Source organism: Rufibacter sediminis (genome assembly GCF_014269285.1).
Classification (GTDB): Bacteria; Bacteroidota; Bacteroidia; order Cytophagales; family Hymenobacteraceae; genus Nibribacter; species Nibribacter sediminis.
Map to the genome: position 1 here is coordinate 157,279 of NZ_JACOAF010000042.1, position 52,428 is coordinate 209,706.

Consider the following 52,428-nt stretch of genomic DNA (forward strand, 5'->3'; position numbering starts at 1 on the left):
CACTCCAGAGCAGCATGCCGAGGTAGAGGAATACGTGACCTGGGCTAAGAACCGCTCAGAGCGCGACCGCATGTCTGACGTGAAAACCGTAACCGGCACTTTCACCGGAGCCTACGCCATCAACCCCATCTCCGGCGAGAAAGTACCCGTTTGGATTGCCGATTACGTGCTGGCAGGCTACGGAACCGGGGCTGTGATGGCCGTACCAGGCCACGACACCCGTGACTACGCTTTCGCGAAGAAGTTCAACCTGCCCATTCCGGAAGTGGTAGCCGGGGGTGATTTAACCAAAGAAGCACACCCTGCCAAAGAAGGCAAGATCATCAACTCCGGTTTCCTGAACGGACTAGAGGTGAAAGATGCCATCAAAGCCGGTATTCAGCGCGCCGAGGAATTGGGCGTGGGCAAAGCCCGCATCAACTACCGCATGCGCGATGCTGTGTTCGGTCGGCAAAGATATTGGGGCGAGCCGGTGCCAGTGTACTACAAAGACGGAATCCCGGCCCTGCTGGAAGAAAGCGAACTGCCGTTGGTGTTGCCAGAGGTAGATGCCTATTTACCAACTGAAACCGGTGAGCCGCCGCTGGGCCGGGCGCAGGACTGGAAATACCGCGGAGAGTTTGAATATGAGCTGAGCACCATGCCGGGTTGGGCGGGTTCCAGCTGGTACTGGTACCGCTACATGGACCCGCTGAACGACAGTGCCTTCGCCAGCAAAGAAGCCATTGATTACTGGCAGAACGTGGACTTATACATTGGTGGTTCAGAGCACGCTACGGGTCACCTCCTCTACTCCCGCTTCTGGAACAAGTTCCTGTTTGACCTCGGCCTGGTGAACCAGGACGAGCCGTTCAAAAAGCTCATCAACCAGGGCATGATTCAGGGCCGTTCTAACTTTGTGTATCGCGTCAAAGACTCCAACACGTTTGTTTCCTTCGGTCTGAAAGACCAGTACGAAACCACTGCCCTGCACGTGGACGTGAACATTGTGGAGAACGATGTGCTGGATTTGGAGCAGTTCAAGGCCTGGAGACCAGACTTCGCGAATGCGGAATTCATCCTGGAAGACGGCAAGTACCATGTGGGCGTGGAGATTGAAAAGATGTCTAAGTCCAAACACAACGTGGTGAACCCAGACAAACTGGTAGAGGAATACGGTGCCGATACTCTGCGCATGTACGAGATGTTCCTGGGGCCGCTGGAGCAGTTCAAACCTTGGAACACCAACGGCATGGACGGTGTGTACAAGTTCCTGCGCCGTTTCTGGAAATTGTTCTTTGATGAGCAAAGCAACTGGGCAGTGACCGAGGAGCAACCTACTCCGGCCGAGCTGAAGTCGCTGCACAAAACCATCAAGAAAGTTGAGGAAGACATTGAACGCTTCTCCTTCGGGACTAGCGTGAGCCAGTTCATGATTTGCGTGAACGAGTTATCTTCTTTGAAAACGAAGAAGCGCGCCATTCTGGAGCCGTTGACGGTGGTGCTGGCCTCTTACGCCCCGCACATCACCGAGGAACTCTGGAGCCGCTTAGGCCACACTGAGAGCATCACCTACGCCGCTTACCCAGCCTGGAAAGAAGAATTCCTCACCGAGAGCACCTTTGACTATCCAATTTCCATCAACGGGAAAGTTAAAAGCAAAATGACCTTTGACCTGAAAGCCACCAAAGAAGAAGTGGAGAAGGAAGTCCTGGCCTCTGAGCAGGTGCAGAAACTTCTGGAAGGTAAACCGGTGAAGAAAGTCATTGTGGTGCCAGGTAAAATTGTGAACGTAGTGATCTAAGGTTTTAAGGCTGTTTTCTAAAAAACGGCACTAAAATGAAAAGCAGCAGCCCGGCTCCTCAAGAGTCGGGCTGCTGCTTTTATAGGGTTCAAGGAAATTATCATCGTTTTACCTATATTCAGTTCATGAACAAACGCTATGATATTCTCCTGGGCCTTGCCTTATTAGCGGCGGTGGCCACCGGCTATTTCTTCAACCAGAACAGGTACTTTCATACTTCCACTGGGGAAGAAATCAGCAGTACTATCTACAATGGTTTGGAGGATAAACACAAATGGCGGGTAGAGTGGCATTTCAACTATGAAGCTGGTTTTACGGCCAGCGTCACTGTGATTGGGCTTGGTTTGGTTTTTCTAGGCTTGGTAGGAAAGAGCCGAAAAGGAGCCACCAAATTCAGTTAGATTACCAGCTTTGGTTACAGCCCTAACTCTGCCCTCACCTTCTTGGGCATTCCCGATATCACCAAGTCATAAGAATGGTCAATGAGCTCCGGCAACAGCCCCATTGGGAGAAAAGCCTCGGGAAGGACCGTGTTCCAGTGTTTCTTGCTCATGTGGTAACCCGGCTGAATGGCCGGATACTGCTCCCTCAGTTCTACTGCCCGCTCAGGGTCACACTTCAACGCGATGCCCGCGGCGTAGTCAGACAGGCTGCAGAGTGCAAACATTTTACCGGCCACTTTGAAGACCAGCGTGTCCTGGTCGAAAGGCAGCGTTTCCTCCACATGGGGTTTGCTAAGGCAGTAGTCTCTGAATTCCTCTATGTTCATGGTTCACAAGATAAACAAAAGAGCCACTCACCCAAAAGGCAAGTGGCTCTTTTTGTATCTATAATCCTCCGCAGAAGATTAACGCATCATCAGCTTAATCACCAGGTACACCAAACCACACAGGAACATCAACATAGAGACCTTGTTGATGGTGTGCATGGTGCGCAGGTTGAAATTCGTTTTACGGTTCGGGTCTTTTTTGCGGAAGAAGTAGGTGGCTACTTCTGAGAAATCAAACAGGCCTTTCATATCTATATCTAGCTATAAGTAAGTGTACGTCACTGTATTAAGAGAACAATCTTAGGTAGAGAATGATTTACTTAAGAAGGAATATATTTGTCTGCTTAAGCCTCTACCCCCACCGGTTCAATCCAGTTTCCGTCTTCCCGGATCAGCTCAATCAGTTCATCCACGGCACGTTCTTCGGGCACCGATTTCTTTATGACAGCCTGGCCGCGGTATAAGGCGATTTTGCCTTTGCCCACGCCCACGTACCCATAATCCGCATCGGCCATCTCGCCGGGGCCGTTCACGATGCAGCCCATGATCCCGATCTTCACGCCTTTGAGGTGATCGGTGCGTTTCCGGATCATGGCGGTGGTTTCCTGGAGATCAAATAAGGTACGGCCGCAGCTGGGGCAACTGATGTACTCGGTTTTACTCATGCGCGTGCGGGCGGCCTGCAGAATCCCGAAGGCGAGTTTGTTCAGCCCTTCCAGCGTATAGCCCCACTCCTCTTTGCTGCGGTAACTCAGGTCCTGGGTGCTCAGTAACACCCCATCCCCGAAACCGTCAATGAGCAAACCTCCTACGTCAGTGGCGGCGTAGAGCTGCACCTGTTCATCGGTGAGGTCTTCGTACGAGCGTTTGATGATCACCGGCACGGGCTGTCCCTGGTTCATGAGCCGAATGAACGCCTTGCGCTGCTCGGGCATGGCGTGCTCGTTCTCGGTTTCCAGGATCAACACCACGTCCGGCCGATTATGGAGCGTTTCTATGAAATCAGTCGTTAACTGACCTAAAGATACTTGCACGAAGTTGAGCTGCGGGTGCCAGGAATCAGCTGTTTCAAACTGAACGGCGGTGTACAAGGGGTAGCGCTCCTCGCGTTGCTCGGCTTCCAGCCAGGCGGTGTAGTCCACGATCTCTTTCAGGCCGTTGGGCAGCATGAACGTGATTGGCGCACTGCCGGTATACACGTAATCTGCGCCTTGGTCAGACATGTGGAATTTATCCAGCACCGGTGAATAGATATGGCCTACCGGTCGAAGGTCTTCATACGAGATTTCCTCCAACCGGCTCAAGTCTGCCACTACGCGCGGCACGTTATGGCCGCCCAGGTTCAGGACTTCCCGCGTCTCGCGGCGGTGGTATTGGAACGGGTTGTACGGTAAATTGCAAATGGGTTTGATGGGCGTATGGCCGGCGCGGGTGGTGTATCGGTCAATCAACATTTTCGCCACCGGCGCTTCCAGTTCCGGGGCCTCGGTGAGGGAAACCCGCACGGTGTCGCCTAAACCGTCCTCCAGCAGCGTACCAATGCCCACGGCAGATTTCACGCGTCCGTCTTCGCCTTCCCCGGCTTCGGTCACGCCCAGATGCAGCGGGTACGGTTGCAAGCCTTCCTCCTCCAGTTTCTGCACCAACAGGCGGTAGGCTTGCACCATCACCTGGGTATTGCTGGCTTTCATGGAGAGCACCACGTCATAGTAATTCAGGTCTTCGCAGATGCGCAGGAACTCCAGGGCGCTTTCCACCATGCCCAGCGGGGTATCGCCGTAGCGGCTCAAAATCCGGTCAGACAGGGAACCGTGGTTGGTGCCGATGCGCATGGCGGTGCCGTATTCCTTGCAGATGTTCACCAGCGGCGTGAAGCGTTCGCGTATACGGTCCAGTTCGGCCTGGTAGGTGACATCTGTATAGTCTATGGTTTGGAATTTCTTTTTATCGGCGTAGTTGCCGGGGTTCACGCGCACTTTCTCCACCAGGCGGGCGGCCAACTCGGCGGCGTTGGGTGTAAAGTGGATATCGGCGATGAGCGGAACAGAATAGCCGCGTAGGCGGAGTTCTTTCTTGATAAGGCCCAGGTTCTCGGCTTCTTTCACGCTGGGCGCCGTGATGCGCACGTACTCGCAACCGGCCTCCACCATTCTGATCACCTGCTCCACCGATCCAAGGGTATCCATGGTGTCTACGGTGGTCATGGACTGCACCCGGATGGGGTTGTTTCCGCCCATGGCGAGATCCCCGATCTTCACCTCACGGGTAAGCCGACGGGTATAATCAGTGAGGCTGGGGCAGTAAATTCCACCTAAAGAAAGAGATTCTGAGTTCATGGGAAATGCGGTTTCCATACGTTGTTAACCAATCGCCAAAGCAGTTTGTTCAGCTCAGCTTCTGTAAAAGTACGAGGTTTTTTTGAGCTGCACAGCCTTCCGGCCCATCGGCTTGGGGCTGGTTGGGAGAACGGTGGCAACGCAGCGGGCTAACCGGCTGTTTATAGGGTCTTTTTTGAAAAAAAGGCTAAAAACAGCTACAAATTAGATAAGCCACTATAAATCACTGATGGTCAGCTTGTAAAAGTGGTCTATTTACCTGTAAATTGTGGCAGTGCTCTTTTTAGAACAGACCCCGGAAAGCCTCAGGAGGTAATTCCAGCCGATACATGGAAACACGCCCGGCTTATAGGCGTACACTTAACTCTAACCATTCTATACCATATGTCTCTACTGTTTTTATCCCAAAGTCAACGCCAGGTAACTGCTTTGCTCCGGAAAGCAGGAATGGACAACCTCAACATCCCCAACACCATCCAGATCACGCGCGAAACCGCCGAGAACTGGCTGCACCAGGAAATGGAACAGGGCAACCTGCCGCTGGTTTTCCAGATGGTGAAAGGCAACTGCCTGGAGAAGGATTCCCAATTCCTTTTTGACGAACTGAAAGACATGGTGGTGGCCAAGTACATCATGCGCCTGGAGATGGACTATGAGGAAGCTTCCAAAACCGCCGACGTCATTCTGCCCTTCATCCTGAAGGTTCTGGTGGAACTGATGCAGAAAAACCCCATGTTCAAGATGTGGTGGGAAACGCTGGATCTGCGCAAACACCTGCCCTCCAAAGAAGAAATCAGATCCAAAATCAGGACGGTGGGCAAATCCCTCACGGGCAACCAGAACTCAGAAAACAGCGCCTTCGCCTAACTTCTGTTTTAGGGCTAGTTTCAGAAAAACAGCCGTAAAACTTCCCTTTGAGCAGGTCCCTTTCAATAGCGGAGCATTCTCTTATTAATCCTGCTCCGCTTCTCCTTCGCGCAGAAGAGGATCTTCGGTGGAAGCGTTGGCTTCTCCCTGCTCTTTTAAGCGGTCTATCCGGTCGCTGATGCGGTCGTGCATGCGGTCATCCTGAAGATACGTCTGTTGGTCCAGTTCAAAATCGGCGGGGTTGAAATCCTTGGCCAGTTCATGCAGCTGGAAGATATAGGTGTCTATGCGATTGATGGCCTCTGAGACGAACTCACTGGCGTGATCATTCTCCTCGGAGAGTCCCGCCTTCACCTCCTCGGCCTGCCGAACTTCCTGTTGGATGACCGGAGCCGCCGCGTTGCCCTGCAGGCGTTCGTTTTCTAAGCGTTTTTTGAATTCTGGGATATCAAAGTCCATGGCCCTTGCGTTTGGTGTTGGGTAGCTTGTTCCCTCGATACGTGAACAACCCCGCGGGGTTAACGGCTCAGCCCAAAACTCATCGCCCATTTCGCCGTAGCATTCAGGAGACAACGATACTCTTCATGCCCGTTCCGTTCCTACAGAAAAGTCACGCCTATGCGGCGCAAGTGCTGCACAAAGCCGGCCTGAAATTCAGCCAGATTCCGGAGGCCATCCAGATCACCCGCGAGACCGTGGAGGTATGGCTGCAGAAAGAACTGGCAAACGGCAACGCCCAACAGGTGCTCCTGGTTCTGAAAGGACAGGTGCAGGAGAAAGGACCTAAGCTCCTGTTAGACAAGCTGCAAGACATGGTCCTAATCCGGCTCATGTTGCACCTGGGCATCCGGGGAGCCTTGGCCACCAACATTGCCACGCTGGTGCTGCCCTTCGTTCTGAAAAAGGTGTTTGACCAGGCCCGCCGCAACCCTAAGGTGCAGGCCTGGTGGCAAGAACAGCAGTGGCGGGAACAGATTCCTACCCTGGAGAAAATCAAGTCCAAAATGCAGCAGTTTGGGAGCACCCTCACCCCGGTTCGGAAATCAACGGAAGGTGAGCAACCCCTGTTTATCTGATTTCCGGAAGACCACCGGTTTTGGGGCTGTTTTCCGGAAAACCCTTGCAAAACGTCCATAAAACAAAAAGCCCCGGCGTAACGGCCGGGGCTTTTGTATATGGATTCAGTTCCTATTAATGACGGAACATCATCTCGCGGTATTTCACCAAAGGCCACTGCTCATCAGCGACAATCAGCTCCAGTTTGTCTACGCTGTACCGGATGGTGTCAAAGAAAGAAAGCACTTCATCGGTGTACATGATGGCCCGCTCGCGGGTGTCTTCAATCTTGTTGGCCACTTTCCGCTTCTCGATCATGGCATCTACGTTCGTCTTGATGGTGGTCAGGTGACGGGAGATGGTTTTGATGGTGTCCAGCGTGGTTTGGGTGTACTCATCGTCCTCCAACCCGATTTCGCGCAGCCCTTTGATGTTCTCCACCAGTTTGGTTTGGTACGCGATGGCGGTTGGGATGATGTGGTTCATGGCCAGGTCACCCATCACACGCGCCTCGATCTGCACCCGCTTGATGTAGTCTTCCAGCAGAATGTCATGACGGGCGTGCAGCTCACGAGCACTGAAGATGTTGTGCTTGGTGAAGATCTCCATCGCAGTTTCATCTACCAGTTTATCCAGGGCCTGCGGTGTCTTGCGGATGTTGCTCAATCCACGGCGCTCGGCTTCTTCTTCCCACTCTTTGGAGTAACCGTTTCCTTCAAAACGCACGGCTTTGGAAGAAATCACGTACTCACGCAGCACGTCAATGATAGCCACTTCTTTTTTCTTGCCTTGCGCCATCATCTCGTCCACGCTGTTTTTGAAGTCGATCAACTGATCAGCTACAATGGCGTTGAGGGTGGTCATGGCGTTGGAACTGTTGGCCGAAGAACCTACCGCGCGGAACTCAAACTTGTTACCGGTGAAGGCAAAAGGAGACGTACGGTTACGGTCGGTGTTGTCCAACAGGATTTCCGGGATTTTATCGATGCCCAGTTTCAGGTACACGTTATCACCTTTGTCCAAAGGCAATTTGGCGGTACGCTCCAGTTCATCCAAAACCTCGGTCAGTTTCTTGCCCACGAACACTGACATGATAGCCGGCGGCGCTTCGTTGGCCCCCAGACGGTGGTCGTTGCTCGCGGAGGCGATGCTGGCGCGCAGCAAATCGGCGTAGCGGTGCACCGCTTTCACGGTGGTGATGAAGAAGGTCAGGAATTGCAGGTTTTCTTTCGGACGGCGGCCCGGGGCGAACAGGTTCACGCCGGTGTTGGTGCTCAGGGCCCAGTTGTTGTGCTTGCCGCTACCGTTTACGCCTTTGTACGGTTTCTCGTGCAACAATACCTTAAAGTGATGCTTCTCAGCCACGCGGTCCAACAGGTCCATTAACAGCTGGTTATGGTCTACGGCCAGGTTGGCTTCCTCAAAAGTAGGAGCGCACTCAAACTGGTTAGGAGCCACCTCGTTGTGACGGGTGCGCAACGGAATGCCCAGTTTATGAGACTCCGCCTCGAAATCAATCATGAAGGCGTGCACGCGGGAAGGAATGGCACCAAAATAATGGTCTTCCAGCTGCTGGCCTTTGGCCGGCTCGTGGCCGAACACCGTTCTGCCGGTCATCACCAGATCAGGACGGGCCTCGTACAGGGCGCGGTCTACCAGGAAGTACTCCTGCTCAATGCCCAACGTAGCCGTTACTTTGGTCACGTCTTTGTCAAAATACTGGCAAACGTCCACCGCGGCTCTTTCTACCAAGTCCAAGCTCTTTAACAACGGGGCCTTGTAGTCAAGGGCCTCGCCGGTGTAAGAAACGAAGATGGTAGGGATACAAAGCGTTTTGGCGCCGGCGTTCTCAATAATAAAGGCCGGAGAAGTTGGGTCCCAGGCGGTATAACCACGGGCTTCAAACGTGTTCCGGATACCCCCGTTCGGGAAAGAAGAGGCATCTGGCTCCTGCTGCACCAAAGCGCTTCCCTTGAACACCTCAATGGCGCGGCCGTCTGAGCTCAGGTCAAAGAAAGAATCGTGTTTCTCAGCGGTTTCGCCGGTCAAGGGCTGGAACCAGTGGGTGTAGTGGGTAGCACCGCGGCTCAGGGCCCAGGTTTTCATAGCTCCCGCCACGGCATCGGCGAGGGTGCGGTCTACTTTGCTGCCGGTGTTGATGGCAAACTGAAGGCGTTTGAAGTAATCGCCGGCTAACGTAGAACGCATGGCCTCCAGACCAAAGACGTTGCTTCCATAATAATCAGAGATTTTGTCAGAAGGTAGCTTCACCTCTACTGGCGTACGTTGGTTTACCAACTCAAGCGCCTTAAAACGAAGAATGGCCATGAAATTTTGTTTGGGTTTGATATCTGGACCAAATGTACGGCAAGAAAAATAACTTTCAAGCTCGAACTTACTTTTTTAGGGTACTTTTTCAGAAAACACCCTCAAAACTCCAGCAACCACCTCTCATTTTAAGGGTATTTTTCTCAAACACTATCTATTCCTCAGAAAAACCACCTTTCAAGAAGAACCTTTTTTCAAAAAATAGCCCTTTTTTGAAGACGCCCATTTAGCGGTATATTTGCCAGGTGAAACGAATTCTTGTACGATCTCTCAGTTACTTTTTCTTCTGGACGCTCTTCTTTGAGATATGCCGGGTAGTTTTCCTCTTTTACCAGCACGCCAAGGCTTCTGCTTTGACATCGGGTGAACTGGCCAAGGTTTTCTGGTACGGTCTCCGGATGGATCTTTCGTTCGCGGCGTACCTGAGTCTGATTCCCTTTCTGCTCTTCCTGAATGAGGTGGCGTTCAGAAAGCCTGTCCTGCTGCGGGTGGTGAGCGTCTACACCTATGTTTTGCTGCCGCTGGTGGCTCTGCTGGTGACCATTGACCTGGAGCTGTACTCGGCCTGGGGGTTTCGGTTAGATGCTACTCCCCTTCAGTACTTAAATACCCCCGCTGAGATGCTGGCCTCCACGGCATCGGCCCCAGTCTGGCTGCTGCTTCTGGCCTTTGTGCTACTGACAGGTCTTGGGGTAGCCGGGTTCAAGTGGATCAGGAGCAAGTGGGAAAACTCCCCCAAGCGCAACATGCGGCACCTGGCGGGCGAGCTTTTGTTCTCGCTTTTTCTTTTGGCCTTGCTAGTGCTCCCGCTCCGGGGCGGCTGGCAGCAGATTCCGCTGAACCAAAGCGACGTGTATTTCTCCCAGAAGATTTTCGCGAACCACGCGGGCGTGAACGTGCCCTGGAACGTGATGCACTCCGTGATCAAGAAAAACCACAACACCAAGAACCCTTACCAGTATTTAGAGGAAAAGCAGGCCCAGGCCCTGGTGCAGGAACTGTACCAGCCCAAGAGCGATTCAGTTGCCTCTTTGCTGCGGGTGAAGCGGCCTAACGTGCTATTTATCATCCTGGAAAGTTACACCGCCAAACTGATTGGCGCTTTGGGCGGTCCACCCGAGGTAACGCCTAACTTCAACGCGCTGGCCAAGGAAGGAATCCTTTTCCAGAACATCTATGCCGCCGGTGACCGCAGCGAAAAAGGTATGGTGGCGCTGTTGAGCGGTTATCCCGTGCAAACCACCACCTCTATTATAAAGACGCCCAAAAAGACCGAGCGGCTGCCGCAACTGGCGTCTGAGTTGAAGCGACTGGGCTACCGCACCAGTTATTACTACGGCGGCGAGTTGGCGTTCGCGAACATCAAATCATACCTCATCAACGGGCAATATGACCAGCTGCTGGAAAAATCAGATTTCCCCAGCGAAAACTACAATTCCAAGTGGGGCGTGCATGACCACATTCTGTTCGACAAAGTCTTAGTCGATCACCAGGTTCCCAAAGAGCCTTTCCTCACCACCATCTTCACCTTGAGCAGCCACGAGCCCTATGACATTCCGAGGCCGGCCGCTTTCAAGGGCACCGACGAAGTGACGCAATTCAAAAACTCCTTCCATTACACCGACTGGGCCCTCGGCCGATTCATCGCCGCCGCCAAGAAACAGCCGTGGTGGCAGAATACGCTGGTGGTGCTGGTGGCGGACCACGGCCATCCTTTCCCGGGCCGGGACCAGAACGATGCCCCCAGCAAATTCCGGATTCCGTTGCTGCTCACCGGCGGAGCGCTGGCCGTGAAAGACTCGGTTGTCACAAACATCGGTTCCCAGACGGATCTTGTGCCTACCCTGTTGCAGCAGATGGGCGTGCCCACGCATCAGTTTGCCTGGAGCAAGAACTTGTTGGATGCCAAAGCTACCCCGTTCGCGTTTTACGTCTTCAATGACGGGTTCGGGATGGTGACGCCAAAGGGCACCGTCACCTTTGACAACGTCTCCAAAAAGCCCATCCTCCGCGAAGCCGGGGTGCCGGACAAGCAGATCGAGCAAGGCAAAGCCTACATGCAAACCAGTTTCGGGGATTTCCTGAAGAAGTAACTCCTTGGGCGTTTAGGGGCTCTTTTTAGAAAAACAGCCCCAAAACAGGATTGAGAAGTAGAGATGTCGTATTTCAACCCTATTCTCCGTATCTTTGCCCCCTGATTATGAAAAAGGTAGCTTTCTATACACTAGGCTGTAAGCTGAATTTCTCTGAGACCTCAACCCTGTCGCGCATCTTCCAGGAGCGCGGGTTTGAGAAGGTGGAGTTCACCGACACGCCCGATATATACGTCATCAATACGTGCTCCGTCACTGACAACGCCGACAAGAAATGCCGGAAAGTGGTGAAGGAAGCTTTGAAGCATTCGCCCAACGCGTTCATTACCATTGTGGGCTGCTACGCTCAGCTAAAGCCGAAGGAAATCTCAGAGATACCAGGCGTTGACGCCGTGCTCGGCGCCGCCGAGAAATTCCAGCTGGTGGACATTCTGGAGACCTTTGAGAAAAAAGACGCGCCGCAGGTGCACGCCAGCGCCGTTTCTGAGGCCAACACCTTCGTGAACGCCTATTCGTTCGGGGACCGTACCCGCACCTTCCTGAAAGTACAGGACGGCTGCGACTACTCCTGCACGTTCTGCACCATTCCGCAGGCGCGGGGTAAGTCCCGGAGCAACACCATTGTCAACGTGGTGAAAGAAGCGCAGGAAATTGGCCTAACCGGCGTGAAGGAGATTGTGCTCACCGGCGTGAACACCGGCGATTTCGGGTTGCAGGAAGGCGTGCGCGTGGAGAATTTCTTCCAACTGGTGCAGGAACTGGATCAGGTAGAGACGGTGAAACGCTTCCGGATTTCGTCCATTGAACCTAATCTGTTAAGTGAAGAGATCATCAAGTTTGTGGCAGGTTCTCAGCGGTTTATGCCGCACTTCCACGTGCCTCTGCAGTCGGGGAGCAACAAGATTCTGAAGCTCATGCGCCGCCGTTACCTACGGGAACTGTACGCCCAGCGCGTGGACTGGATCAAAACTGCTATGCCGCACGCCTGCATTGGCGTGGACGTGATTGTGGGCTTCCCCGGCGAGACCGAAGAAGATTTCCTGGAGACCTATAACTTCCTGAACGAGCTCAACATCAGCTACCTGCACGTATTCCCGTACTCTGAGCGCGCCAACACGCTGGCCATTGACCTGCCCGGCGCCGTGCCGCAGAAAGAACGCAACCGCCGCGCCGACATGCTCCGCATCCTGTCGGAGAAAAAGAAGCGTGCATATTATGAGAGCCAGATCGGTTACGAAGGCAAAGTCCTCTTCGAGGCTGACATCACCGACGGGTACATGGAGGGATTCACCGAAAACTACGTGCGCGTGGTGGCCAAATATGACCCGGTGCTGGTGAACGAGGAAAAGCACGTGCGCCTCACCAACATCACCCCGGCCGGCCTCATGGAAGCCGAAGAAACGTATCATGAACTTCTTGCACATTAATTTTCGCCTACTAAAAGAGCCCCTAAACGCAGTGGCCCGGCTTTCTTCTGAAGGCCGGGCCATTGCGTTTAGGGGCTCTTTTTCTGAAATCAGGGCAAAACCAGCTACCCTAAATTGGCATCCGGCTGCGCCAACCCACCTTTCCGGGCCATGCGCTGCGCCAGCATACTGGCAATGATGAGTTGCAGGGCGTGGTAGAGCATGAGCGGAAGCAGGATAATGCCCACCGTGTTGGCATCTGGGAACAGCACCTTAGACATAACCGTACCGTGCACCAATGATTTCTTGGAGCCGCAGAACATGGCCGTGATGCGGTTCTCCCGGCTGAACCCCAGCAGATGACTGATCATAGACGTAAGCCCCGTCACCACCAGAAACAGCGCCACCATGGTCGCACCCAGCAGAAATAAATCCAGCGCGCTGAACCCCGCAAACATGTTGCGGGCGAAGGAATCGCAGAAGGACGAGTACACGATGAGCAGGATGATGGTCTGGTCAAAGAGCCTCAGGCGGCTTTTCTGCGCCTCGGCAAAGGCCCCGAACTTCCGGTTCAGCAGAATACCCAGGGTCACGGGCAGCACCACCTGGAGCATGAGTTTCAGGATCACGCTCGTGAGGTCCATATCGGCGGCGGAGCTGGTGCTGGTGAAAAAGCTCATCCAGACGGGCGTCATGAACACGCCAATGAGGCTGGAAATGCTGGCGTTGAAGATGGCCGCCGGAATGTTGCCGCCCGCAATGGACACCATCACCACCGATGAAGACACCGTTGACGGCAAGGCTGCCACGTAAAACGCACCCAACCAAAGTGCGGGCGTGGCACTGTTGGGCGCCACCGCGTGGCTCCCCCACACCAAAAGGGGGAACAGCAGAAACGTGCTCAACTGCACCACCAAATGCAGTCGCCAGTCACTGAGGCCTGCTTTCAGTTTGGCGGGGCTCAGCCGCAGCCCATAAAAGAAAAAGATAAGCGCTACGCCGTAGGTGGTAATTTCTTCCAGCGGCAAAGGTCCGTTTTCCTCCCCCAGTTCCGGCCACAGATAGGCCAATACAATCATAGCCAGAAGAAACAGCAGAAAGGTATCCAGCCCCACGCGCTGCAAAAGTCCCTGAAGGCTATACTTGTTTTTAGGGGTGCTGGCGGAAGTGGCTTCTTTCATGTGCGGCTTAATTGATTAAAATGCGGAGCTGATGAACGGTTCAAAGGTACGAAGGGCAACTTACTTCTGCCTCAGCTTCCCTTACCCCACCTCGCTGGCAAAGGTTTTCTTCCTCCAGGCCTCCATTCTTGAGAAGAAGTAACCATCGGAAAGCTGTTTAGGGGCTCTTTTTCGGAAAAGAGCTCTTAAACTTACGACTAGTCTTTTCTTGCACTTTCGTCTGACCTGTAGGTTTCATTCTCATCCACCCTCAACGTGGTGTCCGCTTTCATCATATCTCCTGTTCGGTTCTGAACACCAATCGATTCTACACATTTCATAAATACTTGATTTTAAGCATTTTAATAAACGAACTCACTTTTGGTCAGAATCTTGCCAAGAGCAACGAAAACGTATTGCGGAAGGAAACAAGACATCAACTGAAAAGAAATTTGAACACCCAAGCAACCAAAATACAACTCGCTTCATCTTTCTATCCAAAGCGCTTTACCTGATTTTCCTAATCCAACCTCCACCCTTTATGAATCTCCCTTTGCTATGAAAAATCTCTATACCTTCTTTTTCCTCGCTTGCTTTTGCCTCTGTTGTACCTTCCAGGCTTGGGCGCAGACCGGCCAAGGGTTGACCGGAACGGTGGTGGACGCCAAAGGCGAGCCGCTCAGCTACGGCACGGTGGCCCTCATCCGGAAAGGCGATGCCGCGGTGGTAGACGGGGCAGGTGTAGAAGTCAGCGGCCAATTTAAGCTCAAGAGCCCCGCCCCCGGCACCTATTTCCTGAAAGTGACCGCCATGGGCTATGGCACGCTGGAGACTCCCGCCTTTGAGGTGAACCAGGCGGGGTTTCAGAAAGAGTTCGGGAAACTGGCGCTGGCGCAGGACTCTAAAATGCTGAAGGAAGTGACCGTGGAATCCATGCGGCCCACCATCATCAACCACCCAGACAAAATGGTGGTGAGCGTGGAAGGCACCGTGATGGCCGCCGGCAGCACCGCCATGGAAGTTTTGTCTAAATCGCCGGGCGTGTGGGTAGACCAGGACGGGAACATCCAGCTCAACGGCAAGGCGGGCGTACGGGTCATGATTGACGGCAAGCTGACCTACATGAGCGGCAAACAGCTCCAGACCATGCTCCAGTCCATGCCCGCCGACAATATCAAAGACCTGGAGATCATCACCAATCCTTCGTCTAAGTTTGATGCCGAGGGAAATTCGGGCATCATCAACATCAACCTGAAGAAAAACCAACTGACGGGTCTCAACGGCAGCGTGTACACCGGCTACCAGTACAATAAACTGCACGGCTACTCGGCGGGAACCAACATCAACTATAAGAGCGGCCAGTGGAATTCCTTCCTGAACGCCGATTTCGGCCGGAGGACGAACCTACGCACGAACACAATGACCCGGCTTTTCCTGAACGAAGGCCAGCCCACCAGTTTTGACCAGCGCGGTCGCGAGGAGACGTTCCGAAATGTGCCGTCGGTACGCTTGGGCACCGATTACCAGCTGAACGACAAACACAGCATCGGGGTCATGGCCTATGTGATGTCTGTAGACTATGACAATTCCTTCGTGACTGAGACGTACCTGCGCAACAGCAACCCGGTGGAAGACTCGCTCATCAACGCCCGCAACCTGGTTGCCGCCGATTACTTCAACATCACTTTAAACGGGCACTACGCCTATAAACTGGATACCCTGGGCAGTTCCCTGTCCGCCGACGTGGATTACGTGAAAATCACCGACAACAATGACGCGGGGTTCTTCAACCGCGGCCAGTACGTGAACCAGGCGCCACAGCTCCGGCTGGAGCAACTGGGGAGCTACAACCCCACCACCTTCCACATCTACTCGGCCAAGGCCGATTTCACCCGGAAATTCCAAAACAAGAGCAAACTGGAAGCGGGACTGAAAGCCAGTTACGTGGAGTCTGACAATGAACTGCGGTTCTTTTTTGTGGAAGGCCGTAACCAGACACCAGATTCCAAGCGCAGCAACCACTTTATATATAGAGAGAACATTTACGCCGGCTACGCCAATTACAGCGCCAACCTGGGCGAGCGCTGGAGCGTGCAGGCAGGACTACGGGCAGAGCAGACGGTGTCTAAAGGCCGATCTGTGACTCTGAACCGAACCACGCCCCGCCGTTACCTCGATTTCTTCCCCAGCCTGTTCCTGCAGCAGAAAGTCAGCGACAACTACCAGGTGACCTACAACTACAGCCGCCGCATCAACCGCCCGCAGTACGATGACCTGAACCCGTTCATTTTCTACCTGGACCCGCTCACCTGGGCCCAGGGCAACCCGAACCTGCGGCCGCAGTACACTCACTCGTTTCAGGTAGCGCAGACGTTCAAGAAAGACTACATCCTCACGCTGGGTTACGCGCATACCAAAGATTTTATTGCCGAGATTCCGGTGCAGAACAATGAGACGAACACCACCATCTTCTCGCAGCGTAACGTGGATGCTTTCAAAAACCTGAACGGTACATTGGTGGTGCCGGTCCGGATCATGAAGAAATGGGAAGCGAGCAACAACCTGGGCTTCGGATTTCAGTCTTTCACCACCTATTTAGATAGCAACCAACCCATTCTGAACGAGCAGTTCTATTACATGTTCAACTCGAACCACACGCTCCAGTTGCCGCATAAGATCAAGATGGAGCTGAACCTGGGCCTTCAGGGTCCGCAGGCGTACGGCCTCTACACCATTGAACGTACTTGGTGGCTGGACTCCGGCCTGAAGCGTTCTTTCCTGCAAGACAACCTGGACGTGAGCCTCACCGTGACCGATATCTTCAGAACCCGCAAGGTGGTGGGCTCGGCGAACTTTGACGGCAACATCAACGCCTTTGATCAGTACTTCGCGGCGCAGAGCTTCCGGATCAATCTGCGTTATCGGTTCAGCAAAGGTCAGAAGTTTGAGCAGCAGCGCCGTTCCACCAATCTGGAGGAACTGGACCGCGCCGGCGGAGAATAATCACCGTTGCGTTTAGGGTCTGTTTATGGAAAATCAGCCCCTAAACGCTACGGTGATTATTCTCAGGCCTGCCCTCTTCCACTTCAGAAAAAAAATTTAAAGAAAATAGCAACAGTACCTTGCTTTACATAGTACCTTCTTATATCTTTGTTTCATTCTTAGAGACAATAGCACCTAACCAACTTAGCGCCATGGAAAATCTCGCCCTCCTAACCCTCCTTTTTCAGGTCCTGCTGTTCCTGGGTTCCTTTACGCTAGTGGTTTTTGGCTATGTGTACCTGACCTCCAGCCATGGTGCCAATGCTTCCCGCAAAGTGTTCACCTCCCAGGACCACCTGATGCTTTAGCCCTTCGGCTTTTTTTTTCTACATGTACCTTGTATAACCAAGTACTATAAACATTCACCATCCCAAAAATCCACCTGTTATGAAAAAGCTTTACAACTTCCTCCTGCTTATGGCCGCCCTGGCTTTTCTTACCCAGGCCGCCCTGGCCCAAACCTCCGGTTCCCTGACCGGCTTAGTCGTAGATGACAAAGGGGCTCCCCTCAGCTACGGCACGGTAACTCTGCTGAAAACCTCAGACGCTTCCTTTGTGAACGGCACCGCCATTGACTTGGAAGGCAAATTCACTCTCAAAACTCCGGCTCCTGGCAACTACCGTTTGAGAATCAGCGCCATGGGCTTCGCGAACTTGGACCTAGCCTCCTTTGAAGTGACCAGTGCCGGTTTTAGCAAGGATTTCGGGAAAATAGCCCTAAAACAGGATGCCAAAGTTCTGAAGGAAGTAACCGTGCACAACCTGCGCCCTGCCGTGGATGTGCAAGCCGATAAAATGGTGGTGAGCGTGGAGGGAACGGCCATGGCCGCCGGCAATACCGCCTATGACGTGCTGGCCAAATCGCCGGGCGTGTTGGTGGACCAGGACGGAAATATCCAGCTGAACGGAAAGCAGGGCGTGAAAGTGATGATTGATGGAAAACTCACCTACCTGGATGGGAAACAACTACAAACCATGTTGCAGGGCATGCCCGCCGATAACCTGAAGAACCTGGAGATCATCACCAACCCCTCGGCCAAGTTCGATGCGGAGGGCACCGGCGGGATCATCAACCTCAACCTGAAGAAAAACACCATGACGGGCCTGAACGGCAGCGTGTACGGCGGGTACCAGTACAACACCAAATCTGGGGCTAATGGCGGCCTAAATCTAAACCTGAAACAAGGTAAATGGAGCTCCTTCGCCTCCGTAGACTTGGCGCAGCGCCCCAGAAAAAGAACCTTCACCATGGACCGCATCTTCAGCCGCGAAGGCGGGAATTCCACCCTCAACCAGTCTGGAAAAGAAGAAGGAGAAACGTTCAGCCCCTCGGCCCGTTTCGGCACCGACTATGACCTGAACAAGAACCACAGCCTGGGAGCGACATTGAGCTTGAACCACTCCAGAACCAACTCCGGCGTGAACACCAACTCCACCCTTCTGGACCCTACGCAGGCGGGTTTGGTACATAACCAAACCACCACCCACAACAAAGGGCAATTCTCCAATGCCACCTTCAACGTGCATTACGCCGGTAAACTGGACACCCTGGGCACCACGCTGTCCGCTGATATAGACGTGGCCCGCATCCGGGACAACAGCCCCAGCGACTTCCTGAACCTTAAGACCTACGAAGCTACCGGCGAGACAGAGACGGAGTTTTTCGAGACCCTCAACCCTACCTCTTACCAGATTTATTCCGCCAAAGTGGACTTTGCCAAATCGCTGCCTTCTATCAAAGGAAAGTTGGAACTGGGTGCCAAGGCCAGCTACGTGGAGTCAGACAACCAGATCGACTTCTATAATCGGGAAGGAAGCCAGCGTGTACCAGATCCTAACCGTTCGGGCGACCACTTCATCTACGACGAGAACATTTACGCGGCCTACAGCAACTTCAACGCGACGCTGAGTTCCAGATTCACCTTGCAGGCGGGCCTTCGGGCGGAATACACCAACTCAGAGGGCAACTCCATCCCCAACCAGAAAGTGACGCCCCGCTCGTACCTGGACCTGTTCCCCAGCGTGTTTGTGCAGCAGCGCATCTCAGACAACTACCAGATCGGCTACAACTACAGCCGCCGGATTTACCGCCCCAGATACAGCAACCTGAACCCTTTCCGGTTCTACATTGACGCCAATACCTACGCCGAGGGCAATCCGTACCTGAAGCCGGAGTACACCAACTCGTTCCAGGTGACCCAGACCTTCAAGAAAAGCTACAACCTGATCTTCGGCTACGCCCACACCAAAGACGATATTTCTGAGGTGCCCGTGTTTTACCCCGAGGAAAATAAAATGGTCTTCCAGCAGACCAACGTGGAAAGCGAAACCGTGAATGCCACCTTCGTAGCCCCCGTGACCATCACTTCTAAATGGAACATGAACAACAACCTGACCGTGGCCTACCAGAAGTACCAGACCATTGTAAACAAGAAGATCATTGAAAACGCGCAAACCATGTTCTCGGCACAGATCAGCAACAACATCCTGCTTCCCAAAAACTTTAAACTGGAGGTGAACGGGACCTACCGCGGCAAAGGGGTGTTCAACGTTTACAAAACAGATCCGGCAGGCTGGGTAGATGTGGCGGTGAAACGCTCTTTCCTGAAAGACCAACTGGAGGTGAACCTGGCCTTCACCGATATCTTCCGGACCCAGATCATGAAAGGCACCTCTGAGGTGAACGGCAACATCAACGCGATAGACATGTACCAGTTTGGCCAAGGCATGCGCCTGAACCTGCGGTACCGCTTCAACAAAGGCGAGAAATTTGAGATGAAGCGCCGCGCCACCAGCGTGGACGAGGTGAACCGGGCCGGCGGAAATTAATCTTCTTGCCCCCATCTTTCTGAGGCTTCCGATTTATTTTATTAAATTGGTCCCCCAACACCTGATCAGGAGTCCAGAGACAAACCTCAGGACTCCTGATTCATCATTTATCATCTTAATAACTGACTGTGAGCGTATCTAAAAAGCTTGTTTTATTGGCTGTTCTATCAGCTTCCTTCGCCGCCTGTAAGAAAGACCAGGCTGCCACGCCAACCACTGCCGCCAAAACCGAGACGACCACCGCCTCAGAACCGGCTGCTACTGCTGACGAAACCGCCACTCCCGCTGCCACCCCGGCCGCCGAGATTGTTTTCGTGAACTCTGATTCGCTTTTGAACAGATACCAGTACTTCAAAGATGTGAAAGCCCGCCTGGAAGCCAAAGGCAAGCGCATGGAAGGCGACCTCCGCACCAAAGCCACCAGCTTCCAGAAAGAAGTGGAGCAATACAGACAAACCGGTGCCGGCATGACCCAGGAACAAAGAGCTTCCACTGAGCAGCGACTGGCCCAGAAAGAGCAGCAACTGGCCGCCCAGCAGCAGAGCGCGGGCCAGCAGTTAGCCAAAGACGAGAACGATGAGATGAAGAAAATCTACGAGAAAGTAGAAGCCCATCTTAAGAAGATCAGCCAGGAGAAAGGCTACAAAATGGTCTTGACCTATACCCGCGGCAATAGCGCCATCCTCTACGGAGATACCTCGCTGGACATCACCGAAGATGCGGTAAAAGGCCTGAACGAGGAATACAAAGCGAACAAACCCGCTACTAAGAAATAAGCGCTCTTCTTGCGCATAAAAAAAGCCTGGCAGACGTCAGGCTTTTTTTATGCTCTTTTCTGAAAAACGCCTCAAAAACGCCGCCGCCTGATCTCAGCTAACCTGGTGCCGGCCTCGCGGACGTAATACGGGTGTTTGCTGTTCTCCACTACTTGCGCCCCGTAAATACCGGTATGCCCGGAGAACAGGTACGCCACCACGCAGGCCAGCCCGGCATAGATGCCACAACCGGTGCCAAACAGTTCCATGGCCATGAGCGTGCAGGCCAGCGGCGTATTGGCGGCTCCCGCGAAAACGGCCACAAACCCCATGGCCGCCAGCACCTCCAGGGGCAACGGAAGCCAGGGAAACAGCGCATTGCCCAATGTGGCGCCAATGAAAAACAAAGGCGTCACCTCTCCTCCCTTGAAGCCACAGCCCAGCGTAAGCGCGGTCAGGAAAAGCTTCAGCAGGAAATCATACGAAGGCAGCGGTCCGGCAAAAGATGCCACGATGGTGGGAATTCCCAAACCGATGTACTTGGTAGTGCCCAGCAACCAGATGAGAAGGGCCAGAATGGCACCACCAACTACTGGCCGAAGCGGCGGGTAAGCGATATATTTCCGGAACGTATCGCCTACGGCATGAGAGGCCCAGGAAAAGAGCCGGGCGGCCAACGCGAAGCTAATCCCCGCCACCAGGGTGGCGCCTACTGTCCAGAATGTGAGAGCGGGTGCTGCCACCACGGGGTACTGCGTGTGGCCTACGCCCCAGGCGGTAGTCACGGCGTGCGCCACCACCGCCGCCAGAAACGACGGCACCAGCGCATTGTACCGCAGTTGACCTAGCAGGAAAACCTCCAACGCAAAAACCGCCCCCGCCAGGGGCGTCCCGAAAACGGAGGCGAAGCCGGCGCTCACCCCGCAGATCAGGAGCATCTTCCGGTCCCGGGGTCGTAATTTGAAAAGAGGCGTCAACTGATCGGCCATCGCTCCGCCCATCTGCACCGCCGTTCCCTCGCGGCCTGCGGAGCCGCCCACCAAATGCGTCAGCACCGTAGCAATTAAGACCAGCGGCGCCATGATCCAGGGAATCCTTTTAGTTGAAGGGGTTTGGATGCTTTGCAACAGCAAGTTATTGCCCGCTTGCGCTTCCTGTCCCCAACGGTGGTACATCCAGCCAACCAGTAATCCTCCCACCGGTAAAAGCGCGATGATCCAGAGATGACTCTCGCGGTACTCCGTGGCCCAGTCCAGTAAGACCAGGAACAAAGCCGAGGCGCTTCCCGCCAGAGCCCCCACCAGCAGGGCAAGGCCTGACCAGCGGAAAAGGTAGTTGAAGTTGAGCGTTACGTCCAGCAGAAATGAGGTTCTGGCAAAGAAAGAATCAGGAAAGCGTTTTTTGGGGAACGGGGGCATACAATATTAAATGCTCTTTCTTCGGTTTACCGCGTCTTTTCAGAAACGGGCCCTAAAACGGAGAGCAGGCTTGAGGAACGAGTAGTTTCCTTTATTTCCATGATTCGCGTTATTCGTAACGGAGCGATTCTATGGGGTCCAGCTTGGAGGCTTTGTAGGCCGGGTAATACCCGGAGATCAGCCCCACGGAGATACAAATCGCCATGCCCACAATCATCCACAGCCACGGCACGAAGAACTCGCCTTTGCCGATGAGCATGGCAATGCCGTTGCCCATGAGAATGCCCAGCAGAATGCCTACCACACCGCCCAGCACACAGATCACGATGGCCTCAATCAGAAACTGCAACCTGATCTGCTTAATGGTGGCGCCCAGGGCTTTCCGGATGCCGATTTCACGCGTGCGTTCGGTTACGCTCACCATCATGATGTTCATGAGGCCAATGGACGCCCCCAGCAAGGTGATAAACCCTACCAAGAAACCGCCGGTTTTCAGGTAACCGGTGATGTTATTCAGCTCCTGCTCCACCGAGTCGCTGCGGGTGATCTGGAACGAGTCTTCCTGCCCTAAGCGGTCCTGGCGCACTTTGCGCATGATGCCCGTGGCCTCTTCCATGGCAAACGCTAGGCTGGACTCATTCAGAATAGCGGATTTAATCTCGAAAGTTAAAGGACTTTGGGTGGGAATCTGGGTAGCGGCTTCCAGCGGGATAATGATCCGGCGGTTACTGCCGCCGCCGCCTAAGCCACCGCCCTGGCTCTTGATCTTGCCAATTACTTTGAAGCGGCGGCCCAGCATGATCAGGCTCTTGCCCTCGGGGCTTTGTTTCGGGAACAGTTTTTCGGCCACTTCCTCGCCAATAATGGCTACCGGGGCTCCGGTTTCAATCTCCAGGTTAGAGAACGGCCGGCCCAGTTCCAGGTCATAGTTCTCGTTCACCAGGTAATTTTCGTCGCCGCCAATTACGCTCATGTTGGGGTTGGTTTTGATGCTGCCGGCTTTCACGGCCACGTTGCCGCTCACATGGGTAGAGAGACTAACCCGCGCTTTGTCGGCCATGAGTTGCTTGTACTGCCGGGCCTGGAACTCGGTGATGTTGGGGAATACTTTGGCATGCCGGCCGCCCTGCTGTCCGCCGCCCTCCCATTTCTTCTCAATATCAAAGGAATTGGCCCCCAGAGAGGAAAATGTGCTGGATACGGAATACTTGATGCCCTCAATTGCCGTTAGAATACCTACCAACGACATGATCCCGATGGAGATGATGAGGGCGGTGAGCACTGTGCGGAGCAAATTGCCTTTGATGGAGCGGAAACCTTCCTTGGTGTTTTCTAAAAGATTCATGTTTTCTCTGGAGCCAGTACCGGTACAGCCTATCTGTCGTACAAACGGGCTCTTTCTTACTGATATAAAAGTAACGGTTTTCCGGTTTATTGCCCGTTTTTCTTAAATTCGTTCCAAACTGATTGCTAATGAAGACTTTGTTCCGAATTTTATTTCTTCTGCTGGTGCTGCTGGGGACTGCGCGGGCCTCGTGGGCGTCTTACCTGCTCCTGCCCATGGATGCGTCGCAGAAGAACCATCTCAAAGCCTACGGGCTGGCCTACTGGGCGCTTCAACGGCAGGTGGAGGTTGAATGGCTCTTGAATTACAAAGGCGGCGCTTTTGCCCTGAAACAGGGAAACCAGCTGGAAAACGAACTGGTGGTGCGCGGCATCAGCTACCAGACCATCTCCGATGCGCAGTACAGCCAGATCTTAACCGAGATTGCCGCCCCGGAGTCTAACATGGACGTGATGAAGCTGGAGAAAGCGCCCAAGATTGCGGTGTACTCGCCCAAATCAAAACAACCCTGGGACGATGCCGTAACCCTGGTGCTCACCTACGCCGAGATCCCCTATGAAATTGTCTATGACGCAGAGATTCTGGAAGACAAGCTGCCCAAATATGACTGGTTGCACCTGCACCACGAGGACTTTACCGGCCAGCAGGGAAAATTCTATACCGCCTTCCGGAACACGCCCTGGTACATTGAGCAGAAGCGGGAGTCAGAGGCTATTGCCAAGCGGTTCGGGTTCAGCAAAGTGCCCCAGCTGAAAAGCGCCGTGGCCCAGCGCATCCGGGATTTCTGCGCGGGCGGCGGCTTTATGTTCGCCATGTGCTCCGCCACCGATACCTATGACATTGCCCTGGCGGCCGTGGGGCTGGACATCACCGAGAGCATGTTTGACGGCGATCCCTCCGATCCTCAAGCTCAGCAGAAGCTGAACTTCGCCAACACCTTTGCCTTCAAGGACTTTACCCTCATCCGGGACCCCTACCACCCCGAGTTCTCCAACATTGACAACTCGCAACTGGAGCGCGGCCTCCGCGAGAACAATGATTACTTTCAGCTTTTCACCTACTCAGCCAAGTGGGACCCCATTCCTACCATGCTGACCCAGAACCACGTCAAAACCATCAAAGGCTTCATGGGGTTAACTACGGGCTTCAAGAAAAAGCTGATCAAGTCTGAGGTGGTGGTGATGGGCGAAACCAAGTCCATTGACGAGGCCCGCTACATTCACGGCACCTTCGGGAAAGGCACCTGGACCTTCTACGGCGGCCATGACCCCGAGGACTACCAGCACTTCGTGGAAGAGGAACCCACTGACCTGGCCCTCTACCCCAACTCCCCGGGTTACCGCCTCATTCTGAACAATATTCTGTTCCCAGCCGCCAAGAAGAAGAAACAGAAGACGTGATGCGGTGATGAGGAGATTTAATGATGTGAAGATTTGGAGATGTGAAGATGAGGAGATGAATTGATTTAAATGATTGAGGGGTTTAGGGGCTGTTTTCATGAAAACAGCCCCTAAACCCCTCAATCATTTCAGGTAATGTAACCTGTTATTTCATCGTCATATTTTCAAATCTCATAATTTCCACATCTCCAAATCTTCACATCTGAATCAGTGAATCCTGTCCGGGCGATGCTCCAGGTTGGCGATGATGTCTGCCTCAATTATCAGGAGCTCCTGTAAACGGGCGTCCACCACTTCTTTGGGCATGTATTCTTTGGCCAGCTTCACGAAACTCACGTAATGCCCGGCTTCAGAGACCATCAGCTCATAGTAGAACTTCTGGAGGTCTTCGTCCTGCAGGTTCTTCCAGAGCAGTTTGAAGCGTTCGCAGGAACGGGCTTCTATCAAGGCATTCACTAGCAGGTGGTCCATGAGCTGGCGCTCCCGCTTGTCCCCTTTCCGGATGTGCTTGCTTAGTTGGACCACGTACTCATCGGCCCGGTTCCGGCCCAGTTCATAGCCACGTTTCTTCAGTTCCTCCAGCACCCGTTCAAAGTGGCTCCACTCCTCGGCCACCAGCGCGGTCATTTCTTCCACCAGTTTAGTCTTGTCTGGATACTTCACGATGAGGGAGATACCGGAGGTGGCGGCTTTCTGCTCACAGTACGCATGGTCTACCAGAATGTCCTGGATGTTCATTTCCGCGATGTTCACCCACCGAGGATCTGTGGGTAGTTGAAGTTTAAGGATTGACTTTGCCACTGGTTTTGATATTTGAAGATGTGAAGATTGGAAGATGTGGAAATTAGGAGATATGGAGATTTGAAAATGTGGAGATTTGAAAATGTGGAGATTTGAAAATGTGGAGATTTGAAAATGTGATGATGATCAAATAGTTTGTTGATTTTTTGATAGAAGAACAACAGCTACTCTAAAGCGCATTAACCTGTTTTAGGATTATATTTCTGAAAAAGACTCTAAAACAAGATTTCTTCGATTTTCTTTAGCTCGTCTATGGCGCGGAAGTTACTTCCGTGACTTACATTTTTAAGAAAGTCACGGAAGTAACTTCCGCGCCATAGACGAGCCATACTGGCCCCATTAAGGAAGGTTTCTGTTTACAAACCATTTCTAAGAAAACTGCCTATAAACAGAAAAGTAGCCATTAGATTAAGTTTTCTTAACCTCGAATCTCCTCATTTTCACATCTTCTAATCTACCAATCTTCTAATCTGAAAAGCTTAATCATAGAAATTCCACTGCAAACCTAAGTTAAAGGTAAAGGGGTTGGCCACGTAATACGGCGTGGTGAAGTACCCTTGCTCCCAGTCACTGATGACGTTGTTGAGGTGGCTAAGCTTCAGGAAAAGGTTCACGGTTTTGATGTCGGCGCTCAGGAACACGTCCAGCGTGGGATAACGGGTCACCAGGAAATCGTTCTGCAAATGGAACTGCTGGGTGACCGGCATGTACCCATCGGCGTAATAATCGGAGTGCCAGTTCATCTCAACCCCGGCCTGTACATAGATGGCTTTCTTGAAGGCCGGTCCCTGCACATACACCCTGGACTGTACATACCACTCGGGCATCCGGATCACTTCCTGGCCGGTCACTTGGTTGTAATACACGTTGTTGTCGAAGACGAATGATTTTACGCTGAACTTGTACCGCACACTGGCTTGCACCAGGTTGGTGTTACCCGACGTCTGCGCCGGAGTAGCCCAGTCAGCACGGTCTTTCCGGAGAGAATCCTGGTAGTAGACGTAGTTCCGGAGGTTGGTGAACTGCAGTTGCGCGTTGAGGTAATGATTGCGGTAGCCTGCCTCCAGAGTTGCGGCTGTCTGGTTGGCTTGAATGTTCTCAAAATCATGGGACCACTGAAAATGGTTACTGATGTAGACCCTCTGCACCAGAGTGGGAGAATAAGACGACCTGGTTTGCCGAAACGTGAGGTACTTGTAGCGGGCCTGCGCATTGAGGCGGTAATCGCCGCCGCCTATCTGGAACTCGCCATCCGTGGTGACATAGATATCGTTCTTCAACCGGAACTGGGCCTCACCCCCGATGAAGTTATCGGCGATGGTTCGCTTTTCCTCCTTCACGTAATACGCCAGGCTGTCCTGCAGATCAGGACGGGGAATTCTTTTCACTCCTTCGGCGGTTACTTTATAAGAACCATCACGGCGTTTGGCATACGCCCGGTACACAAACAAGCGGCCGCTGCCCATCACGCCAAACGTGTTCTCTATCTGCCGGAAGTACGAATCGTCATAGGTGCGGGTCCCATCCAGCTGGGCTCTGGGGTAGAATTTCAGAGTCTGCACTTTGGGATCACCTGAGCCCACGGTATCATACGGCAAGGCTTTATCGGTGTAATCATTGTTTTGGGTATTCACATCCAGCGTGTGGTACAGCTGCAGCCCGGGTCCCAGCAATTTGTACCATTGGGTGGCATGGAAGCTGTTGCGCTTCTCGTCTGAGGTGGCCTGCTGCAGCCAGGCCGGTTCCTCTTTGTATTCAAAAAGACTATCGATGGGTTCGCCGCGCTCTGGGCGGATGCCGCCCAACTCAATCTGCTCGTGGCTGCTCAGGCTGTAATTGGCCATGAGGCGGTACCGTTCGTTTTTGCTGGCGTAATGCGTAAACGCCTGAAAACCGTAGTGGCTCACCAGTCCGTCTAAACCGCTGCCAATGGTTCCAAACTGGCGCTCAGCCCCCAGGCGCTCATAGCCAATGCCCACGTTCCAGTTAGCCGACACGTTTCGGGTATGTTTCGCCCGGAAGATTTGGTCCCCCAACCCACCCTGCAGGTAGTGCAGGAACGTGAAAGGCGATTTGGTGTCATAGTATTCAATGGTGGCGGGGTTGACGGCGTACGGGTCAAAGGCATTTTTGCCCAGCCGATTACCTAACTGCGTGGGCATCCTCCAGAAAAGCGGTTGGGAAGCCGTGCCCGTGTTGCCCAGGTTCTGCTGCAAGGTAGAGTCATAATACCAGAACCGGTTGTTGGGCAGGTTGGTCAGTGCCGTGTCAATCCGGGTAGAGGTAAGATTTCCTTTGAAGATGTCCGCCTCGTAGATCACCTTGGTGGTGGCCGAACCATAAATGGCTTTCGTGGAATCGTTCAGGATTTGGGCCTGGGTCTGGGAGTAAGTACCCAGCCATCCCAAAAAAGCCGCAGCTATCAGTTTCTTATAAGTCACGTTCAAAAGTAAGATTAATATCTGAACCAATGGGCGGTACCCAGCGCTGGATGGTGGCATCAAAAGAAGGTTCCTGCGGGGCAAAGGCATTGGTAATAGGCAAATAGTATACCGGCAATGACCGCCACAAACCTGTAAGGCTGGGCTCCTGCCACTTCACCGCATCTTTTTGGGTCATCAGAATACTTATGGCCGAATCCCGCAGAGAGGCATGAAAGGTCACCACTTCCCCAACTCGCTCCGGCGTAACGGCCGCATGGTCTGGCCAATCAAAGTGGCGCACCACCTCATACCTCTCCTGCTGCAAATGCTTCACCAGCGGCTGAGCGTTGGCAATACCAGTCACTAAAATCAGCCTTTTCCCTAACGTAGTTCCCTGGCCAACCGGTACAGCCGGGGCGTAGACTATTTGCGAGAAAAAAACCGGTGTGCCCGCAGAGGTGTATTCCTGCACCTGCTTCTGAATGAGCGTCTGTTGTTCTTGGGATATCACCCGCGGACATTTGGTCACCACTACGGCATCGGCCCGGCGGGCCCCACTCCTGGGTTCCCGCAGCAAGCCCATGGGCAAGAGGTAATCCTGGGTAAACAAGCGGTTGAAATCGGTAAGCAACAGGTACGAGGAGGCTTTCACCGCCCGGTGCTGAAACGCGTCATCCAGCAGAATCACGTCTAAATCGGGGAAAAGCTGGAGCAACCGCTGGATTCCCAGGGCACGTTTCTCACAGACGGCTACCCGCACCTGGGGCAGGCTTTGCGTGTACTGGAACGGTTCATCGCCTAACGTGGCGGCGGTGGCTTGATGGTCGGCTAAGACGAAGCCTTTGGTTTTTCGTTTGTAGCCGCGGCTAAGGATGGCGATGTGGCGGGGTTGTAACAGGCGGGCCAAATATTCTACCTGCGGAGTTTTGCCGGTGCCGCCCACGCTCAGATTCCCCACGCAAATCACCGGAATGGGCGCCTGGTAGACAGAGAACAGCTCCTGGTCGTATAAGACATTCCGCAGACGCACAATGCCCCCGTACAGCTGCGCGAACGGAAACAAAAGGAAACGCAAGGCGGACGTGGTTACGGGCATAAGCTGCAAAAGTACATGATTTTTACCTTTCTTTGCCTTCAACGGCTTTAAACCTAACGTATGACAAAGATAAAAGAAGTGGTGCAGGTACTGGAGCGCTACGCACCCCCGGCGTATCAGGAATCGTATGACAACGCCTTGCTCCAGGTGGGCGACCCAGAAGCCACCATCACCGGAGTTCTGGTCACCCTGGACTGCACCCTGGAAGTGGTAGAGGAAGCACTACAGCGCGGCTGCAACCTGATTGTGGCGCACCACCCGGTGATCTTCAAGCCCCTGAAAAGCCTGACCGGCAAAACACCCGTAGAACGCATCCTGCTCAAGGCGCTGCAGCACCAGATCGCCATTTTCGCCTGCCACACCAACCTGGACCACGTGCACAACGGAGTCAATGCCAAGCTGTGCGAAAAACTGGGCATCCTCCACCCCAAGGTACTTGCCCCTAAAACCCAGATCCTGACCAAACTGGAGACCTATGTGCCGCTGGAAGACACCGAGAAAGTGCTGGCGGCGCTGCATAAAGCCGGTGCCGGACAGATAGGCGACTATTCAGACTGTAGCTTCAGAGTTACGGGCACGGGCCGGTTCACGCCATCGGCGCAAGCCAATCCGCACATTGGCGAACCCGGCCAAACCGAGGAAACCATCGAAAACAAAATAGAGGTGATTTTCCCGTCGTTCAAGCAGAACCAGATCATGCGCGCGCTGGTGCAGGCCCACCCCTACGAGGAGGTGGCGCACTATTTGGTTTCTCTGCAAAACGAGAACCAGGAAGTGGGCGCCGGCATGGTGGGTGAGCTGGAAGAGGCGCTCTCGCCGGAGGCTTTCGTGCAGCACGTGAAAGAGCGGCTGCAGATCAACACCTTCCGGCACACGGCCTGGCCTCAGAAAGCCATTAAAAGAATTGCCGTCTGCGGCGGGGCCGGAAGTTTCCTGACCAGACAGGCCAAAGCGGCCGGGGCAGACGTGTTCCTGACGGCAGATTTGAAATATCACGAGTTCTTTGAGGCCACGGAGCAGTTCACCTTAGTAGATGTAGGTCATTATGAAAGTGAAGTTTTCACGAAGGAGCTTTTTTATGATATACTTACAAAATCTTTTCCTAATTTTGCAGTTGATTTGTCAAATACCCCTACAAATCCCGTAAGACACAGCTAAATTATACATGGAAAGTACTGTAGCAAGTAAGTTAGATGCACTTCTAAGACTTCAGAGCTTAGATTCTCAATTGGACAAGATTCTACAAATTAGAGGCGACCTTCCGGAAGAGGTTCGTGACCTGGAAGATGAGATTGCCGGCTACCAAGTACGCGTGAGCAAGTTTGATGACGAAATTGCCGAGTTGCAGCAATCCATTGCCAACCGCAAGCAAGGCATCAAAGACGCTGAGAAACTGATCAAGAAATACGAGGAACAACAGGAGAACGTCCGCAACAACCGCGAGTTTGACGCCATCACCAAAGAGATTGAACTTCAGAAACTGGAAATCCAGATCAACGAGAAGAAGATCCGGGAGGCTAATTTCCAGATAGAGCAGAAAAACCTGGAGATCCAGGAAACCAAAAACCGTCTGGAAGAGCGCCAGAAAGACCTGAACACCAAGAATGCCGAGCTGCAGGTGATGGTGAACGAGAGCGAGGAAGATGAGCGCAAACTGAACGAGGAGAAAGAAGAAGCCATCACCCACATTGAGGATCGCCTTCTGTTCGCTTACAACCGGATCCGGAAGAACGTTCGCAACGGCCTGGCCGTGGTAACCGTGAAGCGTGACGCCTGCGGCGGATGTTTCAACACCGTTCCCCCGCAACGTCAGTCAGACATTGCCGCCCACAAGAAGATCACCGTTTGTGAGCACTGCGGCCGTATCTTAGCCGATGTGGAGCAAAAAGCAATCGTGTAAACAGACAAATAATTATAGCGTGAAAAGGATGGTGTGACTACCATCCTTTTTTTTGTGCCTTTTCCCTAAATCTCCCGCAAAACGGCACCGCCGGTCTTCAGTTGTTTCGGCACCCGTTTTCAGAAAAGAGGCTTAAAACGGGAAGTTGGGGAGGATCAGGTCTGGCGAGGATTCCCGTCTGCATGAGATAATCTGCGTATCTTTAAGCCCGCTTTCACTCCGGTTCCTTTTTCATGAATTCGCTGACCTTGCCTTTTGCTTCCCTTCCTGTCCCGGTTCTCCAATGGAAACAGCAGGCCTTGGCCTGGGCAGCCGAGCACAATGAACTGGTGGCATATTATGAACCCAATCAACTAAACTACCGCTACGGCACCTTCACTAATCTCTTAGGCATGCGCCGCCACGCCAGCAGCCAGGACATCACCTCCTGGGAACAGCTTCAGGACCAGCTTTCTCAACCCGACAACCGTCCGTTACTCGGTTACCTGACCTATGACCTCAAGAACGGCCTGGAGAAACTGCACAGCCAACATCCGGATTTTATTGGTTTCCCCGAACTGTACTTCTTCCTGCCGGAAACCTGGCTCCTCTGGGCCGAGGATGCCCTCACCATTTATTCCACCACAGAAGATCCGGAGGCTATCGCCCGCTCCATAGCGCATACGCCGTTTACGGCCTCTTTTTCTGAAAACAAGGTTAAAACAGTTCCCCGCGTCAAGAAGGAAGATTACCTGCATAACGTAGAACAACTGAGGCAGCACATCCTGCACGGCGATGTCTACGAAGTGAACTACTGCCAGGAATTCTACGCGGAACAGGCATCAATCAGCCCGCTGGCCTTGTTCTGGAAATTGAACCAAGCCTCTCCTACTCCATTTGCTGGCTTTCTTAAATTGAAGGAACGTTACTTGCTTTGTGCCAGCCCGGAAAGGTTCCTGAAAAAGTCGGGTGACTTACTGATTTCGCAACCTATTAAGGGGACCATCCGGCGAGGCAGCACCCCAGAGGAAGACCAGCGCCAGAAGGAACAGCTCGCCGCCAGCGAGAAAGAGCAGGCCGAGAACATGATGATTGTAGACCTGGTCCGGAATGACCTAAACCGGGTAGCCGCCACGGGCACCGTGCAGGTAGAAGAACTGTTCGGGTTATACGGTTTTAAATACGTGTGGCAGATGATCTCCACCGTGACCGCCCAGCTTCCAGAAACTGTACCAGCAGTGGAGGTACTGAAGGCTGCTTTCCCCATGGGCAGCATGACCGGCGCGCCTAAAATCAGGGCGCTGGAGCTGATTGAACAGTATGAGCAAACCAAGCGGGGCCTCTACTCCGGCTCCCTCGGCTACTTCCTGCCCAACGGCGACTTTGATTTCAACGTGGTGATTCGAAGTTTACAGTACAACGTTGCCACCGGGTACCTCTCCTTTGAAGTGGGCAGCGCCATCACCTATGACTCAGACCCGGAGCAGGAATACCAGGAGTGTCTCCTGAAAGCCGAAGCCATCAGAAACGTTCTGGCAAACTGACCTTGTGTGCTCCAAGGAAGGGTATGATTATTCCTTCCTTGATGAAATACTTGAAGGCTTTTTCTCCCATTTCATTTTAGTGCTGTTTTTACCTAAACAAGCTCAAAACAGAAAATAGAACTTGAAATGCTCCAAAGTTCAGGCTGGTTCCTGCTGGTCTATTTTTGGGCATCAGTTCTAGGGTTTTGCCATGAAGCGTATTCCAAAATAATTATAAATCATTACTTTATCTTGAAAGGATATAGCATTATCTTGCAGTACAAATCCAACCTATCTAACCCTTTTACCTTTAATTAGCTATTTTATGAAGAAAACCTCTACTCTGTTAGGTACCAGCCTCGCTTTGGTCTTGTTTTTGGGAAGCTGCGCCTCTTCCTATCGGCCCATTCGGCCGCAAACTGTGCATTATGACTATAATGAGATTTCCGCCACTGGCGCGCTGTCTACTTCTTTCGCGTTTGATGTCATGACCTTACGCAATAACAAGAAATACGCAAAGAAGGAGACGAAGAACAACATGAAGGTAGTGTCCATGAAGGTGGTGAACAATACCGATGCCCCTATTCATGTTGGGCGCGATTGCCGCTTGTTCATGGGAGGCCGGGAGATCATCCCGATGGAGCCCACCGTTGCCGCTAACAAGATAAAACAAGGCGTGCCCATTTATCTGCTGTACGCTCTCCTTTTCTTGAACATTACCCAGGAAAATACCAGTGGATCCTATGTAACCGAAAGTTCCTCCACTTCCCTTCCCATCGGCCTTCCTATTGCCGCCGGTAACATGTTAGTGGCGGGGAATGCCAACAAGAAAATGAAAGAGGAAATCATCGGGAACAACATCCTCAACAAAACCATCAACCCCGGCGAAACCGCTTACGGCGTCATCTGCCTGAATGAATCTACCACCGGGCGGCTTAAGTTTGAGTTGAACCAGGCCCAATAATCTGCTCTTTCCCTCCATCATCAAAGCGCCTGCAAGCTACCTTGCAGGCGCTTTTGTTTAAAAATATCATCTGCCATTCTGTCATAAGCAGGTGAAATATGCTTACCTTTGTGTTTTAATTTGCCCTTATGCACGCACCCATTCTGGACTTAGACTTCATTGACAACCGCACGCCGGAGCAAGCCGCCGCGTGTGATACCAAAGTAACGGTTGATTCCAACACTGGCCGTCAGCGGAAACTCTATATTGAAAGTTACGGCTGTCAGATGAATTTCTCTGACAGTGAGATCGTTTCCTCTATCCTGTTCGAAGCTGGGTTTGACACCACCTCAGAAGTGACCAACGCCGATCTGGTATTGCTGAACACCTGCTCTATCCGGGAGAAAGCCGAGCAGACGGTGCGGCACCGCCTCACGCAGTTGCAGCACCTCAAGAAAAAGAAGCCCGGTATGGTGGTAGGCGTGTTGGGCTGTATGGCCGAGCGTCTTAAAAAGAACCTGCTGGAAGAAGAGAAGATGGTGGACCTGGTGGTTGGCCCGGACGCGTACCGCGATTTGCCTTCGCTCATCAACGAGGTAGACGGCGGCCACAAAGCCGTGAACGTGCTCCTCTCCCGTGAGGAAACCTACGCCGATATCAACCCTATTCGGTTGAACAGTAACGGCGTGAGTGCGTTTGTGTCCATCATGCGCGGCTGCGACAACATGTGCTCTTTCTGCGTGGTGCCGTTCACCCGCGGCCGCGAACGGAGCCGCGATGCTCATTCCATTGTGCATGAAGCACAGGAACTGGTGAACCAGGGCTACAAAGAAGTAACTTTGCTGGGTCAGAATGTGGACTCATATAAATGGGCATCGGAAGACGGCCTGGTGCGGGTGAATTTTGCCCAATTATTGGAGATGGTGGCCTTGATCAGCCCAGACCTGCGGGTACGTTTCTCCACCTCCCATCCCAAAGACATCACCGATGATGTGTTGTACACCATGAAAAAGTACGACAACATCTGCAAGTACATCCACTTACCGGCTCAGAGCGGGAACTCCCGCGTGCTGGAACTCATGAACCGCACCTATGACCGCGCCTGGTACATGGAGCGCGTAGACGCCATCAGAAGAATTCTGGGCGTTGAGTGTGGCATTTCCACCGATATGATCGCCGGTTTCTGCTCCGAAACCGAGGAAGAGCACCAGGACACGCTGTCACTCATTGATTACGTGCAGTATGACTACGCCTACATGTTCTTCTACTCAGAGCGCCCCGGCACCCTGGCGGCCCGTAAACTGACGGATGACATTCCGCTGGAAACCAAAAAGCGTCGTCTGCAGGAAATCATTGACAAGCAGCGTTTCTACTCCCTGGAGCGGAATAAACTGGACGTAGGAAAAGTGTCTAAGGTACTGGTGGAGAACTTCTCCAAACGCTCAGACGACATGCTCAGCGGCCGAAACGACCAGAACAAAGTGGTGATCTTCCCTAAGATGCATTTCAAGAAAGGCGACTACGTGAACGTGCTCATCACCGACTGCTCCGTAGGCACCTTGTTTGGGGAACCCGTTCTTTAATTTGAAAATTTGGAGATGAGGAGATTTGAAGATGAATTTCCCCAGGCAAGGCACTGCATTTCCAAATCTTCGCATTTTCAAATCTACAAATCTACTTCATGCGTGATATAGAAATCCAATCGGTGAAGCAGCGGTTTGGCATCATCGGGAACTCCCCTTTGCTGAACTATGCCATTCAGGTGGCGGTGCAGGTGGCCCCTACGGACATGACGGTGCTCATTACCGGGGAAAGCGGCAGCGGGAAAGAATCTTTTTCCAAGATCATCCACCACCTGAGCCCCCGCAAGCACGGGCAGTTCATCGCCATCAACTGCGGCGCCATCCCCGAGGGTACCATAGATTCAGAACTGTTCGGGCACGAGAAGGGCTCTTTCACCGGCGCCGCCGAGGCCCGGAAGGGCTACTTTGAAGTGACCAACGGCGGGACCATCTTTTTGGACGAGATTGGCGAAATGCCCCTCGGAACGCAGGCGCGCCTTTTGCGCGTGCTGGAAAACGGCGAGTTCATCAAAGTAGGTTCCTCTAAAGTGCAGAAGACCGATGTGCGCGTGGTGGCCGCCACCAACGTGAATCTGATGCAGGCGGTGGAGCGTGGCCAGTTCCGGGAGGACTTGTATTACCGACTCAACACCGTTCCCATCAGCGTACCGCCCTTGCGAGAACGCGGCGAAGACACGCACCTGCTGTTCCGTAAATTCGCGAGTGATTTCGCGGAGCGGTACCACGTCAAGCCCATCACGCTGCAATCCGAGGCGGTGCAGGAGCTGTTGCGCTACCGTTTCCCGGGCAACATCCGGCAGTTGAAGAACATTGTGGAGCAGATATCGGTGCTGGAATACGAGCGGGAGATCAACGGCACCACCTTGCGCAAGTACTTGCCGCACGAGCAGCAGAACCAATTACCTGCCCTTTTCCACCCCAACAACTCTACCGACGGGGCCAGCGGCATCTCTGAGCGCGACTTACTGTACAAGGTCTTGTTTGACATGCGCAAAGACATGAACGACCTCAAGCAGGTGGTCTTTGACTTGTTGTCGCACCAGCAGGAAGACGCGGAACTTCTCAAGGCCAACCGGCATTTGTTTGAAGAGATGCGGCCCATTGAACAACCGGTGTACCGCTCCGCCCCGGAACGCCGCGACGGTGGGTACATGCTCTCGGTAGACGAGCCCGACGAGGAATACGAGGACAAAGTCGAGGACATCTCCCACGAAACCGAGGAAGAAAGTCTTTCTTTGGAGCACAAGGAAAAGGAAATGATCCTGAAAGCGTTAAAGAAACACGGGAACAAGCGGAAGTATGCCGCCAAAGACCTGGGCATCTCTGAACGTACCCTTTACCGCAAATTAAAACAATACGACCTTGAAGACCTGTAGACCCTTATCGTACCTGCTCCTGCTCTGCCTGCCGCTGCTGCTGAGCGGGTGTTACTCCTTTTCAGGTATCAATTATGATGCCTCCAAGTACAACAGCATTTCCATCACCAACTTCAGCAATCCTTCCGGTCAGGGACCTTCTAACTTACAGCAGTTTGTGACCGAAGACTTCAAGGATTACTTCCAGCGGAACACCAACCTGCGGGTGCTGCCCCAGGCCGGCGATTTCCAGATTGAAGGTTCAATCATGAGCTATTCCTTCAGTCCGGCGGCTATCCAGCGTAGCACTACCACGGCGGGCAGCAACGTAGGCCTGGACCAGGCCGGGGCCAACCGCCTCACCATCGTGGTGCAGATCAACTTCACAGACACGAAGAACCCCACCAACAACTTCGACCAAAGTTTCTCGGGCTTCGCCGATTTTCCTCCTACCCTGGATATCAACCAGATAAACCAATCGCAGATCAGGCAAATCACAGAACGCATTATTTACAGCGTTTTTACCAAAACGGTAGCGAATTGGTAAGTATCTTTGCAGCCCAGAAGGCACTGAAAACAATCTTTTCAGTGCCTTTCTCCTGTATTTCCCTAATTAACTTGTAATTTGTATTTGTCCGGATCATCCCCGGGCAGAGGAGCGTTCCATGAACAAAGCGGCATTTCTAAACATAGTACGGCAGGTAGCCCCCATCCAGGACCAGGAAGTTGACGACCTGGAGCGCTTGGTGGTGTCTTTCCCGTATTGCCAGACCGCGCATGTTCTGTTGGCCAAAGCCGCCCATGACCGCGGCAGCATGCTCTCTACCCAAAAGCTGAGAAGAGCCGCCGCCCACGTTTCGAACCGGCAATTGCTCAAACAACTGGTCTACGCCACCCCCGCGGTGGAGGAGGTATACGCCCCAGAGGTGGAAGACGAAACCGAGCAGGAAGCTTTTGCTCCCTTCGTTTCAGAGCCAGTTTTAGAAAATGAGCCCCAAAACGATTATTCAGACGAACTACCTGAAGTAGAGGAACCAGCCCAGTTTACTCCCGAAGAACTCGTTGATACAGATCTGGCGGTTGAACCTGCTTTAGAAGAGGCACCGAAAGAACCCACCCCTGAGCTGGACGTAGTTCAGGCCTTCGATGAGGAAATTGAGCCAGAAACGGAAGTAGTAGCGGAAGCTTCTGCCGTGGTAGAAAACGAGGTTTTTTCAGAAATTGAGACTGAAAACGAACTTCCGGAAGTTTCCCCAAACGATCTTTCACAGGAAGTTTCTGAAGTTGCCGTTGAAGCTTTGGTTGAACCGGAATTAGAAACCCTATCAGAGGAATCATCGCTTGAAGTAGCTGCGGAAAGTCAGGAGGAAGCTGTTTCAGCCGATGAGCGGGATCTTACAGAGGAAGAACTTGAGGCGGACGACACCTTTTCTGAGGAAGACGACAACCTGGACGAGTTGCTGGAGCTGATCCAGATCAACAGCCTGACGTCCTTCAGCGCCCCTATTCCTCCCGTCAACCTGACGCATGCCGAAATCATCTCGGAGCTCACTTCCGCGCAGGAAACGGAACCGGCTGATGAGCCCGCCATTGATTTCGGGAAAGTGGCCGAACGCTTATCTGCCGCGAGCCAATCTGAACCAGAGACCCAGGAAGTGGGCATGAGTGCCTACCTGGAGATTGCCAAGCTGGACACGTTGTATGATACCTCAGGCTATGAGTTCCCCACGTTAAAGCTGCCCGAAGTGGTGCAGGGCACCTCCACGTCTGATGATGCCGCGAATGACCCGTACATGTCCATCTTCACCCAGAACAACCTGGCCTACTGGATGGGCTCCAGCCGCCTGGGCGAGAGCATCCAACTGAAAGACGACCTCACCACCACTACCCCGTTCTTCTTCCAGCCCGAGCTGATCATTGAGCATGTGAAGGAACAGAATGCCCCGGCTCCGGCCCCAGAGGTAAGCCCGGCCGCCAAGCTGGACCAGCAGATGGACATCATCAACCAGTTCCTGAAGACCACGCCCAAGCGTAAAACCCTGGCCAACGCCCAGCTCAACAATGAGCCGCAGGAAGATTTATCCGCTAAAAGCTCCAAGATCAAGAAGACGCTGGTGTCTGAAAACCTTGCCCTCATCTTCATTAAACAGGGAAAAGGCAGGAAAGCCATCAAAATTTATGAACAACTTATAGTGAAGTTTCCCGAAAAAAAGAGTTACTTTGCTGAACAAATTGATAAATTAAGAAACGAATAGTCCAATTATGTACATTGCTCTGATCAGCGTAATTCTTTTCCTGTGCGTGCTGTTGGTTTTGGTGGTCTTATCCCAGAACTCCAAAGGCGGCGGATTATCCAGCCAGTTTGGCGGCGGCGGCACCAGCCAGTTAATGGGCGTTAAACGTACCGGTGACCTCCTTGAGAAATTAACCTGGGGTTTCGCGATCGGAATCATTGTATTGACCCTGGCCTCCCATACAATTGTCAATAGCGGTGCAGGTGCAGACAACCGCACCATCAACGAGCAACGCGCGGGTCAGGCCGCTCCGGCCCCTGCCCCAGCGGCTCCGGCTATCCCTCAGCAGAACGCAGCTCCGGCTACTACCGCCCCTGCCGCCGCCGGCGACTCAGCCAACCAGTAACAAAGCCGATACTGACAACCCTTTATTGGAGCCCGAGCCTTAACTGGTTCGGGCTTTTTTTTACCCATCGTTTTAGGCATCCTTTCCTTAAAGGATGCCCAAAACGGCCCAGGCGATTTACAATCTGACAGAATGAGGAATTTCAACTGACAGAATTTTCGTCTTGGCTCGCGGGCGTGTCAGTACTTCCCTCCTCCAGATCGCCTAAAAACTGACAAAATGTGGCAAGTTTGGCAGAAATGAGGAGTTGGCACAGGAATGGCAGATAGGCAATGCATCACCGGCCAGCACACGCCGGGCATATTCGTTAACATAACCTAATATCATAACAAACCTATGGCATTAAACATCAAACCAATTGCTGGAACTGCTAACAGAGTTATTGTAGAGCCGGCTCCCGCAGAAGAGAAAACTGCTTCTGGCCTGTATATCCCAGACACTGCCAAAGAGAAACCTCAGAAAGGTACGGTAGTAGCGATATCAGAGGAAGACGGTGAAGGCAAGAAGCCTACTGTGAAAACTGGTGACGAGGTTTTATATGGCAAATATGCTGGTACTGAGATCTCCTTAGAAGGATCTGATTACCTGATCATGAAAGAATCAGACATCCTGGCGGTTCTTTAATCTCTCTTATTAAACTCACAACCATAATCTATTCATAAGAAGCTATGGCATCTAAGAACATTACCTTCGACATCGAAGCCCGTAACAAGATTAAAAAAGGCGTTGACACTTTGGCCAACGCCGTGAAAGTAACCTTAGGCCCTAAAGGCCGCAACGTGATCATCGACAAAAAATTTGGTGCTCCCAGCATCACCAAAGACGGTGTGACTGTTGCGAAAGAAATTGAACTGAAAGACGCCGTTGAGAACATGGGTGCTCAACTGGTGAAGGAAGTGGCTTCTAAAACCGCTGATATGGCTGGTGATGGTACTACTACTGCCACTGTCTTGGCGCAAGCCATCTACACGGCCGGTTCTAAAAACGTTGCTGCCGGTGCCAACCCAATGGACCTGAAGCGCGGTATTGACAAAGCCGTTCACAAAGTAGTAGAAAACCTGAAAGCGCAGTCTAAAAAGATTGAGAACTCTTCTGAGATCGCCCAGGTAGGTACTATCTCTGCCAACAACGACACCGAGATCGGGCAGATGATCGCCGATGCCATGGACAAAGTTGGTAAAGACGGCGTGATCACCGTGGAAGAAGCAAAAGGTACTGAAACCGAAGTGAAAACGGTAGAAGGGATGCAGTTTGACCGCGGTTACCTGTCTCCTTACTTCGTGACTAACCCAGAGAAAATGGAAGCGGAGTTTGAGAACCCGTTCATCCTGATCTACGACAAGAAAGTTTCTACCATGAAAGAATTGCTTCCAGTATTGGAGCAAGTGGTACAAACTGGCAAGCCGCTGGTGATCATCTCTGAAGACGTAGACGGCGAAGCCCTTGCTACCCTGGTCGTCAACAAACTGCGTGGTTCCCTGAAAATTGCCGCGGTGAAAGCCCCAGGTTTCGGTGACCGTCGTAAAGCCATGCTGGAAGACATCGCCATCCTAACCGGTGGTACCGTGATCTCGGAAGAGCGTGGTTACAAACTGGATAACGCTACCCTGGAATACTTAGGCCAGGCCGAGCGCGTGATCATTGACAAAGACAACACCACCATCGTGAACGGCCGTGGCACCAAAGATGCCATCACTGCCCGTGTAAACGAGATCAAAGCACAAGTAGAGAAAACTACTTCTGACTACGACAAAGAAAAACTGCAAGAGCGTCTGGCGAAACTGTCTGGCGGGGTAGCTATCCTTTACATTGGTGCCTCTACCGAGGTTGAAATGAAAGAGAAGAAAGACCGCGTTGACGATGCCCTGCACGCAACCAGAGCTGCCGTAGAAGAAGGTATCGTAGCCGGTGGTGGCGTTGCCCTGATCCGAGCCTTAGATGCCTTGAACGATGTAGATACCCGCAACGAAGACGAGAAAACCGGTGTGCAGATCATCCGCACGGCGTTAGAGGCTCCGTTGAGAACCATCGTGGCCAACGCCGGTGGCGAAGGATCAGTGATCGTGAACCAGGTACGTGCCGGTCAGGCCGACTTCGGTTACAACGCCCGTGACGACAAGTTCGAGAACATGTTCGCCGCTGGTATCATTGACCCAACCAAAGTAACCCGTTTGGCCCTGGAGAACGCCGCTTCTGTAGCAGCCCTGTTGCTGACTACTGAGTGCGTAATCGCTGACGAGCCGGAAGAAGGTGGTGCTGCAGCCGGTGGCGGAATGCCAGGCGGTATGGGCGGCATGGGTGGCATGATGTAATCTGCCCCAGCTTCTGCTGACAATAAAAAGGCCCCGGTGTTTGCCGGGGCCTTTTCTTTTACCTCTGTTTTAAGGCTGTTTTCGTGAAAACGGCCCCAAAACAGCGGGCTACTTCAAGACTTTGATCTTGATTTTGATATCATGCGGTGCCGTTTCATCGCCCCCGAAATACGGGTACAACTGGTAGCCTTTCCCTTCCCCGTTACAGGCCCGGGCGTGCTCTACCGTCTTCTCTCCTACTTTGTAGATGTACTTTGACTCCGTGAGGGTTAACTCACAGGTATAGTTTTTCTTCAGGTCAATAGCCGTGATGAAGGTAGAAGTGTTCTTGCCGCCGTTGTAAGAATAGGCATGCAGCTCCAGTTTGTTTTTATACCAACGCCAGCCAAAGCGGGCACTATTGTCATGGTGGAAAGTACCGCAGTCAGACATTCCGTAGAGCTTATTGATATCGGCTTGGTTACTGGGATCTTTGGTGGCGTAAATGGCGGTAGAATCAAACTGGACGTCAAACCGAAGGGAATTGGTGCTGAGAACTTTGATGGGGTTGGTGGTCTCGTGTCCTCCGGTATTGATCGCGTAGGTGATACCTTCTTCTACCGCGGGTGCTTCTTCGGGTTTCACTAATTCCATCACGTCACAGGAAAACGTAAGGAAAGGAACTGCCAGTAACAGAGGCAGCTTTTTGAATAAAGGGGTCATGGGTTTAGGGTGTGGGATCAAATAATATCCTGCCAACCCCTTGAAAGACAATTAAGTTCTATCCCCGTTTTCTATTTACCAAAAATCAATAAAAATTGAACAAACAAAGGGTAGTGCCTACAATGCTTCCGGTTCGTAGCACATGTTGTATAAATCTTCCATGGTGCCGTTGAACACGTTCAAATCCAGGTTGCCTTGCACTCCTTTCAGCTTGCCTTTTTCGGTATGCTGCCAGAAAGACCAGCTGCTGTTGGCTAACTGGTGACTTTTCTTCGGGTTGTAGTGCGCAATCCAGAGCGGGTAATCATCAAAATGGCCCGCCAGGTGCTTTTCATAGAAAGCATAATTGGTGTAGATGATGGGTTTGAGATCATACTTTTCCTCTACCACATCCAGCCAAAGCTGCACCCCCGCCCTAATCTCATCATCTGACTGGTGATTGGTGACTTCCACGTCCAGTACCGGCGGGAGATCGCCGGCCTCCAGTTTTACCTTCTTCAGGAAACTGCGGGCTTGCTCCTCGGCATCGCGGGCGGGTAGGAAAAAGTGATACGCGCCCCGCAGCACATCATGTTTTTTGGCCTGCCGCCAGTGCCGCGCGAAATAGCGGTCCTCGTGAGTGATTCCTTCGGTGGCTTTGATGAAAGCAAATTTGATTTTCTGCTTCTTTACCGCTTTCCAGTCAATTTGCCGCTGGTGATGGGAAATATCCAAGCCGGTGACCTCGTATCCCGCTGGGCTGAAGGTGACCGCGGTGTTGATCTGAGTTGCCTCTTCTATGTTGTGCCGCAGGAAAGCCAGCCGGCCTCCTTCCTTGAAATACTCAATCCCCAGGCAAAGCAGAAAGAAAGCGCCAATACCCAACGACAGTGGCTTCCACCAGGTCCCTTGAACCTGCTGTTTCTTGCGGGAAGCTGGTTTCCTTGTGCTTTTACGTGGGGCCGCAGACTCTCTTTTCATATTCCAACTTTGGCAGCAGGCAACTCTGCCTTTTCAACTCTCTACAAATTTACTATTAATTTAAGGAAGATGAAGTCCAACAAAAAAGCCTCTGCCACAAAAGTGACAGAGGCTTTCTTCAAAAATGAAGGAGCTTATTGAATACCGTGCATTTTCTTTTTCAGGGTTCCGTTCAAGGCCAACATAATCAAGCCTGCTAGTACCGGCAAAGCAGTGAAAATGAGGAAAAAAGTAGATATAGAATAGGTCTCGGTGATCTTATCAATGTAAGAACCGGTCCATCCTGCCAATGTATTGGCCACGAAATTGGCAACAAACCAGATCCCAAACATCAGGCCTACTAAGCGCTGGGGAGATAACTTACTTACATAAGACAGCCCAACGGGTGAAATACAAAGCTCTCCCAAGGTGTGGAATAGATACGCCAGGATAAGCCAAACCATACTTACAGAAGCGGTCTTTGCACCTTGCGGAATAGACAAACCTCCGTAGGCTAATATTCCGAAGCCAATTCCCAGAAGAAACAAGCCTAAGGCAAATTTCACGGGTGCTGAAGGATTGTATTTGCTTTCCCAGATTTTAGAAAAGATAGGCGCACAGGAGATGATAAAGAAGGAGTTCAGAATCTGGAACCAGGAAGCAGGTACCTCAGTAGCATCAGAGATAAACTCTCTTCTCAGCATCCAGATGATAATTCCCCAGATAATCACGAAGCTCAAACCCAGGAACAGGTTAGAGAAAGGAATATGCTTGTACGTCTGTCTGAAGAGATTGCCCAGAACCACCGTCAAAATCAACATAGGTACCACCACCAGAATGGCATTCGCCCATTTGAAGATGATTCCGCTGCTGCCTTCCAACACCCGGTTGGTGTAATCTGCTGCAAAAATAGTCATGGAGCCACCAGCCTGCTCAAACGCCATCCAGAAGAAGATCACGAAGAAGGCCAGTACAGAGATTACGATTAACCGGTCTCTCACAATGTGAGCCGGTGCTTCTTCTGCTTTCGCAGCGGCGGCACTTCCAGATTCAAGCTGGTTTTTAGGCGACAACCCAATGTTCCCGAATAATCTTTTGGAGAACATAAACTGTAACATGCCAAACAGCATGAAGATACCGGCTAGACCAAAGCCCCAGCTCCAGCCTACTTTCTCCCCTATGTACCCGCAGAGCAAGATTCCCAGAAAGGCACCGGAGTTGATCCCCATATAGAAGATAGTGTAAGCAGCATCTTTCTTAGCGGGATTCTTCACATACAGCTGCCCTACCATGGAAGAGATATTGGGTTTGAACAACCCGTTTCCTAAGATGATAAGCCCCAGCCCTATATAGAAAAAAGTAACCGACTCAAGAGCCATGCTGGCATGTCCCAGAGTCATGAGCAATGCCCCGAAGATGATGGCATTACGGAAACCCAGGAATCGGTCTGCAATGTAGCCACCAATAATAGGTGTCAGATAAACCAAACCAGTATAAATCCCATAAAGCTGGAGGGCTTCTTCCCGTTCCCAGGCCCAGCCGCCATTAGCCACAGTTGATGTTAAAAAAAGCACGAAAAGCGCGCGCATTCCATAGTAACTGAAACGCTCCCACATCTCGGTGAAGAAAAGCACAAACAATCCGGGAGGGTGCGCGCCGTCAGTTCCAAGCGGCTGCTCCCCATACGGAATGTTATGCTTACTGACTTGGTCATTAAGCGGATGAACTCCTTGAGACATAAAGTAAGGTTTAAAGTATGATTTATTTTGTTCGGATGGTACTCCTATAACGGGTAAATATAGCATAATCGCTTAAGAAGGACAAACCCGCCCAGTGTGGCCCGCCGCTTCGGAAGAAAGTTGGCAAAAAAGATAACATACGTTAGTTTTTTTATAAATTTGAGAATCGAATTTCTAATCAGATCTTCCATTTTGAAATTTTAAAAATAAAAGCTTCCTTTATGAAAGAAATTGGCAAAAAGTCAGGCACCATGCAATTAGCAGCGTTAGGGATAGAAAAAGCGAAGGAAGTTCTCTGGAACCTTTCGCCGGCAGAGTTGGTGGAAGAAGCTCTGAAAAACGGCGAAGGGTACCTGACGGATAACGGCGCTCTGATGTGCGACACCGGTACCTTTACCGGCCGCTCGCCCAAAGACCGTTTTGTGGTTCGCGACGAGGAGACCGAGCACTCTGTTTGGTGGGGCGATGTGAACATTGCCTTTGACCCAGCCAAGTTTGAAAATCTGTACCAGAAGATGCTGCAGCACCTGGAAGACCGGACACTGTACGTGCGCGACGCCTATGCCGGAGCCCACCCCGACTACCGCCTTAATCTCCGGATCGTGAACACCCAGGCTTGGCACAACTTATTTTGCCACAACATGTTCCTGCGACTCACCGAAGCAGAACTTGAGCAACATACCCCCGACTTCACCATCATCAACGCGCCGGAGTTTCTGGCTGATCCTGCCGTGGACGGAACCCGCCAGAGCAACTTTGCCATCATCAATTTCTCCCGCAAAATGATTCTATTGGGCGGCACTGGCTACGCCGGCGAAATGAAGAAAGGCATCTTCTCAGTGTTGAATTACCTGTTGCCGCACAAGCGGAACACCCTCTCCATGCACTGTTCTGCCAACGTAGGCAAAGACGGCGACACCGCCATTTTCTTCGGGTTATCCGGTACGGGCAAGACCACCCTCTCCGCCGACCCTAACCGCGGCCTGATTGGGGATGACGAACACGGCTGGACCGAGGACAGCGTCTTCAACTTTGAGGGCGGCTGCTACGCCAAAGTCATTGACCTTACCCGCGAGAAAGAACCGCAGATCTGGGATGCCATCCGTTTTGGGGCCATTGTGGAGAATACCCGCTTTAAACCCGGCACCCGCACGGTAGACTACACCAACAACTCCGTGACCGAGAACACCCGCACGGCCTACCCCATCCACCACATTGACAACGCGGTGGAACCGTCTAGGGCAGACATCCCCAAGAACATCTTCTTTTTGACCGCCGATGCCTTCGGCGTGTTGCCTCCTATCTCGCGGCTGAATAAGTGCCAGGCTATGTACCACTTCATCTCGGGCTATACCGCTAAGGTAGCGGGCACTGAGGTGGGCGTTACGGAGCCACAAACCACATTCTCCGCCTGTTTTGGGGCCGCGTTCCTGCCCCTGCACCCCACTACCTACGCCGAGATGCTGGGCAAGAAGATGACAGACCACAACGTGAACGTATGGCTGGTGAACACCGGCTGGACCGGCGGCGTGTACGGCGTAGGCTCCCGCATGAAACTCAGTTATACCCGGGCCATGATCACGGCCGCCCTTAACGGTGAGTTGCAGGAGGTGCCCTTCAGCAAGCATCCGGTGTTTGGCGTGGAAATGCCCGCCACCTGCCCCAATGTTCCGGCGGACATCCTGAACCCGCGCAACACCTGGTCCGACAAAGAGGCCTATGACCAGAAAGCCCATGATCTGGCGAAGGCCTTCGTCAAGAACTTCAATAAATACGCCGAGTACGCGAACGAAGAAATTCTGGCTGGCGCCCCTATGGTAGCCGTGGAAGCCTAAGACTTTAATTATTTCCTTCACCTTAATAAAGCCTTCCATGGTATGGGAGGCTTTTTTTATGCTGGCCACCTACATGATCATTTTTGGCGTATTTTTGGAAAAACAGCCCTAAAACAGAATCCCGCATGCACCTCTTCTTCACCCCAGACCTGCAACCCACCGACACTTCGTACACCTTATCAGAAGAGGAGTCCAAACACTGCGCGCGGGTTTTGCGCCTGGACCGGGGAGACACCGTGACTTTGATTGACGGCCGGGGCGGTTGGTTTAAAGCAGAGATTGCAGAACCAAACCCTAAAAAAACCAGCATCAAGATCTTACATCACCAACCGGACTATAACCAACGCAATTACCGGGTGCACATAGCAGTGGGCCCCACCAAGAACATGGACCGGATGGAATGGTTTGTGGAGAAAGCCGTGGAGATGGGCATTGACGAGATCACCTTCCTGCAATGCGCCCGCTCAGAACGGAAAAACCTCAACCTGGAACGTCTTGAGAAAATCGCCGTCAGTGCCATGAAGCAATCCATGAAGGCATACCTGCCCACCCTGCACCCGTTGACTCGCTACGCGGATTTTCTGCAGCAGCCAATAGAAGGAAAGCGATTCATTGCCCACCTGGTAGAAGGCCAGGAACGACATTCGCTGGCTAAAAGCATCTCGGGCAATGATACATACACCGTTTTGATTGGACCCGAAGGAGATTTCAGCCCGGAGGAAGTAGCGCAGGCGCTGGCCGCGGGCTTCCAACCCGTGACCCTGGGCCAAAGCCGCCTGAGGACTGAGACTGCCGCGCTGGCCGCCTGCCATACCATTCACGTCCTTTTAGACGTTTAACGTTTTACGCCTCTTTTCTGAAAAACCATGCATAAACGGCTTCTTTTACTTTGCGGATTGTTCCTGCTGCTGGGCATCAGCGCGGGATGGGCCCAACGCCCCAGCTTCCGAATTGCCCGTCTGAAATACGGCGGCGGCGGCGACTGGTACGCGAATAAAACCTCGCTGCCCAACCTCATCGCCTTCTGCAACCGCGAACTGAAGGCCAACATTGCGCCGCAGGAGGAAGCGGTGGAGCCCGGGAGCCCTGAGCTGCTGGATTTCCCCTTCGTGCACATGACGGGCCACGGCAACGTAATTTTCACTGAGGCCGAGGTGCAGAACCTCCGGAAATATCTCACTGGCGGCGGCTTCCTGCACATAGACGACAACTACGGCCTGGATAAATTCGCCCGACGCGAGATGAAGAAAGTCTTCCCGGAGCTGGACTTCATTGAGCTGCCGTTCAACCACCCCGTCTACCACCAGAAATTCGATTTCCCGCGCGGACTTCCTAAAATCCACGAGCACGACAACAAACCTCCCCAGGGCTTCGGGATCATCTACCAGGGGCGTTTGGTGTGCTTCTATTCCTATGAGTGTGACCTGGGCAACGGCTGGGAAGACCAATCGGTGCACAACGACCCGGCAGAGAAACATCAGGCTGCCTTGCGCATGGGCGCAAATCTGGTCTCGTACGCGTTAACTAATTTTTAAGTAAACCTTCCTCTTCGTCATGTGAAAATTCTGCTGCCGCTGGTGCTGCTTTTCTGGGTAACTACTGCTTTTGCCCAAAGCGTCACGCCTCCTGTGTTTACCCCATCTGGAAAGAATAGCGCTGCCTTTGTGCCGCCCAATTGGTTTGTGAAAGACAGCGCCCAGGGTGACCTGAACGGCGACAAAATTCCTGACTTGGCGCTGGTGGTAGAGATGAAAGACACCATACAGGAACTTCGGCCTGATCATTCCACTAATTTGGGCAGTCCGCGCGTCTTGTTGCTTTTATTGAAAGAGCCCTCCACCGGCCTGTACAAACTGGCGTTTCAGAATGACACCTTTATTCTGCGCTACGGCGAGGGCGGCATGGAACTAGACCCGTATGGCGACCTAAGTATCCGTAACCGGGTGCTTGAAGTGATGTTTCAGTTTGTAAGAGGCAGCGATAGCTACAAATTCAGGTATCAGCAGAACGAGTTCATGCTGATTGGGGCAACCAGTAGCGGGACCTCCGTCGGGCAATTTGAGAAGTGGGATTTCAATTTCTCCACCAAAAAAGCGTTACATGAATGGGGCGATCAGGCAGCTGATAAACTGAAAAACGGAATGGAAGACCTTGCCCCTTTCTAAACTTAGAAGCCTCAAAGAAATGCTGATGCCTAATGAATGGGAAGTGCTGCCCGGGGTTTTCATTTAAAAGGCCAGCAATAGTCCCAATTCATATAGCCGATTTTGCTATCTCCCGTTTTGAACCTCTTTTCTAAAAATAGCCTCAAAACGGGAAACGCAGCAGTAAGGCTCACCTTTCTACAAGTCCACTCCTTTTCCGTAACTAGAAGCAGATAAGTAAAGCCACTTTTTTGTAAATTTGAAGTTGGGGTCGGGAAATCTGGCCGAAGCGTATGGAATTAGCAAGATTAGAGATCAAAGGCTTCAAGAGTTTCGGGGACAAAGTCACGATTAACTTTGACAGCGGTATCACGGGCATTGTGGGGCCCAACGGCTGCGGGAAGTCGAACATCGTGGACGCCATCCGGTGGGTGTTGGGCGAGCAGAAAACCCGTAACCTGCGCTCCGACAAAATGGAGAGCGTGATTTTCAACGGCACCAAAAACCGGAAGCCGCAGCAGCTCGCCGAGGTGTCGCTCACGTTCAACAACAACAAGGGCATCTTGCCCACCGAGTACTCGCAGGTGACCATCACCCGCCGCTACTACCGGTCCGGCGAAAGTGAGTACCTGCTCAACAACGTGACCTGTCGGCTCAAAGACATCAACGATCTGTTTCTGGACACCGGGATCGGCTCTGACTCCTACGCCATCATCGAGCTGAAAATGGTGGACGACATCCTCACGGACAAGGACAACTCGCGCCGAAACCTGTTTGAGGAAGCCGCCGGGATCTCTAAGTTCAAGGTCCGCAAAAAACAGACGCTTAAGAAGCTGGAGGAAACTGATGCCGATTTGGAGCGCGTGGAAGACGTGCTGTTCGAGATCGGGAAAAACCTCAAAAGTCTGGAGCGTCAGGCCAAAACCGCCGAGCGCTACCTTAATTTAAAAGACGAATACAAGAAACTCAGCCTGGAGTACGCCCGCCGCAACATAGGGCACCATCAGGAAGCTTTGGAGCGGCTGGAGAACGAACTGCAGAAAGAAACGGACCGCAAAGGTTCTTACTCTGAGGAATTGGCTATTCTGGAAGATACCCTCCAGGAGCAGAAAACCCTGCTGGACCGCACCCAGCACGAGCTGCAGCACAAGCAGAAAGAAGTCAACGACCATACGAGCCAACTGCGCCAGCTGGAAAACGACATCAAGCTGAAAAGTGAGCGGAACATGTACCTGCAGGAGCGGGTGAAAACGCTGCACACGCAGATCAACCAAGACACTACTAACATCAGCCAGACGGAGAACAGCCTGGGTCAGTTACAGAACGATCTGGAGCAGATTCAGGAAGAGTTGCTGATTTCTGAGGAGCAGCTGGGTCTGACCAAAAAGGAACTGGAGCACGTCAACCAGCAGAAAGCCGATCTTCAGCGCGAGTTGCAGGAGAAAACCATGGCCCAGCGCCAAGTGCAGAACGAGGCGTTTACGGTAAACAAGAGCATTGAGATCACGCAGGTGCAGATGCAGAGCCACCGGCTGGAGCTGGAGCGTCTGCAGGAGATGGAAGGCCACGAGAACGAAATCGCGCAGCAGCACGAAGCTTCACTAGCCGAGACCAAAATCCTGTTGGAGGAAGCCCAGGAAAATTTGGCCGAGTTGCAGGAAGCGGAAACCCAGCTTCAGGCGGAGATGACCAAGACGGAAGAGACGCTGCACGAGTATCGCCAGCAACTCATTGATCTGAACCGTGAGCACGACGCCAAGAAAAATCAGTACAACCTGATGAAGTCATTGGTGGACAACCTGGAAGGTTTCCCCGAGGCCATCAAGTTCCTTTATAAATCTGAGAACTGGGAAAAACCCGCCCCACTCCTCTCTGACATCATCTCCTGCGACCCCGAGTACAAGAACCTGATTGAAACGTACCTGGAGCCGTACATGAACTTCTTCGTGGTGGAATCGCCGGAGGAAGCCGTGGAAGCCATTGAGTTGCTGAAGGAGCAGAACAAGGGCCGGGCCAGCTTCATCATCCTCTCCGAAATAGAGGAAATGGAGATCCCGGATACCCTGAGTACTCCCAAATACAAAGCCGCTTTGGAAGTGGTAGCCGCCGAGGAGCAGTACCATTCCCTCCTGCGCTTCATGCTCAGCGAGGTCTACCTCACCGACACCGCCGACACCGAACTCTTCCTGAACGACGGCCGCACCTACATCTTAACCGATGGCTCCGCCATTAAGAAACCGCTGAGCTTGGCCGGCGGATCGGTTGGTTTGTTTGACGGTAACCGTTTGGGCCGTAAACAGAACCTCGAGCAACTGGCCGAAGAGTTGGAAGCTTTACAGGAAGAGCAAGAAAAGATCAAGTTAAAGATCACCACTTTGCAGCAGGTCCTTCAAAACCAGAAGGAAAGCACGCAGCAGGAAAAAATCCGGCTGCAGGAGCGCGACATCAACGCCCTGCAACAGGAATTGGTGAGCCACAAAGTGCGCTACGAGCAGTTCCTGCTGAACCAGCAAAACCAAGCCTCCAAGAAAGACGAGCTCTTCGATAAAATTCAGGACCTCGGCGACAAACTCGCCGACCTGATGCCTGATGCGGAGAGCAAGAACCTGGCTCTGAAAAGCTACGAGCAAGAGCTTTCTGGTTTAAGCCAAGTTTTGGAAAAACAGAACGAAATCATCACCGAGATCAGCGGCATCTTCAACCAGGAGAACATTAAGTTTCACCAATTGAAGAACCGCTTGCAGAGCATCCAGCAGGAACTGGCCTACAAGCAGAAAACCGTTATGAACCACCAGGAACGCCTGGTGCAACTACAGGACGAACTCAGCCGCGCCGAGGACGAGACCGTTTCGCTGGATCAGTTTGTGGAAGACCAGAACCACCTGTTGGAAGAAGGCATGGTGGCCCGCAAAGAAATGGCCCGCGAGCTGGAGGAGATTGAGAAAACCTACTTCATGCTGCGCGGCGAGATTGATGAGAAGGAAAAGAACATCCGGGAGTTGCAGCGCAAGAAGCAGAACACCGACGAGGTGTTCCAGTCCATGAACCAGGCCATTACCGATACCCGCATCAAGCTGGTGGCCGTGATTGAGCGCCTATCCGCGGAGTTCAACATGAACCCAGAGGATTTAGCCGAAGCGCCTACCGAAAAACTGGACATCAGCAATGACGAGCTCAGCCAGCAGGTGCACGCCGTGAAGCAGAAGCTGGAGAACATCGGCCCGGTGAACCCCATGGCCGCCGAGGCCTACCAGGAAATCGATACCCGCAACCAGTTCATCCTCACCCAGAAAAATGACCTGCTGGATGCCAAGAACCAGCTGATGGACACCATCGCGGAGATTGACACCGTAGCCAAGGAGAAATACCTGGCGGCGTTTGACCAGATAAAGGAAAACTTCATGCGCGTGTTCCGGTCGCTCTTCTCTGATGAAGACACCTGTGACCTGTACATCGCGGACCCGAGCAACCCGCTGGAATCGAAGATCGAGATCATGGCCCGGCCAAAAGGCAAGCGTCCGTTGACCATCAACCAGCTGTCAGGTGGTGAGAAAACGTTGACGGCCATCTCGCTACTGTTCGCCATTTACCTGCTCAAGCCCGCCCCGTTCTGTATCTTTGATGAGGTAGACGCGCCGCTGGACGATGCCAACATTGACAAGTTCAACAACATCGTGAAGAAGTTCTCCCATGACTCGCAGTTCATTGTGGTGACGCACAACAAACGCACCATGGTTTCCACCGATGTAATCTACGGCATCACCATGCTGGAAGTAGGCGTGTCCAGAGTGATTCCGGTAGATTTGCGTGATTTGGCTCCCGAACCTGAGACCCAAGCTGCCTTAACAGCTTAGAGGGATATATTTAAAGTAAAAGCCTCTGCCGTTTGGGGCCTGTTTTCTTAAAAACAGGCCCCAAACGGCAGAG

At 52.6% G+C, this 52,428-nt stretch carries 41 protein-coding genes (1 of these 41 only partly in view); 27 read left to right on the top strand and 14 right to left on the bottom strand.

Translation table 11 applies throughout. From position 1 onward, the window contains the following. On the top strand, positions 1–1,783 hold the 3' portion of the coding sequence (leuS, locus tag H7U12_RS18395) for a leucine--tRNA ligase (protein ID WP_186640812.1). It extends 989 nt beyond the left edge of the window; only the last 1,783 of its 2,772 coding nucleotides appear in the window; its start codon lies beyond the left edge, outside the window; the stop codon is at positions 1,781–1,783. A gap of 125 nt (positions 1,784–1,908) precedes the next feature. Continuing rightward, entirely contained in the window at positions 1,909–2,184 is a 276-nt protein-coding gene (locus H7U12_RS18400; RefSeq protein ID WP_186640814.1) for a hypothetical protein, read from the top strand. Positions 2,185–2,198: 14 nt separating this feature from the next. On the opposite strand, the gene H7U12_RS18405 is transcribed toward H7U12_RS18400, so the two are convergent. The 3 genes from H7U12_RS18405 to ispG form a co-directional block, all read right to left on the bottom strand. Beyond that, entirely contained in the window at positions 2,199–2,552 is a 354-nt protein-coding gene (locus H7U12_RS18405; protein WP_186640816.1) for an MmcQ/YjbR family DNA-binding protein, read from the bottom strand. Positions 2,553–2,630: 78 nt separating this feature from the next. Beyond that, on the bottom strand, positions 2,631–2,801 hold the full coding sequence (locus tag H7U12_RS18410) for a DUF6728 family protein (RefSeq protein ID WP_186640818.1): 171 nt from the start codon (positions 2,799–2,801) through the stop codon (positions 2,631–2,633). Positions 2,802–2,896: 95 nt separating this feature from the next. Beyond that, complete coding sequence (ispG, locus tag H7U12_RS18415) at positions 2,897–4,906, bottom strand: (E)-4-hydroxy-3-methylbut-2-enyl-diphosphate synthase (RefSeq protein WP_241749523.1); 2,010 nt, start codon at positions 4,904–4,906, stop codon at positions 2,897–2,899. 366 nt (positions 4,907–5,272) lie between these two features. On the opposite strand from ispG, the gene H7U12_RS18420 reads away from it, so the two are divergent. Next, positions 5,273–5,755, top strand: coding sequence for a hypothetical protein (locus tag H7U12_RS18420; protein ID WP_186640820.1), 483 nt, complete (start codon positions 5,273–5,275; stop codon positions 5,753–5,755). A gap of 84 nt (positions 5,756–5,839) precedes the next feature. Here H7U12_RS18420 and H7U12_RS18425 read toward each other — a convergent pair whose 3' ends face one another. Next, positions 5,840–6,214 carry a hypothetical protein gene (locus tag H7U12_RS18425; protein WP_186640822.1) on the bottom strand — a complete coding sequence of 125 codons (375 nt, stop codon included), beginning with the start codon at positions 6,212–6,214 and terminating at the stop codon, positions 5,840–5,842. Between the two features lie 125 nt (positions 6,215–6,339). On the opposite strand from H7U12_RS18425, the gene H7U12_RS18430 reads away from it, so the two are divergent. Continuing rightward, positions 6,340–6,831 carry a hypothetical protein gene (locus H7U12_RS18430; protein ID WP_186640824.1) on the top strand — a complete coding sequence of 164 codons (492 nt, stop codon included), beginning with the start codon at positions 6,340–6,342 and terminating at the stop codon, positions 6,829–6,831. A gap of 115 nt (positions 6,832–6,946) precedes the next feature. On the opposite strand, the gene H7U12_RS18435 is transcribed toward H7U12_RS18430, so the two are convergent. Then, positions 6,947–9,139 (bottom strand): glutamine synthetase III family protein, encoded by a 2,193-nt coding sequence (locus tag H7U12_RS18435; protein WP_186640826.1) that lies wholly within the window; start codon positions 9,137–9,139, stop codon positions 6,947–6,949. A 245-nt stretch (positions 9,140–9,384) separates the two neighbouring features. Between H7U12_RS18435 and H7U12_RS22900 the strand changes: the two genes are divergently transcribed. Together H7U12_RS22900 and mtaB are read left to right on the top strand one after the other, a co-directional pair. Further along, positions 9,385–11,232, top strand: coding sequence for an LTA synthase family protein (locus tag H7U12_RS22900; RefSeq protein WP_186640828.1), 1,848 nt, complete (start codon positions 9,385–9,387; stop codon positions 11,230–11,232). 107 nt (positions 11,233–11,339) lie between these two features. Next, positions 11,340–12,659, top strand: a complete 1,320-nt coding sequence (gene mtaB, locus H7U12_RS18445) for a tRNA (N(6)-L-threonylcarbamoyladenosine(37)-C(2))-methylthiotransferase MtaB (protein ID WP_186640830.1) — start codon at positions 11,340–11,342, stop codon at positions 12,657–12,659. Between the two features lie 104 nt (positions 12,660–12,763). Here mtaB and H7U12_RS18450 read toward each other — a convergent pair whose 3' ends face one another. Further along, positions 12,764–13,819, bottom strand: coding sequence for a bile acid:sodium symporter family protein (locus tag H7U12_RS18450; protein ID WP_186640832.1), 1,056 nt, complete (start codon positions 13,817–13,819; stop codon positions 12,764–12,766). Positions 13,820–14,356: 537 nt separating this feature from the next. On the opposite strand from H7U12_RS18450, the gene H7U12_RS18455 reads away from it, so the two are divergent. From H7U12_RS18455 to H7U12_RS18470, 4 genes are all read left to right on the top strand, one after another. Further along, a complete protein-coding gene (locus tag H7U12_RS18455) occupies positions 14,357–16,801 on the top strand; it encodes a TonB-dependent receptor domain-containing protein (RefSeq protein ID WP_186640834.1) in 2,445 nt (814 codons plus the stop codon). Between the two features lie 191 nt (positions 16,802–16,992). Next, a complete protein-coding gene (locus H7U12_RS18460; RefSeq protein WP_186640836.1) occupies positions 16,993–17,148 on the top strand; it encodes a hypothetical protein in 156 nt (51 codons plus the stop codon). Positions 17,149–17,227: 79 nt separating this feature from the next. Next, positions 17,228–19,669: an outer membrane beta-barrel family protein gene (locus H7U12_RS18465; protein WP_186640838.1), complete on the top strand. Its 2,442-nt coding sequence runs from the start codon at positions 17,228–17,230 to the stop codon at positions 19,667–19,669. A gap of 155 nt (positions 19,670–19,824) precedes the next feature. Continuing rightward, on the top strand, positions 19,825–20,445 hold the full coding sequence (locus H7U12_RS18470; protein WP_186640839.1) for an OmpH family outer membrane protein: 621 nt from the start codon (positions 19,825–19,827) through the stop codon (positions 20,443–20,445). Between the two features lie 71 nt (positions 20,446–20,516). Here H7U12_RS18470 and H7U12_RS18475 read toward each other — a convergent pair whose 3' ends face one another. Together H7U12_RS18475 and H7U12_RS18480 are read right to left on the bottom strand one after the other, a co-directional pair. Further along, positions 20,517–21,842, bottom strand: a complete 1,326-nt coding sequence (locus H7U12_RS18475) for a voltage-gated chloride channel family protein (protein WP_186640841.1) — start codon at positions 21,840–21,842, stop codon at positions 20,517–20,519. A gap of 109 nt (positions 21,843–21,951) precedes the next feature. Then, positions 21,952–23,187: an ABC transporter permease gene (locus tag H7U12_RS18480; protein ID WP_186640843.1), complete on the bottom strand. Its 1,236-nt coding sequence runs from the start codon at positions 23,185–23,187 to the stop codon at positions 21,952–21,954. A 128-nt stretch (positions 23,188–23,315) separates the two neighbouring features. Here H7U12_RS18480 and H7U12_RS18485 point away from each other — a divergent pair, with 128 nt between their 5' ends. After that, positions 23,316–24,587 carry an asparagine synthetase B gene (locus H7U12_RS18485; protein WP_186640845.1) on the top strand — a complete coding sequence of 424 codons (1,272 nt, stop codon included), beginning with the start codon at positions 23,316–23,318 and terminating at the stop codon, positions 24,585–24,587. A gap of 207 nt (positions 24,588–24,794) precedes the next feature. Here the strand turns inward: H7U12_RS18485 and miaE are convergent, their stop codons facing one another. From miaE to lpxK, 3 genes are all read right to left on the bottom strand, one after another. After that, complete coding sequence (gene miaE, locus H7U12_RS18490) at positions 24,795–25,388, bottom strand: tRNA-(ms[2]io[6]A)-hydroxylase (protein WP_255896891.1); 594 nt, start codon at positions 25,386–25,388, stop codon at positions 24,795–24,797. Positions 25,389–25,867: 479 nt separating this feature from the next. Beyond that, positions 25,868–27,829, bottom strand: coding sequence for a putative porin (locus H7U12_RS18495; RefSeq protein ID WP_186640848.1), 1,962 nt, complete (start codon positions 27,827–27,829; stop codon positions 25,868–25,870). Beyond that, positions 27,819–28,907 carry a tetraacyldisaccharide 4'-kinase gene (gene lpxK / locus H7U12_RS18500; RefSeq protein WP_186640850.1) on the bottom strand — a complete coding sequence of 363 codons (1,089 nt, stop codon included), beginning with the start codon at positions 28,905–28,907 and terminating at the stop codon, positions 27,819–27,821. Before lpxK ends, H7U12_RS18495 begins: the two co-directional genes overlap by 11 nt. A 60-nt stretch (positions 28,908–28,967) precedes the next feature. Between lpxK and H7U12_RS18505 the strand changes: the two genes are divergently transcribed. The 11 genes from H7U12_RS18505 to groL all read left to right on the top strand — a co-directional run bounded on the left by H7U12_RS18505 (position 28,968) and on the right by groL (position 41,142). Further along, positions 28,968–30,065 carry a Nif3-like dinuclear metal center hexameric protein gene (locus H7U12_RS18505; protein ID WP_186640858.1) on the top strand — a complete coding sequence of 366 codons (1,098 nt, stop codon included), beginning with the start codon at positions 28,968–28,970 and terminating at the stop codon, positions 30,063–30,065. Between the two features lie 7 nt (positions 30,066–30,072). Continuing rightward, entirely contained in the window at positions 30,073–30,807 is a 735-nt protein-coding gene (locus tag H7U12_RS18510) for a zinc ribbon domain-containing protein (RefSeq protein WP_186640860.1), read from the top strand. 233 nt (positions 30,808–31,040) lie between these two features. Then, positions 31,041–32,330 carry an aminodeoxychorismate synthase component I gene (gene pabB / locus H7U12_RS18515; protein WP_186640862.1) on the top strand — a complete coding sequence of 430 codons (1,290 nt, stop codon included), beginning with the start codon at positions 31,041–31,043 and terminating at the stop codon, positions 32,328–32,330. A gap of 304 nt (positions 32,331–32,634) precedes the next feature. Continuing rightward, positions 32,635–33,273, top strand: coding sequence for a hypothetical protein (locus H7U12_RS18520; RefSeq protein WP_186640864.1), 639 nt, complete (start codon positions 32,635–32,637; stop codon positions 33,271–33,273). 128 nt (positions 33,274–33,401) lie between these two features. Then, positions 33,402–34,835 (top strand): tRNA (N6-isopentenyl adenosine(37)-C2)-methylthiotransferase MiaB, encoded by a 1,434-nt coding sequence (gene miaB / locus H7U12_RS18525; protein ID WP_186640867.1) that lies wholly within the window; start codon positions 33,402–33,404, stop codon positions 34,833–34,835. A 98-nt stretch (positions 34,836–34,933) separates the two neighbouring features. Next, the gene (locus tag H7U12_RS18530) at positions 34,934–36,211 is read left to right on the top strand and encodes a sigma-54 interaction domain-containing protein (RefSeq protein ID WP_186640869.1); all 1,278 of its coding nucleotides are present in this window, start codon (positions 34,934–34,936) and stop codon (positions 36,209–36,211) included. Further along, the gene (gene lptE, locus H7U12_RS18535; RefSeq protein WP_241749526.1) at positions 36,198–36,737 is read left to right on the top strand and encodes an LPS assembly lipoprotein LptE; all 540 of its coding nucleotides are present in this window, start codon (positions 36,198–36,200) and stop codon (positions 36,735–36,737) included. Before H7U12_RS18530 ends, lptE begins: the two co-directional genes overlap by 14 nt. Positions 36,738–36,855: 118 nt before the next feature. Next, positions 36,856–38,445, top strand: coding sequence for a hypothetical protein (locus H7U12_RS18540; RefSeq protein ID WP_186640871.1), 1,590 nt, complete (start codon positions 36,856–36,858; stop codon positions 38,443–38,445). Positions 38,446–38,452: 7 nt separating this feature from the next. Next, entirely contained in the window at positions 38,453–38,830 is a 378-nt protein-coding gene (gene secG / locus H7U12_RS18545; protein ID WP_186640873.1) for a preprotein translocase subunit SecG, read from the top strand. A gap of 336 nt (positions 38,831–39,166) precedes the next feature. Beyond that, the gene (locus H7U12_RS18550; RefSeq protein WP_186640875.1) at positions 39,167–39,454 is read left to right on the top strand and encodes a co-chaperone GroES; all 288 of its coding nucleotides are present in this window, start codon (positions 39,167–39,169) and stop codon (positions 39,452–39,454) included. 44 nt (positions 39,455–39,498) lie between these two features. Continuing rightward, entirely contained in the window at positions 39,499–41,142 is a 1,644-nt protein-coding gene (gene groL, locus H7U12_RS18555) for a chaperonin GroEL (RefSeq protein WP_186640877.1), read from the top strand. Positions 41,143–41,250: 108 nt separating this feature from the next. Here groL and H7U12_RS18560 read toward each other — a convergent pair whose 3' ends face one another. The 3 genes from H7U12_RS18560 to H7U12_RS18570 form a co-directional block, all read right to left on the bottom strand. Beyond that, entirely contained in the window at positions 41,251–41,844 is a 594-nt protein-coding gene (locus H7U12_RS18560; protein ID WP_186640879.1) for a hypothetical protein, read from the bottom strand. 117 nt (positions 41,845–41,961) lie between these two features. Next, the gene (locus tag H7U12_RS18565; protein ID WP_186640880.1) at positions 41,962–42,804 is read right to left on the bottom strand and encodes a glycoside hydrolase family 25 protein; all 843 of its coding nucleotides are present in this window, start codon (positions 42,802–42,804) and stop codon (positions 41,962–41,964) included. Between the two features lie 134 nt (positions 42,805–42,938). Further along, complete coding sequence (locus H7U12_RS18570; RefSeq protein ID WP_186640882.1) at positions 42,939–44,522, bottom strand: peptide MFS transporter; 1,584 nt, start codon at positions 44,520–44,522, stop codon at positions 42,939–42,941. Positions 44,523–44,743: 221 nt separating this feature from the next. On the opposite strand from H7U12_RS18570, the gene pckA reads away from it, so the two are divergent. The 5 genes from pckA to smc all read left to right on the top strand — a co-directional run bounded on the left by pckA (position 44,744) and on the right by smc (position 52,355). After that, positions 44,744–46,357: a phosphoenolpyruvate carboxykinase (ATP) gene (gene pckA, locus H7U12_RS18575; RefSeq protein WP_186640884.1), complete on the top strand. Its 1,614-nt coding sequence runs from the start codon at positions 44,744–44,746 to the stop codon at positions 46,355–46,357. Positions 46,358–46,482: 125 nt separating this feature from the next. Next, complete coding sequence (locus H7U12_RS18580; protein ID WP_186640886.1) at positions 46,483–47,196, top strand: 16S rRNA (uracil(1498)-N(3))-methyltransferase; 714 nt, start codon at positions 46,483–46,485, stop codon at positions 47,194–47,196. Between the two features lie 27 nt (positions 47,197–47,223). Further along, entirely contained in the window at positions 47,224–47,892 is a 669-nt protein-coding gene (locus H7U12_RS18585; protein WP_186640888.1) for a DUF4159 domain-containing protein, read from the top strand. 21 nt (positions 47,893–47,913) lie between these two features. Then, a complete protein-coding gene (locus tag H7U12_RS18590; protein WP_186640890.1) occupies positions 47,914–48,522 on the top strand; it encodes a hypothetical protein in 609 nt (202 codons plus the stop codon). 272 nt (positions 48,523–48,794) lie between these two features. Beyond that, the gene (gene smc / locus H7U12_RS18595; protein WP_186640892.1) at positions 48,795–52,355 is read left to right on the top strand and encodes a chromosome segregation protein SMC; all 3,561 of its coding nucleotides are present in this window, start codon (positions 48,795–48,797) and stop codon (positions 52,353–52,355) included. The last annotated feature ends 73 nt before the right edge of the window (positions 52,356–52,428 follow it).

Coding starts and splice junctions, on each gene's coding strand:
- H7U12_RS18405 (WP_186640816.1), bottom strand. CDS start 2,552: ATGAACATAGAGGAATTCAGAGACTACTGCCTTAGCAAACCCCATGTG.
- H7U12_RS18475 (WP_186640841.1), bottom strand. CDS start 21,842: ATGCCCCCGTTCCCCAAAAAACGCTTTCCTGATTCTTTCTTTGCCAGA.
- H7U12_RS18425 (WP_186640822.1), bottom strand. CDS start 6,214: ATGGACTTTGATATCCCAGAATTCAAAAAACGCTTAGAAAACGAACGC.
- H7U12_RS18585 (WP_186640888.1), top strand. CDS start 47,224: ATGCATAAACGGCTTCTTTTACTTTGCGGATTGTTCCTGCTGCTGGGC.
- secG (WP_186640873.1), top strand. CDS start 38,453: ATGTACATTGCTCTGATCAGCGTAATTCTTTTCCTGTGCGTGCTGTTG.
- H7U12_RS18420 (WP_186640820.1), top strand. CDS start 5,273: ATGTCTCTACTGTTTTTATCCCAAAGTCAACGCCAGGTAACTGCTTTG.
- H7U12_RS18580 (WP_186640886.1), top strand. CDS start 46,483: ATGCACCTCTTCTTCACCCCAGACCTGCAACCCACCGACACTTCGTAC.
- H7U12_RS18510 (WP_186640860.1), top strand. CDS start 30,073: ATGGAAAGTACTGTAGCAAGTAAGTTAGATGCACTTCTAAGACTTCAG.
- miaB (WP_186640867.1), top strand. CDS start 33,402: ATGCACGCACCCATTCTGGACTTAGACTTCATTGACAACCGCACGCCG.
- H7U12_RS18505 (WP_186640858.1), top strand. CDS start 28,968: ATGACAAAGATAAAAGAAGTGGTGCAGGTACTGGAGCGCTACGCACCC.
- H7U12_RS18460 (WP_186640836.1), top strand. CDS start 16,993: ATGGAAAATCTCGCCCTCCTAACCCTCCTTTTTCAGGTCCTGCTGTTC.
- H7U12_RS18430 (WP_186640824.1), top strand. CDS start 6,340: ATGCCCGTTCCGTTCCTACAGAAAAGTCACGCCTATGCGGCGCAAGTG.
- H7U12_RS18540 (WP_186640871.1), top strand. CDS start 36,856: ATGAACAAAGCGGCATTTCTAAACATAGTACGGCAGGTAGCCCCCATC.
- H7U12_RS18455 (WP_186640834.1), top strand. CDS start 14,357: ATGAAAAATCTCTATACCTTCTTTTTCCTCGCTTGCTTTTGCCTCTGT.
- lpxK (WP_186640850.1), bottom strand. CDS start 28,907: ATGCCCGTAACCACGTCCGCCTTGCGTTTCCTTTTGTTTCCGTTCGCG.
- H7U12_RS18570 (WP_186640882.1), bottom strand. CDS start 44,522: ATGTCTCAAGGAGTTCATCCGCTTAATGACCAAGTCAGTAAGCATAAC.
- H7U12_RS18560 (WP_186640879.1), bottom strand. CDS start 41,844: ATGACCCCTTTATTCAAAAAGCTGCCTCTGTTACTGGCAGTTCCTTTC.
- H7U12_RS18485 (WP_186640845.1), top strand. CDS start 23,316: ATGAAGACTTTGTTCCGAATTTTATTTCTTCTGCTGGTGCTGCTGGGG.
- H7U12_RS18435 (WP_186640826.1), bottom strand. CDS start 9,139: ATGGCCATTCTTCGTTTTAAGGCGCTTGAGTTGGTAAACCAACGTACG.
- H7U12_RS18465 (WP_186640838.1), top strand. CDS start 17,228: ATGAAAAAGCTTTACAACTTCCTCCTGCTTATGGCCGCCCTGGCTTTT.
- pabB (WP_186640862.1), top strand. CDS start 31,041: ATGAATTCGCTGACCTTGCCTTTTGCTTCCCTTCCTGTCCCGGTTCTC.
- H7U12_RS18565 (WP_186640880.1), bottom strand. CDS start 42,804: ATGAAAAGAGAGTCTGCGGCCCCACGTAAAAGCACAAGGAAACCAGCT.
- H7U12_RS18480 (WP_186640843.1), bottom strand. CDS start 23,187: ATGAATCTTTTAGAAAACACCAAGGAAGGTTTCCGCTCCATCAAAGGC.
- smc (WP_186640892.1), top strand. CDS start 48,795: ATGGAATTAGCAAGATTAGAGATCAAAGGCTTCAAGAGTTTCGGGGAC.
- H7U12_RS18410 (WP_186640818.1), bottom strand. CDS start 2,801: ATGAAAGGCCTGTTTGATTTCTCAGAAGTAGCCACCTACTTCTTCCGC.
- H7U12_RS18400 (WP_186640814.1), top strand. CDS start 1,909: ATGAACAAACGCTATGATATTCTCCTGGGCCTTGCCTTATTAGCGGCG.
- H7U12_RS18450 (WP_186640832.1), bottom strand. CDS start 13,819: ATGAAAGAAGCCACTTCCGCCAGCACCCCTAAAAACAAGTATAGCCTT.
- mtaB (WP_186640830.1), top strand. CDS start 11,340: ATGAAAAAGGTAGCTTTCTATACACTAGGCTGTAAGCTGAATTTCTCT.
- groL (WP_186640877.1), top strand. CDS start 39,499: ATGGCATCTAAGAACATTACCTTCGACATCGAAGCCCGTAACAAGATT.
- H7U12_RS18520 (WP_186640864.1), top strand. CDS start 32,635: ATGAAGAAAACCTCTACTCTGTTAGGTACCAGCCTCGCTTTGGTCTTG.
- ispG (WP_241749523.1), bottom strand. CDS start 4,906: ATGGAAACCGCATTTCCCATGAACTCAGAATCTCTTTCTTTAGGTGGA.
- H7U12_RS18530 (WP_186640869.1), top strand. CDS start 34,934: ATGCGTGATATAGAAATCCAATCGGTGAAGCAGCGGTTTGGCATCATC.
- pckA (WP_186640884.1), top strand. CDS start 44,744: ATGAAAGAAATTGGCAAAAAGTCAGGCACCATGCAATTAGCAGCGTTA.
- H7U12_RS18550 (WP_186640875.1), top strand. CDS start 39,167: ATGGCATTAAACATCAAACCAATTGCTGGAACTGCTAACAGAGTTATT.